Genomic DNA, 57,671 nt, shown 5'->3' with positions numbered 1-57,671 from the left:
CGTTTGATTAGATCAAACACCAAACTTGGTGCTTGTCCAAGCGCTTGGGTCAAACGCTCACCGGCTGCTTCACCCAGACTGATATTCAAGTCATCAGGGCGCGCCCAAGTTCCGGCGTTCACGAGCCCAACGCTTTTTCCCGAGCCGCCACTACCGATGGTTTGGCTTTCAAGTAAGACAACCTTGACGCCTTTTTCAGCCAGATGAATCGCCGCTGACAACCCAGTATATCCGCCGCCAATAATGCACACCGCCGCTTGGGTATCGCTACTCATTTGGCTATAAGCGTCAATATTCGGCGCGGTCATGTTCCATAAACACTGCTCTTGCAACATATCATATTCCTTTATTAGCGCGCTTCATTGACAGAAAAAGCAACGTCAACCTCTTCCACCTCAGGCTCTTCGCGCGGTATGAACTTATCAAGGAACGCCCATAACAGCCCAAATAAAGGCGACAACCAACAAGCAAACGCAAAAGGTGCATAGGTCAATGTTGCTATCCCAAGTGTCGCTGCTACAAAGCTACCGCCCATATTCCACGGGATAAGTGGAGACAAAAGCGTTCCCGCGTCTTCGATAGAGCGCGTCAAGGTCGTGCGCTTATAGCCCATATCTTTATATTTGTCTTGTAATAAACGCCCTGGCAAAACACAGGTCGTGTAAACATCACCAATCAGCGTTCCGACACTGAGCACACTGCCGTACGTCGTAAAAACCAACCCCAAACGCGATTTTACGAAATGGTTAATTTTCGCCATGATGGCTTTGAGCGTACCGTAGTGCTCGAGCGCCCCAACAAAACCCAAAGCAAATATCGTTAAGCTGATCACCCATGTCATCGACATGACGCCGCCCTTTGACAACAACTGATCTACCACTTCAAAACCCGTTTCACTGACAAAGCCATTTTGTAAAACATTAAAAACATCACTCACGCCCACGCCTTGCATAAAGACGGCAATCACTGAGCCTACCAGCACCCCGCTTAATACGGTCGGTATCGCTGGCATTTTCATCACAGCGGCGACAATAACCACTAACGCTGGCAATAAGGTGATGATACTTAAATTGTAATTGGCCGCTAAATTATCCTGCAATGCACGAATAGAAGACAAATCGATGCTATCGTCACCATAACCCATACCAATCCAAGCATAGAGCGCCAAAGCCGTAATCATGGCGGGCACGGTCGTCGGCAGCATACCTTTGATATGATCCCAAAGGTCTACACCCGCCGCGGCTGGGGTTAAGTTAGTGGTATCTGATAGCGGTGACATTTTGTCGCCAAAAAAAGCACCGGAGACGATAGCACCACCTGTTAGGTGCGCGGGTATACCAAGCCCCATGCCAATTCCCATCATCGCAAGACCCACGGTACCAACCGTGCCCCACGAGGTACCCGTAGCGACAGAAATAATGGCGCAAATAAGACAGACGGAAAATAAAAACGAGGAAGGCGAGAAAATACTAAAACCGTAGTACAGAATGGTCGGCACGGTTCCGGCGATAATCCATGCGCCGATGAGCATACCGACGCCCATCAGGATAATCATCGCTGGCAAGCCGATTTTAATGACCTTTAAAAACCGCTCTTCCATACCTTGCCAACTGCGGCCACGCAGTTTCATAAACAAACCGGTGATTAAAATACCGCAGGCTAAGGGTATGTGAGGGGTGAAATCTTTGAAGACGAAAAACTGTATCATCAGAATGATGGCAGTCAATACAAGTGGCGCAATATCGAGTAAAAAGCTAGACGACGGATCATAGCCGTCTATATCGGGGTTATGCGTTTTATCATCGATCATAATAGTTCTACCTTCCTTAGTAGTCGTCGATGGGAGTGGCAACCAATCCTTGATTGCTTATCATTTTTAGCCTGCCAAGCTTCTATAAAGTACGCTTGGCAGTTTATTGATAAATACATCAAATTAGCAAAAGTCTGTACTCACCTTTTTATTAACCAAAGCTAATACCTTGGGCAAGTGGCAGCTCTTTTGAATAGTTGATGGTATTGGTCTGACGGCGCATATAGACTTTCCACGCATCAGAGCCAGATTCACGGCCACCGCCAGTTTCTTTTTCACCGCCAAACGCGCCGCCAATCTCAGCGCCACTGGTACCGATATTAACGTTGGCAATACCGCAATCACTACCACGGTCACTGAGGAAAGTCTCCGCCTCACGCAAATCATTGGTAAAGACGCATGATGATAGGCCTTGCGGGACATCGTTTTGCATCTCAATGGCTTCGTCAAAGTCTTGGTAGGTCATGACATACAGAATCGGCGCAAATGTCTCACTTCTGGCGACATCGTTTTGCTCGTCAAACTCGACAATGGCAGGCGTTACGTAATAGGCGTTAGGATATTTGTCTGTAAGGACGCGCTCGCCGCCCGTGACCGTGCCGCCCGCTTCTCGCGCCTTTTTTAACGCCGCTTGCATATTATTAAAGCTGTCTTCATCGATCAGTGGCCCGACCAGATTGCCCTCTAGTGGATGACCGATACTAACGGTTTCATAAGCGGACTTGATGCGCGGTAAGATGTCGTCTTTGATAGATTCATGCACAAATAGACGGCGCAATGTCGTACAACGCTGCCCCGCTGTACCAACTGCGGAGAATAAAATGCCGCGTAACGCTAAGTCTAAATCAGCACTTGGTGCCAAAATCATGGCGTTGTTGCCGCCAAGCTCAAGCAAGCATTTACCAAAACGGTTGGCAACTTTTGGCCCGACTTCTCGGCCCATACGCGTACTGCCGGTGGCGCTCACCAAAGCCACATCTTTATGCTCAACCAAGGCGTTACCGACATCGGTTTTACCGAGTAAGATTTGCGATAAATGGTCCGGCGCATCGCCAAATTTAGTCAAGGCTTTTTCAAACAGTGCTTGACAGGCCAAAGCAACGAGCGGGGTTTTTTCTGATGGTTTCCAAATCACCGGATTACCGCAGACGATAGCCAGTGCGGTATTCCAAGACCAAACCGCAACGGGAAAGTTAAAGGCTGAGATGACACCAATCACACCGAGCGGATGCCATGTCTCACGCATGTGATGGCCTGGACGCTCTGACGCAATCGTCAAACCATAAAGCTGACGCGACACCCCGACGGCAAAGTCGCAAATATCAATCATTTCTTGCACTTCGCCTAGGCCTTCTTCTTTGATCTTGCCCGCTTCAAATGACACCAGCATACCCAAGTCTTCTTTATGCTCGCGCAGCACTTCACCGAGCAGGCGCACCAGCTCGCCACGTCGTGGCGCCGGCACCACGCGCCACTCTTTAAAAGCTTTTTTGGCATTGGCAATCTTGGTATTGACCTCATCAACGCTGTCCAAGGTTATACTGCCAATCACCGAGCCATCAATCGGGCTATTGACGTCAAAATCACCATTTTGATATTGCACTTCTTCGACGCCCATCGCGGCCATATACTGCTTGATCATAGTCCATCCCTTTTATTAATTTATACTTCCTTGAAGACTTATTAACTTAACTTGCACCCAGCTAAGTTGCAAAATAATTAATTTCGTACTGCCATTCCTTTTTGGAATGCTCATTAATAGTTTCAATTATCTATCACTGCTTTAGATAACACCATTTAAAGCTTTACTATTTAGTTTCGCCAAACACGCTTTGAGACTTTGCGCTTGCAGCGTTTGATAAAGCGCTAGCTCATCGTAAACCTGAGCGCCCAAAGCATTCTCAAACGCTTCTTTATTAGTATGAACTTCACCCTTACTTTGTTTGCCGCCGTTTTCATTATCGTTTTCATTGTCGTTTGTGCTGTCGTCATGCAGATTGGACTGAAAAATCCCCGCCGCACTGACAGGTAAAAAATCCTCATAAACGATAGGTTCTAGGCGAATCATTCCTTGCTCAAGCAAATCAGTAACCACTTGCTTTGATAAAGAGTCATTTACGTTTTCTACGTCTATAGAGTCTAGCGTTGGCGCGTTATCTGTATCGCTATCGACCGCTTGATAGTAAAAATACGCCAAACCTTCATCATGCAGCGTTTGATAATCATGAGGGAACGCTGCAAATGCACTTTCTAAAATCTGATAATACTCTGAGGCGTTATCGGCATTTGGCGTCACAGCTAACTGGCGGCGAGCTTGGCTAAGCAGCTTGTCATAAAGCGCTCTGCCTTTGGACGTTAAAGCCACGCCGCGCTGCTCAATCTCACCAAAGCGCGCAGTATGATGACCCGTTTCATAGCCGCCGTTAGGATTTTTAAAGCTAACCGCTTCTTCTAACGCTTTAAAACTTGTCTGACGCAATAAAATAGGGCATCTCCGTCTCGGTGGCCCTTCTATAATGGCTTTTGGCGGAATACCTTTTGCCTGCATACCAGCTTGTACCGCATCGATATCTAAGGTTCGAGGGGTCAAATGATTGATGTGCGGGCCTTTAAAACCCACGACGTCGGCGATAAGACCGTGTTGGCTTAATAGTTGCTGATAAAGCCCTTTAGACACGGACGTATTGTCATGCCAGCGAAAGGTTTCTAATGCTTCTTTGACAAATTGCTTAGCGTCTTCCGCCGTCAACCCGCCCTGCTCCTCAAAGCGCTCAATCAAGCTAATAACATCATCTGTAAATATTTTGCGCTTATCCAAAGCAGCTATCGCTTCTTGTTTTAATGCTTCATCATCAATCAAATCAAGGCGCAATAGAGAAGTAAAAACGCGAAAGGGACTTTTATTTAAAGAGGATGTCTCAAGCGCTCGAAACGCCGTAGAATGCACAGGCACGCCAGCGGGCGCCAAATCATAGTAACCAACGGGGTACATGCCCATCACCGCAAACAGCCTGCGCATCATGCTTAGCTCAGCGGCGGTGCCTAATCTAATCGCACCGTGGCGCTCCATATTTAGCCTATCAATCTCTCCGGTGTGCTCAAGTTGCTCCCTAATTTCAGGCTGCTTATTTAATACTTCGGTATTTACTTCGCTCACCAAATCGATGAGGTCACCATATAACGGCACTTCTTTTTGGTACATCTCTGACATGGCGATAGAAAAATTGTGGCGAACATCATCACTATTGATAAAGGTAGGGTTCACAAGTATGTATCCTTTTTAATTAAGGTATTTTTTTAGATAAAAACAGTCGTCTCAGAAACTCTCAGTAACTCACAAAAACTCTCAGCAGCTCACAGACACTATAGCTTTGGCATTTCATTAGGAATACTGCTTAGCACGCCTTTTAAAATATTAAGACCCGCTGTTAGGGTTTCAGGCTCAATCGTCAGCGGCGGCAATAAGCGAATAATATGTCGATGCTTACCACTTGGCATCAACAGCAAGCCCTGCTCGCGCGCTTGTTTTAAGACATGCGCCATCACACTTGGATGCGTGCCATAAGTTGGATGACGCAGCTCGATACCGCGCATCGCGCCAACTCCTGTAAGCCCATATAGCCATGCAGAGAGGTTTTGCTGCTGCCATTCATTGACAGTATTTTCAATGGTGTTGGCATAATGCTGAGCTGATTGCCAGACCTCCTCGTCTTGCATGATATCCAAAGTAGCATTTGCCGCCGCACACGCCACTGGATTACCTGAATAGGTCCCGCCCAAGCTCCCTTTTGGCAGACCATTCATCACGCCAGCTTTGCCGACTACAGCCCCAAGTGGCAAGCCGGCGGCGATACTTTTACCGAGCAATAGCAGGTCAGGCTCAATGCCTAAATGCGTAAAGGCAAAAGGCGTACCTGTGCGTCCATACCCCGACTGAATCTCATCCATGATGAGTAAGATGCCATGCTCATCACAAAAGCTGCGTAAATATTGGGCAAACGTCGCTGACAGCAGCTGAAAACCGCCCTCACCTTGAACCGGCTCGACGATAATGGCACCGATATTAGCTACATCAGTCTCCACCGCAAATAGACGCTCTAAAGCCGCGATCGCCTGCTGATCGCTGATATCGTTATCAGGACTGGGAAAAGGAATATGGTAGACGCCGCCGGACAATGGCCCTAGCCCGCGCTTATAAGGCGCGACCTTACCATTTAAATTAACCGCCGCCAGTGTACGCCCATGAAAACCACCATCAAAGGTAATCACACCAGTGCGCCCAGTCTTCATGCGAGTGATTTTTATGGCATTTTCGGTGGCCTCTGCGCCGCAGTTGGTGAGCATGCCTGCAAGCTCACCTTTAATAGGAATCCATTCACACAGTCTTGGCATAAAGGTTTGGTATGGCAAGTGAGCCGCGGCGTTATAAGCATAATGAATCAGCGACTGCGCTTGAGTGATAATCGCGCTGACGATATGAGGATGGCAATGACCAAGGTTTAAGACCCCAATACCGCCGACAAAATCAATATAGCAACGGTCTTTATCGTCCCAAACGTTGGCATTTTTACCTTTGGTTAATGTCAGCGGATGCACCATCGTAAAGGCATCGGTGACGTTGTATAGCTGCTCCATGGTGGTCTCTTATCTTCCTTGATGAGAGAGTCATTTGAGCAAACTGCTCCACTATCAGCAAACGAATAATAGTTGTGACGCTATTCCTTTTTGTCATTGCCATGCTTATTATTACCATATTTAACATTGATAAAAAAACCGGCTCAAGGCCGGTGCGTTGCTATCTTTTCAAACGGTACTTTTCAAACTTTGCTTTTGCAAATTTTGTCTTTTAACCTTGTTAATACCTAAAGGGTTAAAAGGTTCGTAGTTAAGACTTTCGTAGTTAAAAAGTTCCAATCTGTTTTACATTAGAAGATAAAATCTAAGTCTGGCGTAGGCTCCTTTGACTTAGCAAGATAAGCTGAAATCCACTCTACAATGACCTTTATTTTATGCGAGTTGCCCATGGCTAAAGGGTAAGACATATAATAAGCACCCCTACCTTTTGAAGCATAACGCCATGCCGTCACCAAGGCACCTGATTGTAGCTCTGGCGCAACCAAACGCAGTGGCACCAGTGCAATACCATAGCCGAGTAGTGCCGCCGAAATAGTCGTATGAAAGGTGTCAAAGCGCGGGCCGACAAAGGTACCATCGATACGAATATCCTGCTGTCTAAAATATTCATACCAAGCGCTAGGACGTGAGCTGAGTTGTAATAACGTGCAATTATCTATATTGCCTATATCACCCATGCATACGGCTTTGTCTGTTAAATAATCCGGATGACAGACGGCGACATTATACTCATCAAACAACTTAATCGACTCCATGCCGCCCCAAATCCCATCACCATATAAAAACGCCACATCAACGTTTTGATCTTCAGAAAAAAACGGCCCCGCCAGCTCTTTGATGGTTAAATTAATCAGTGGATTTGCTGCCCCAAAGCCGTTTAATGCAGGCATCAGCCAGCGCGAGCAAAAAGTTGGATGCGAGACGATTTTCAGTACTTCTGAATTATCGCTGTTTGACATCAGACTAGTAGTCGCCGCCTCAATATGTTTGAGGATTTCAAGCACTTCTAAGTAGTAAGTCTTCCCAGCCGGCGTTAAAGAGATACGATGCGGGGTGCGATAGAACAGTGACAGATTCAGCATTTCTTCAAGCTGCGCGACTTGTTTACTGATAGCGCTTTGCGTCATGTGCATCTCTTGCGCCGCGTTGGTAAAGCTTAAATGCCGCGCCGCCGTCTCAAAACATTGCAGCGCCGTGGTCGAAGGATACCTTCTAAAAGCAAGTGGGGTTTTATTATCGGGTTTCATAATGTATTTTTTCTTTTGGTTACTTATAAATTATTTTAAAGAATATATGATACACAGATTGACAAACCTTTACCTTTATTCACCTGAGTTTTTTAAGTTTATTTATTATATTTAGGCATACTGTCAGCTGAATTGTCAGGTATTTTAATTATCAGGGACATAGGAATAAACCTCTAAACTGGCTAAATCTTATTATAAGCAGACAATCAAAAACAATAACAAGGATATAAAAATGAAAACATCGGTAACGCCTAAAAAGCTTCAAAACAAACTATGGATAGCCTTATTAGCCAGTGTGATTGGGCTTAGCGCTTGTAGCAATGAAAGAGAAGATGCAACGGATGTTAGTACAGAGCCTGACACTGCCGACATGACCACGACCAATGACAACATCCAGTCTACCGATACGCAAGCTGACGAAATGGCGCCTGTAGCCACTACGACAGACAACGAAACCTCGACCACCACGGCGACCACTTCTACAGACACTACCGCCACCTCTACTGACGCGACCGAGAATGATGGAGATCAAACCTATTATTCTGGCGTAGATGGTACAGAAGATGAAGAAAAAGGCGTTGATGCTGTGGTTGTTAATGAAAACAATCCAAACCTCGATCAAACACCGGCAGAGGGCGTGCAATAAATTTGGGCTTGGCAAACCGCATCGCTATACGCAATAAATAAACCGCACAGCAACAGAGACATAAAATAAGCGAGACCATCATGGTTCTCGCTTATTTTATGTCTAATATCTTTTATCCAATCATATTAAATAGCTTAATTATCAATCTTTGCGCCTATGCTTTGGCTTAAAGGGTTTGGAGAATTGCAAAATGATAAATCCAACGACTGATAGGATAATGGCAATTTCATAGCGCCCATAGGCGACCGAGATACCAATTGCCGCTGTATTCCATAGCCCAGCGGCGGTTGCCGTGCCTTTTGCCCCATTCTCGTTTTTAAAAATAGCCCCACCACCAATAAAACCCATACCAGTTATGATGCCGTACATGATACGAGCTTCTGCGTCCGAGCCTTGATAAATATCCATACCTACCAACATAAAAGCGCACGAGGCAATCGTAATCGTCACCAAAGGAAAGGTTCTGAGTCCCGCACCATTGTCTTCAAGCTCACGATTAAGGGCAATCGGTAGTGACAGTATAAAAGCAATGCCAAGCTAAAAGGCGTGGTAGGTTAAAATCTTCATACTGATATCAAATACAAACATAACTATCGCCTAAAAGTCCGTTTAAAGGGTCATCAATCTTATTTAAAACCCAGTCTCTTCAGACTAAGCTAAAAACCGATTTCCTATCAAATATTTTATACTATATAAAGATATTACAAGAACTAATCCTAAAGCTAAATAACATTTAGTGAAGAAAGGTAAGTTTTAAATAATAGTTACGCAAATTCATCAATCCATAAATTGAATAGTTACGAGCAAAGTACTGTAATATTTTAAGTGAATAGTGGTTGTTTTTATTTTACGAGCTTTAATAAAGAAAAGGAGGCAGGCGTGACCGATAGTTGTGCAAAATTACTCGCTGATAAAGGACTGACGGTGGTCTTTATTGAAAGCGCGACCGCGGGCTACTTAGCGCATCGCTTTTCTGTCAGTCCATATTCTGGTGATGTATTGATGGGAAGCCTAGTATGTTATGACGTTTCGATAAAAAAGCAGGTATTAAAAGTACCTAGCCAATTAATTGAGGACTGTACGCCTGAGTCGTTAGAAGTGACGCGTGAGCTGGTCATCAAAGCCAAAAAAATGTTTGAGGCCGACTTACATGTTGCCTGTACGGGACTGTTAAAGCCTGGCGGCTCTGAAACCGAAGAAAAACCCGTCGGCACGTTTTTTTATTGTATCGGCTATCAAGGCGAGATTTATGATTTTCGCAGCCTGTGCCACGGCGCTCCTGAGCAAAAGCTACGCAGTATAAACAGCCTTATTTGCAAAAGTATTATTGAGGTGGTCACCAGTCATACTGCTTAATTTACAAACTTGGTTTTGAGCGCTTTCGCCCATCCTTTGGAGTGCTGACAACGCTTGCACCTCTCATTTGCCACTTCGATATATTGTACATAACCGCAGTGCATGCAAGCATAGGGATGACTATTTTCTAATACTGTTGCCTTTTTAAATTCTTGCGGAAAAATAGGCAGTCCATACTGCGTTTTCTCAGGCTCAAACAACAACACGCTAAAATCACCATCTGTTTCGAGCAACCCTACTTGAACTTGGCCTAAATGACGCACGCCTTTTTGGCGCATTTCTGAAAAGAACTCATCGTGCGACATTTTGCCCTTTTTGACGTCCTCTAAGACCAATAAACCATCCTCGACAATACAAGTCGGCTTACCTTCTAAGATAAGCTCAAAAATTTTGTACCTTGTCGAGCACCAAGTAAAAAACCGATAAAGTAGCAAGACAATACTCATAATAAGCACTGCTTGAATCAGCGGCAAATCTTCTGTAAACATCGGGTCGCCTGCGATAGAGCCCAATGACAAAATAATGGTTAATTCAAAAATAGAGAGTTGGCGGATGCCGCGTTTGCCCGTAAAGCGTAATAATAAAATAATCAGGCAAAACATGATGATAGTACGTATGGCAATTTCTGCCGCAAAAGACCAGGTGGTGTCATAAATAAAAATACTGAACCAATCCATGTTATTTTTCCATTATTCTTTTTTATCGTGTTATTTCTCTAAGTATGAGTATATTAAAAAAACGACTGCTCCGCTGTATAGCGCGTTTGTTATTGCTGTATATGCTTGTGAAATTTTTAATTAAAAAAGGCTGCTAACGCTATGGTAAATATAGCGCAAACAACCTTTTAAATTAATAGTATGATTAATGTGATCTGATTAAGATTTATTGTCTAACTGGTCTTACGTGCCAACATGGTGGCAAACTGTAATTGCACGCCGTTATGCATCGTGCCGACGTCTTCATTATATTTAATCAACTCCCAGCCCTGATACATGTCGCGTAATTGTCCTTCGTCTAAGGTAAATGGAAAATTAACGGGACATGAGTAGGCTTGAGTGTTCATAGCGCACACAACCAAATTATAACCACCAGCCAGCGTATGCGCCTGCATATCGGCAATGACAGCGTCAACGCGCGCGGGGTCAAGAAACATCAGGGTCACCGTACAGCTGATAAAACCATAATCGGCATCAAGGCTGGCACGATTGATATCGTACACTTCGGCTTTGAGGTTTGTAAGTCCTTCTTGTTCAACAATGTCTTGTAGCATATTGATAGCGCTAGGATTGACATCTATCGCCGTCACGTTAAACCCAAGTTGGCTAAGATATAAAGCATTGCGCCCATTTGAGCAGCCCATATCGAGCGCATCGCACGGCTCAACAATTTGACACGCTTCTACGACTTCACTATGAGCAGGATTCAAGCCATAGCGTCTATTGAGATCAACGGTCATGGCAACCTCTTATATGTAATTGAGAGATTTTATCATAGCACTAATGACGCTCGATGAAAGCGGCAGGAAAAACCACCACGTCATCTTTTTCTTGCCAGGGCGCAAACTTAGTCATCGCTTGCAAAAAAAGCGGATGGCAGAGCCAGTCTTGTAGCCAGCGCTGCAAACTTGGGTAAGGTAAATCGTAAAAAACCTTACGATTCACATGCGCAAATTGACGCACAAATGGCATGATACCGATATCGGCGATGGTTATGCGCTCCCCTAGCAAATAAGGATTTTTGATTAATAACTCCTCTAAAATCTGTAAAAAAGCTTCACCTCGTTGTCGATACTCTGCTTGGCTCATATCGAGATGACGGTCGGCGTATTTATAACGATCGAGCCAATATTTAAACTCATTGTCGTTTTTATCAATCAGCGCATTTGCTTGTGGCAGAGTCTGGGCAGCAAGCAACCCTTGCGCATCTTGCTGTTCAAGCGCCCAAATTATTATCTCTCTACTCTCCTCAATCACTGTGCCATTTAAAAGCTGCAGCACAGGCACCGTACCTTTGGGGCTAATCGCGAGCATTTGCGGCGGCTTATTTTTTAATGTTATCTCGCGCAGCTCGACCTGCAGCCCCGCAAACAACAACCCAAGACGGGCGCGCATGGCATAAGGACAGCGACGAAAAGAGTACAGACGAGGATAAAGGGAAGTCGAGGGAGTCATAGACGTGTTTCGCAGTTTGATTAATCTTTATCGTTTTAGGCTTAAAAGTTATTATGTATAGCTTGGCTTATCATAACAATGACCACACTTGCCTTCAATGGTAGGCTTCAATCTTAAAAAGTTTTACTTAATACAAAAAAGCCTCGCTATCATAAAAGGATAGAGAGGCTTATGTTTAAGATGATTTTTAATATGACATTTAATTTAAAGCAATGTAAGGATAGTTTTTTGAAATTATGATTTTAATTTTGCTTAGGCTATTACACACTTTTAGATTTTGGTAAGTCATACTCGATTCTCTCGAATTCTTTATCTTGCAGCTCCATAATCAAGCGATAGCCTTTTATAGTGCCATCGTACGGCACGTTAGACCCACACTCTTGATAATGCGTGCAGATACGCTCTTTAATAATACTTTTACGCGCCGTTTCATCCAGTTTGTCAAATCCGCTCGGCAAATCTACCTGAGTCCAAAGTGCAGCGCCCCAACGAGACAACCAATTGGCGTTGTCATCAAACTTAAAATCAACATCGGCGTATAAACGATAGCAAGGCTGCGGCACAGAACCCTGTGCTATCTCGTCCTTAATCTGGGCGATATCTTCTGCAAATGGCTCATAAGGCAAATCGAGTACCAAAAATAGCTTGGCTAAGAACTCTTCGGCGCTAAAGTATTTATCCATATAGCTGCCATCAAGGCCAAGATGCTTATTGGACAGCACATGACGCAGGCGCTCGCAAGCAGGCATGGTATGCTTTAAAGGGTAACCCATAGTTTTGACAATATATTGCGCGCGATATTCTAACGTATCTATTTGCGCGATGACGTACTGTGCGAGAGGATGGCACGGCTGAAAACGGCGGGTAAATTTGGATGGTTGGGCAGATTGGCTCATGATGATGAAGACCTTATATTCCTATCACTCCGACGAAAAAGTATAAAATCAGGCACAAATGAGGATGTCGGAGTACAGGCTCATGCGCTTTACCAGGATTGTTTTATATCGTGCTGGAAGTTGCAAGGTTTGTACGCCGCTATCAATCGCAATCTTGATGATTTGCAATAAATGACGAGGACAAAACTGTTAAACCCACGATAGTTTATCCAATGATGATAGCACATCAGCCCATAGAAAATAAATACGCGATCATGACTTCTTTTTAATCAGCAAATATCCTAATCTTCACCATGATACGTCGCCTCATCCATCCAAACGATAGGGTCTTCACACAGATGTACCAAGTGATACCAAATATCACTACTGCGAGCGATACGGTGATGACCGCCGTCAAAATAATCGACTTCCCAGCTATCCGGCAGATTAACCAAAGTTCGCCTAGCGACCGCCACATCCAAGCTTTCATCGTCGACTTCTACCATCACTCGCATCATCTCAGTATTTGAGGTCGGAAACGACAATTTCATATCGGCCACTGCCGGAATACGGTCCGCCAAAACGTCACTTGGATAAATACAAGGCGCAATCAAGAGCGCGCGTAAGTTATATTTATGGGCGAAATGATTGGCAAACCAAGCGCCAAGCGAATGCCCTGCCAGCACCACGCGTGGATACTGTGCCATTTTCTCACGAATTAGATCATCGTAAATTTCAAATATTTCTGCAAAATTTTCGCGGTAATTGACCGTTTGACAATATTTCGGCTCCCGTGTGATACAAGTGTATTTACTGGTTTCATTACTTGAATCAAGACCATGAAAAAACAATAAAAACGTCTCGTTATTTTCGATAGGAAACATCATAGCTCTCTCCTTTTATCATTATTCTTTAGATTTATTGTTATTAATCTGGTCTGTTATTTAAACCGCTTTTTGATTGGCAATCTGCGCTTGGTATAAACTCAAAATCTCCTCACAAGCCGGCATTGAGATATTTTTTGCAAAACCTTTGTTAAACCAAAAATCGTAAACGGCTTGGACAATGGCTTTTACCGCCTTAGTATCTTTTGGCTTTTGCTCTGTTAATTTACGCGCAATATCTTTTGCCTGAATATCCGACTCATTGTAGGGCGCACTCCAGCCCACACAATAGCGATAAAGCACATCATTAATAGCCAAGATAAATATAGCCTCAGCCACGCCATACTGTTCGATAAATTGTTCTAACATCGAGCAGCGCTCGTCATAGAGTAAAGGCTCTATCGGCATCTCATCGCGCTCAGTCAAACAATCAGCACCCACCACGTTTGAGGGCTTACTAAAGTCCTGCAAAAGCAATGGATAAGATCCGCCAATACCGCCCTTCTTGACCACGTTAAAGCACCAAATGCCATAATGCGTATTAACGCCCTTATAAGGCACATTGATAAACCATTGCATCAACGCATCGCTATCATAAATGATATGCATACTGCCAATACGCACCCCTTGCTTGGGTAAAACATCCGTGTATAAACGGTCTATATCATCGCTATAAAGCTTTACTTTTTCTACGTTCTCAGCACTGACATCACCAAGCTTAGCTCTTGCATCATTTATGTTTCGGCACAGCCTAAACGGCGCGACAAAGCTCAAGGTATCATCGGTATTATTGACAAAATACACATCATCTTCATAATTATTTATCGAAACTGTCTCAAGATAAAACAATGGGCTGTTTCGTACCCGCTCTTTCTCATCATTCGCCAGTGCCGTTATTCCAGACAGTTTTGCGCCATCCGACCACTGCACATTGTCTATGCGTTTTTGCTCAAATTGATACGTTAAATTTGTCATCGTCATATCCTTATTATTTTGATTTTGATTTTAGTTTGTTCGTTGCAGTATTTTTCGTATTGTTTTTCATACTGTTTTCTTATTTCTTGGGGTTTATTAAGCGCAATTTTAAGCCAGCCAAGTCTATTCGCCATTTTATCGAATGACGTTATTAGATATAAAGTTAAGTAAGTTAATCGGTTTGAGAATGTAGGATTCGGTGTTTTTTCTAATTGTTTAGCCGTAGCTGGTCATTATCATGAAGCTGCTTTTTTTATCGTTATTAGTCTTACAAAGTTAAAATTAACGAGCGTTCTCTGTTTAGTCTTTCTGATTATCAATCAATATGTTTTTTGGGGTTTAGGTTTGGATTTGTACAGGCGAAGTGGTTTAGGAGTAAACGAAAATAATACTGTTTAAAAAATACTGTTCAAAGGACATTATTAAAATGCTTGCTAAAAACAACTCAGTTAAAAAGTGAAGCGTTGCGCCCCGAGGGTTAACTGTTTGCCATGTTATTTTTGCCTGACTCAATAACTATAATATAAAACCTTATAAAAATAAAGAGGCTAAAAAAGCTGTGCGACAACTACTGTCGCCCAATCACTTATTACTAGATTTATCACTAAATTTATCATTAAGCTTATTATTTATTGAACCAATTTATATATAAAAACCCCATAAGCTGAATGCAACTTATGGGGTTATCTTTTGCCAAATTGTGAATCAGATATCTAAAATCTAGCAAGCCATATACTGGCGTTTGATGAATGATTTAATAAATGAATTAACGTTCTAAATGCAGATACTGCATATGACATTCGTACTGATGCAAGATATCGACCAGCACTTGCTCTTTGGTGTAACCAACCAAGTCATACTCTTGCGAGCCATCACTTAAAAACACCTCAGCACGGTAATAAAACTCGGCCTGCTTACTGGAAGTATTAAGGGTAAAGTTTGGTCGCTCAGCTTTGATTAGATTGACTTCATATATAAAGTCATCTTCATCACCATGCCCGACGCGCAGTTTTACCCCATCTATCTGACCGTCATCTTCGTCGGTTGCAGCATCGATATTTTTACCAATACTGGCCAAATTTCGGATATCCAGTGAGGTTTTAAGACCGCCTGCTTTTAGCTCTTTTTCAACTTCAATCATGGCAGGCTTAACCACCGTTTGTAAAAAGCGTTCGACTTGTTTATGGCTTGGGAAACTGACGATACGTTGCAAGCGCGCCTTCCAACCTTTACCACTATCGAGCACGTTTGCCGTGCCAACGGTACTGGCTTTGCGCTTATTACCCTCTTCTTTTAATGACTTCCACATAGCCATCATGTAAAGTACTAAAATAAGAGAGAACGGTAAACCGGCAATTACAGAGACTGATTGTAGCGAGGCAAAACCACCCGCAAACAGTAAGCCTAAAGTAATCAAGCCCGTGGCTGCCGCCCAAAATAGGCGTAACCAAACAGGTGCGTCAGTATCATTAGTCATACCTCTTGAGCTTAGGTTCGCGAGGACTAAAGCGCCTGAGTCAGCAGACGTCACAAAAAATATCAGGCCAATTACCACACCTGCCAATGAAAAAACATCGCTATAGGGGAAGTATTCAAACAAGGCAAACATACCCATAGCAGCATCATTAACGGCGATTTCACCAAGTTCGGTGGCACCATTGGCAACCAAATCTATCGCTGAATTACCAAAGATGGAGAACCACGCAAAAATAAAACCAAGCGGGATAAACATCACGCCAAAGACAAACTCACGCAAAGTGCGACCGCGGCTAATACGCGCGATAAACAAACCGACAAAGGGCGCCCAAGCGACCCACCATGCCCAGAAAAATATCGTCCAACCTGACTTCCAATCAGCGCCAGCGCTGCCATCATAAGCATAGACATCAAAGGTTTTAAAAATAATCGTTTGGAAATATTGCCCAATATTTTGGGTAAAGGTATTGAGCAAATAAACCGTATTACCTAGCACCAATATGGCCAATAGTAGCAATATCGACGACAACATATTAAATTCGGATAAACGGCGCACGCCTTTTTCAACGCCGGTCATGGCAGAAATAGCGGCAGCAATAACCACGCCTAAGATAATCAGGCTCTGCACCATTTTGCTAGATTCGATACCGAATACATGAGTTAAGCCTGCGTTGGCCTGCAATACCCCAATACCTAAACTGGTGGCAATACCCATCAGTGTACAGACAACGCCAAAGGTATCAATACCATCACCAAGCCAGCCTTTGATTAAGCGCTCACCAAAGATAGGGGTCAGCGGTGAACGTAGCGCGAGTGGCATGTTTTTACGATACGCAAAGTACGCCAATGCCATACCAATGAGCGCATAAATACCCCAACCATGAAGACCCCAGTGTAAAAAGGTTTGCGACAGCGCTTCACGCATCGCTTCAGCACTGGCAGGCTCTAAGCCCGTATGCGGCGTGAGATAATGCATCAACGGCTCAGAGGCACCAAAGAATAATAAATCAATCCCGATACCGGCGGAGAATAGCATCGCCGCCCATGCTAAAAAAGGAAACTGAGCTTTTTCGTGATCTTGTCCCAGCTTGATATCGCCGTATTTGGAAAAACCAACAAACAAAGCGAAAATACTATAAGCGGCAACCACCAGCATATAATACCAGCCAAAACTCTCTGATACCCATGCCATACTGGCGCTTAATAATGCCTCACTATAATCTGGCAAGGCAATCGTCCAGATAATCAATAAAATAGAAATAATAGCTGAACCTAAAAAAACCGTCTTATTTAGAGTCAGGGGTTTCGTCGCATCTTCTGATGGCGAGCTGTACATAAAAGACCTCAATAGGTAAATGAAACAGGGTCTGATATTGCTTTGTCCGTCATAGTCTTATGAATCTTAAACTCATAAGGTATAAATAACCGCATGACGCACAAAGCAGTACCAATTAATAAAAACTGAAAGATAAACGATTAGAAAAACAGCGACGCGAATGCTAAGTAAATTTAACCTCAATGGTTTTCATCTCTATAAACATAAGCGCTGATAAAAAAGACCTTTACTACGAAAGGCCTTTTGATAGAAATGGACTTATATTACTTATTGTTTATTAGTTCACGCAGTTGCCTAAATACTCGTTTAGGCATTCATTTAAAAAGGCGTTTAAACGACAGAGTTATAAACGCGCAGCGGTTCGGCTCTGAGCGGTGCGCCATTGGCAACGTAATAATCTGCTGTTGAACGTGGTAATTGCTTGCCTTTCATCTTATCAACGATTTTTTCAGCGAGCATAATGGTGGTTGCGTTCAAATTACCACTGATGATATTTGGCATAATCGACGCATCGACGACGCGCAAGCCATCGATACCGTGTACCAGCCCTTCGCCATTGACCACCGAATCATTGCCTTCGCCCATCGCACAGGTACATGAGGGATGATAAGCCGTCTCGCTATGGTTGCGAACATACTCATCCAACTGCGCATCGGTCACCAGATCATCAGTTGGCGCAATGGCGCGGCCGCGATACGGGTCAAGCGCTGGCTGATGCATAATCTCACGAGTGATACGCATCGCCGCGCGGAACTCTTGCCAGTCTTGCTCATGCGACATATAGTTAAATAAGATACTCGGATGCGCGCTGGGGTCTTTCGAGGTCAGTTTGACGCGGCCGCGACTCGGCGAGCGCAATGAGCCGACGTGTGCTTGGAAGCTATGAGATTTCACCGCGCTGCGGCCATCGTAACGCACCGCTAGCGGCAAGAAATGATACTGAATATTAGGATGGGTAAATTTTTCATCAGTACGGATAAAGCCGCCGCCTTCGAACTGATTTGACGCGCCAAGTCCTGTGCCATTGAATAACCATTCAGCACCAATCGCAGGTTTATTCCACCATTTATTGGCAGGGGCAATTGAGACGGGCAGCTTACATTCATACTGCATATACAGCTCTAGATGGTCTTGTAGGTTATTACCGACGCCCGGCAGCTCTAAAATCTCGTTAATATCTAAGTCTTTAAGCCATTGACCAGGACCAATCCCTGAACGCTGCAATAACTGCGGCGATGCAATCGCACCCGATGAAACAATCACTTCACGAGCGGCGTAGAATTTTTTGGTTTGACCTTGGTGCGCGACTTTGACACCGACCGCACGCTTACCATCAAAGAGAATCACGTCAGTCAAGGCACCGGTCAAAATGGTAATATTGCTACGTGGTTTGGCACGGTCAAGATAACCACGCGCGGTAGAAGCACGGCGACCATTAGGGGTTACAAAGCGATCCATTGGCCCAAAGCCTTCTTGCTGATAGCCGTTTAGATCCTCTGTACGCGGATAGCCAGCTTGCACGCCCGCTTCAATCATGGCCTCAAACAGCGGATTGACGCCAGGTTTTGAGGTGGTCATTTCAACTGGACCACCGACGCCATGATAGTCATTTTCGCCTGCATCGCAGTTTTCTGACTTTTTAAAATAGGGTAAGCAGTCAAGATACGTCCAGTCCTCTAAGCCTTTGATTTTCGCCCAATCATCAAAATCTAGCGCGTTACCACGGATATAGCACATCCCATTGATGAGTGACGAGCCGCCAAGCCCTTTACCGCGTCCACAGTCCATGACGCGGTTATTCATATATGGCTCGGGATCGGTTTTGTAGCCCCAGTTATACGTGGTGCCTTGTAGCGGCATCGCGAGCGCCGCTGGCATCTGGGTGCGAAAGTCTAGGCGATGGTCTGGACGACCCGCCTCTAACAGCAACACCTTAATGTTGGCATCTTCGGTCAAGCGGGTGGCTAGCACGTTGCCTGCTGAGCCTGCGCCGACGATGATGTAGTCATATTCAGGTGTGGTTGATGTCATAAAACGCTCCATAAAATTAAAAATATCCATCATTTCATAGCAGTAAGGCGGCGCGAAAAGGAAAAATGAGTCCTCAAGCCTTAACTTTACTGTTTAAAAATTTTTACCGTACAGCTGTTTAAAATACCGATTCAAACTTGCCAAGCTCTACTTGGATAGATTTGGTCTGCGTATAATGCTCAAGGGCTTCGATGCCATTTTCGCGGCCGATACCAGAATGCTTATAACCGCCAACTGGCATTTGCGCAGGCGACTCGCCCCAGGTATTTAACCAGCAAATACCAGCCTGTATCTGCGCAATTACGCGATGCGCGCGGGTCAAATCAGCAGTTACCACTCCTGCTGCCAAACCGTACTCGGTATCATTGGCACGGCGAATCACTTCTTCTTCGCTCTCATAAGTCAATATCGACATGACTGGACCAAATATTTCCTCACGTACGATGGTCATATCATCGCTGCAATCGCTAAACACGGTCGGTGCAACGAATGCCCCATTGGCAAGCTCGCCTGCCGTGATACGTTCGCCGCCCACCAATAAACGCGCACCGCCCGCTTTACCTTGCTCGATATAACCAAGCACTCGCTCCATATGCGGGAAGCTAACCAATGGCCCCATATTGATGCTCTCGTCCAGCGGATTGCCGAGCTTGATACGCTTAACACGCGTCAAGATTGCCTCTTCAAACTTAGCTTGTAGCGCTTTTGGGATAAAGACGCGCGTGCCATTGGTACAGACCTGACCAGTACTATAAAAGTTCGCCATCATGGCGATGTCAGCAGCGGTATCTATGTCAGCGTCTTCAAATATAATCAGTGGCGACTTACCACCAAGCTCCAAGGTTACGTCTTTAAGCGATGATGATGCGGCGCTTGCCATGACTTTTTTACCTGTTGGTACGCCGCCTGTGAATGAGACTTTGGCGATATCAGGATGCTGGGTTAATGCTTCGCCAACTTTATAATCCCCTTGCACGACGTTAAAGACGCCGTCTGGTAAGCCTGCTTCGGTGAAGATTTCTGCCAGTTTTAGTGCCGTTAACGGTGTGACTTCTGAGGGTTTAAAAATCATCGCATTACCAGCAGCCAATGCTGGCGCTGCCTTCCACATCGCAATCTGAATCGGATAATTCCACGCGCCGATACCAGCGACCACGCCGAGTGGCTCACGGCGGGTATAAACAAAACTGCTATCACGTAGCGGAATCTGACGACCCTCTAACATTGGTGCAAGACCCGCATAATACTCAACGACATCAGCACCAGTGACGATATCGACATACTTGGTCTCAGAAAGCGCTTTACCCGTGTCTTTGGTTTCGAGCAATGCCAGCACATCATTACGCTCGCGCAATATCGCAACTGCGTTTAATAAAATCCGGCCGCGCTCAACCGCTGTCATCGCTGCCCACACTTTTTGACCTTGTTGCGCGGCTTTTACCGCCTCATCGATTTGCTCAGTCGTCGTTTGTTGAATAATAGCTAACACTTCACCTGTCGCCGGATTGATATCTTCAAAGGTCGCTAATGATTCATCGACCGCCAAATAACGACCGTTGATATAAGCGGTTTGTGTTTGTGTGAAATCAATAATGTCTTGTAAATTATTTATGGTTGTCTTAGTAGCTGTCATAAGTTTTCCTTAGGGCGACGGGTTCGCTTTATAAAAAAGTTTTTTATAAAGTCTTAAAAATAATGTCGTTATGGATTAAAGGTGAAAAATAAAAGTGGTTTGTATGCATTTTTAAGCGTCAAAGTCTTGCTGCGTCATTTTTATCAAGCGCGTGCGCAATGAAGCTTTATCCGAAATATCGATACCCGAAAAGTCAGAGAGCCAAATTCCATCAGCAACCAGACGCACCATACATAGCGTTTCGGTATTGTCCGTGGCAGCGTGTTTTTTTAGCTGCTCGTTTGACCATTCAGCCCAGCGTTCGCGCAGCATCCTATCTCCTAGCATCAAGACATATAGCGTGGCTTGGCTATTAAACTCGGCTTGACCTTTTTCGCCCAAACTGATGGTGGCATCGATATAAGCGCGGGTAAACGAGCCGTAGCTGACCGGATCTTTTGCCATCGCTTGATTGACTTCCGCCTCAAACTTAGCCATCGCGTCATAAAACACCTCTAAGATGAGCGCGTCCTTGGTGGCAAAATGATGCATCACCCCGCCTTTGGTCACGCCGACGGCATCGGCTACCGATTGGAAGGTCACTTTAGACAAGCCCTGCTCCAAAGTGATGCGCGCTGCTTCATCAAGCAGCGCCCGCCGTATAAGCTCTGGCTGTTTTTTACGTTTGTGAGCGTTTTGAGTTTCCATTTTTATCTCGATATTAGCGCGTCAGTTTAACTAAAAATAATTTGGGCTTTAAAAGAATATGTTTTATTAATATAGAAGAAAAAATAGTTTCTTTCAAAGAAACCGTACGGTTGGTATTTTATAGAAATAAAGCAGCAATGTGAAGGGCGAGTATGTACTGAGGAGTTACAGAACATTATTTTAATAACTTTCTATATTTTATACGCCAATCTCAACTTATCGTAGGCTTTTGATTTTTATAGAATTTAAAATTCTAATTGTTTTAACTGAAATTTTAAAAACTAAGTAAATCAATACCTTAGAAAAATAAGTTGAGAGTGGGGTATTTTATAGCTAATTATATGTAAATGGCGTCAAATCTATTTTTCAGAAAAATAGTTCTGACGCCTTTTTTATAGTGAGGCAGTAGCCTATAAACCATTAAAGTCACTATTAATAATTGCTAAAGCTACGTTTGCGTACTATTTTTCTTCTACTTTAGCGCCAATGACTTTAGACAGGTGACCAGTTTTGAGATAAACCGTAGCACCGTGCACGCCTGCTTTTATTTGCGGTAGTGCATCCACTGGCAAACGTAGCCAGCCACCGCGAGTATAGGTTTTAGCATTATCTGCTAGCTCAGCATCTATCAGCTCACCATCTAGCACCAGTATCTCAGCGCCGCCTTTGATTGTGTCGGTAAATATTGCGTTTATAAATACTGTGTCGGTAAATAGGGCTTCATTGGCCTTTAAACGCTGTAAGCTGACCTGTTCGCTGTCATCTGAGAATAACTGACAGACCTCACGATTGTCCTGTATTTGCCAGTTTGCCCAATCGTTAGTATCGATAGCGACATAACGTGTTTCGGTGGCTAGCATTTGCCAAAGTTTGACGAAAATGACTGCGCCTTCTTTACTATACGGCTGATGGCCAGAGTTTGTTGGATTGCGTAAGTACCAACCTGCTGGATAGTCGATATTATCTGCCGAAAAAGTCCCCGACAGCACCAAAATCTCTTCGCCGCCCGGATGCATATGATGCTAAAAATAGGACTCAGGCGCATAGCGCACGATACTGGTGGCACGGGCTTTTTCTGCGCCGACGCGGTCGAGCATGACACGCTCGACGCCGTTTTGCGGTGATGGCACCCATTGATAGTGTTCGGGTGCCAATGCAGCACGGCGAGTAAAATCTGCATTAATCAGCATAAAATAGTTTCTCGAGATTAGATTTAATGCTGTAGATTATCCCCTGATTTACAGCGGCTGACAAACAAGACACTGTTCTTATTATTAAAAAATCGTATTTACGCGGTTCAAAGTAAGTTTATAGCGCATAAATGCTTAACCTGAACAATCCTGCCAAGATTCTTGCTAATTATCAAAAAATTACTTTAACTGCTGCTTCTGACTTGGTATCTTGCTCTCCTTCTTTCTGTCACTACGACGTATCTTTGCCATCTTATTAAGCTAATGAGTGATTGTTAAGCCACTTTGCTGTATTAGCGCCTTCTTTATTTGTATTGGATCATATGAAACATAACCTTGAGGTGAGCGCAAATGCTCGCCGAACTCAGTATTTCCAAGTATTTTTGATGGGCGTCAGCGCTTTTATTATGAATACTACCGAATTTGTCCCCGTTGCCCTATTAAGTGACATCGCCCAAGATTTTTCCATCACTACGGCTGAGACCGGCTGGATGTTGACGCTGTATGCGTGGATTGTCGCGGCCATGTCATTGCCATTGATGCTGCTCACCAGCCGCTTTGAGCGTAAAAGCTTACTTTTGGGCTTGTTTGTGGTATTTATTGCCAGTCATGTATTGTCCGTATTTGCTTGGAGCTTTGATGTATTGCTGATTAGCCGTGTTGGTATTGCGCTATCACACGCGATATTTTGGTCCATCACCGCAGCGATTGCGATACGCGTAGCACCAGAAGGCAAAAAAGCACTGGCACTTAGTGTACTTGCGACCGGTACTTCATTGGCGATGGTGCTAGGCGTGCCACTAGGGCGCTTGGTCGGTCAATGGTTTGGCTGGCGGGCGACCTTTGGCGGTATTGGGGTGATTGCTTTTATCGTCTTTATCCTACAAGCAAGGCTATTGCCCACGCTACCAAGTATGTTTGAAGGCTCGTTTAGAAAAATCCCAGAATTGCTCAAAAACCCCTTATTGGTCTGTTTGTATCTGCTTATTTTACTGGTCTTTACCGCTCACTATACCGCTTATTCTTATATCGAACCCTTTATGCGGCAGGTTGGCGCTATTAGTGAAAACGCCGCGACTGTTGTCTTGCTATTATTTGGGGTGGCAGGGATTGCCGGCAGTGTGATATTCAGCCGTTGGGGTGATCGTTTTAATACCAGATTGATGCTGATATCGATCATATTAATGCTGATATCTATGCTGGTGCTATTGTTTGCCGTGACCTCTATCTGGGCGCTGAGTTTCATTGCGTTACTGTGGGGCGCGGCGCTGATGCTGCTGATTATCTCCATGCAAGCCAAAGTCATCATGGTCGATGTCACAGCGCAAGACATGCTGATGTCGATGTTCTCAGGGATTATTAATTTAGGCATTGGCGCCGGTGCGCTGTTTGGTGGTTATGCCGTAACGCATATTTCAATATCAAGCGTCGGCTATGTTGGTGCCGCTATCGCCAGTGTGTCGCTGCTCTTGATGTTATTTATGATAAAGCGCTTTCCTGAATTAAGTAGAAGACTTGGTTAGCTAAAAATTTGATAGTAAAAAATGCCAGCCAATTAAATGGGCTGGCATTTTGCTGTTTGGTTAATTAAAAAACCGAGTAAGCCGTTTATTTAAAAATCCACTTTACCGCGTAACGCTTTGGTCTTACCGCGCTGGGTTTTTTGATCGACGCGTTTACGTTTGGCATTTCTGCTAGGTTTGGTCGCTTTGCGGGTTTTATTGACATGGGTGGCTTTTATAATAAAGCTTTGCAGCCGCTCAAGCGCATCAATTCGATTGCGTTCTTGGGTACGAAACTGCTGCGCTTTAATAATAAGCACACCTTCTTTGGTGATTCGGCTGTCTTTACTGTCCAATAAGCGCTGCTTAATGACATCGCTCAAGCTTGAGGCATGAATATCAAAACGCAAATGAATCGCAGAAGAGACTTTATTAACGTTCTGCCCACCTGCCCCTTGCGCACGTATGGCGCTAATCTCTACTTCGCTGTCATTCAGGCTGATGGTATTGCTGATAAAAATCATAAAATACTTTTATAAATGATTGATAGATAAGGTTAATGATAAAGCATTCCCAGTTAACACGCCACTTGCCCGCTTCATGGCGGTCAAAACGCCGTATTTCTTAACCTCTATAATCTGCAATTTATAGGGTAAACCTTATAAATGTTATCGTTTGACGTTGCTGTGTCTATCCTCTGTCTATAAAGCGTAAGCCTGCGCAGGGTTTTGATTTTAAGGTGGTAGGATGACTTTAAGCAGATACGATATTAAAAGAACACAGTATCAAACAGATAGGGTATTGTTGAATCAAAGCGTTAACAAGCCGATTTTAGTCAAAGGAATAAGCGTTGTATGACAACCAATAATAAGAAATCTAATCATAAAAAATCTAACACTTCTACCAAAAATCACAACCTTACCGCTGCACAAAGCATTCAGGTCAGGGGCGCGCGGGTGCACAATCTCAAAAATGTCGATGTAGATTTACCGCGTAATGCACTGGTTGTTTTTACTGGCATATCAGGCTCAGGCAAATCGTCACTGGCATTTGGTACCTTGTTTGCTGAGTCGCAACGCCGCTACCTTGATTCGGTATCGCCCTATGCGCGGCGCTTGATTGACCAAGTTGGCGAGCCTGATGTCGATTCGATAGAAGGCTTACCGCCCGCCGTCGCCCTGCAACAGCAGCGCGGTACGCCGTCGGTACGTTCATCGGTTGGTAGCGTGACGACAATTTCAAATGGTCTACGTATGCTGTACTCGCGAGCGGGCGAATATCCTGTTGGGCAAGACATACTGTATGCCGATGCCTTTTCACCAAATACGCCAGAAGGTGCTTGCCCTACTTGCTCAGGTATTGGCCGCGTGTTTGAGGTCACAGAAGATTTGCTCGTACCTGACAAAACGAAAACCATTCGAGAACGCGCCATTGCTGCTTGGCCACCAGCGTGGCAAGGGCAAAATCTGAGCCGGATATTGACCACACTGGGCTACGATATCGACAAACCTTGGAACACGTTATCCAAGGAAACCCGCGATTGGATTTTATTTACCGATGAAACCCCAGAAGTGCCGGTTTATCCGGAGTACAATCTCGAGCAAGTACGCGAAGCAATCAAAAAAGGTGAAAAGCCCAATTATAAGGGCACCTATGCCAGCGCAAAAAATTTCGTTTTGCACTCTTTTACCACCACTCAAAGTCCACGTACCAAAAAACGCGTGGCGCAGTTTATGCAAATTTCAGAATGTCCAAGCTGCCATGGCAAAAAGTTAAAACAAGAGTCGCTGTCGGTTAAATTTGCAGGGCTTGATATTGGCGAGTTATCACAATTAACCTTAACTGAACTGGCGCTTAAACTTCACGACGCTGCCAATAAAAAACTCAGCGATGATATGCCCGATCGTGAAAAAGCCATCGTCGCCAAGCGTATTGCCAGCGACATTTTATCGCGTGTAGAAGCGTTAACCAGACTTGGGCTAGGTTACTTATCACTTGAACGCACCACGCCTACCTTATCGCCCGGTGAGCTACAGCGCCTAAGACTTGGCACCCAAATTCGCTCTAAACTATTTGGCGTGGTTTATGTGCTCGATGAACCGTCCGCTGGCCTGCATCCTGCCGATACACAGGCGCTATTAGGCGCTCTAGATGAACTGGTAGCGGCGGGTAATTCATTATTCATTGTCGAGCATGATGTCAGCGTCATTCGCCACGCCGATTGGATCGTCGATGTCGGACCAAAAGCGGGCAGTCATGGCGGTGAAATCATCTATAGCGGCCCTGTCACAGGCTTGCAAGATATCTCCGATTCTTATACTGGACAATATCTTTTTAATGGGGATTCCAAAAATAAAAAATCAAAAACCCAGCAACCAAAAGCCCATCAATTAACAAGACAGCAGCCAAGACAACCTAATCATTGGCTAAAACTTGCCAATATCGAACGTAATAATCTACAAGGGCTAGACGTGGCATTCCCTTTAGGGGAATTAACCACAGTGACGGGGGTTTCAGGTTCGGGGAAATCGAGTTTGGTCAGTCAAGCGTTGGTTGAACTGGTCTACAATGCGCTAGGGCAAAAAACCGTAATTGAAGCCCCCACCGATGAAGCGGCTTTACTGGAGCAAGAACAAGAAACACCAATGGGCGGAGAGATAGTCAGTGGTATGGAGCACATCAAGCGCTTAGTCACCGTTGACCAAAAAGCCATCGGGCGCACACCACGCTCAAATCTGGCCACTTATACTGGACTGTTTGACCATGTGCGCAAGTTATTTGCTGCCACCAAAGAAGCCAAAGCAAGGCACTATGATGCCGGACGTTTTTCATTTAACGTTAAAAAAGGACGTTGCTCAAATTGCGAAGGCGTCGGTTTTGTCAGCGTTGAGCTGCTATTTCTGCCGAGTGTTTACTCGCCTTGCCAAGTGTGCCATGGTCAGCGCTACAATGACGAAACCTTAGAAATTACTTATCAAGGTAAAAACATCGCTGAAGTGCTCGATTTGACGGTCGAAGCGGCTTCTGAATTTTTCGTTGATGATGCCCCAATAATGCGCGCCTTAGATGCCTTGCTAAAAGTTGGGCTTGGCTACCTAAGACTTGGGCAACCAGCGACCGAGTTGTCTGGTGGCGAAGCACAGCGTATCAAACTTGCTACCGAACTGCAGCGTACCCAGCGCGGCGATACGCTGTATGTGCTCGATGAACCAACGACTGGCTTACACCCTTCTGATGTCGCGATGCTGATGGCACAGTTAAATGGGCTGGTCGCAACCGGTAATACAGTGATTATGGTTGAGCACGATATGCAAGTTGCTAGCAACAGCGATTGGATTATCGATATGGGCCCGGGTGCTGGCGATGAAGGTGGTCTTATTGTCGCCGCGGGCACGCCTAAAGAGGTAGCGAAATCCAAAGAGAGTCATACCGCGCCTTTTTTATTGACTTAGTATTGATATAGAATATAAAAATAACTTAATAAAAATATCAGTATAAAAAAACCGCATTACTATTAAAGTCATGCGGTTTTCTATTTTTAAACATCGGTTTTTTAAAAATACATTGCTAACTAAGCAAGCATACCGCCATCGACGACCACGGTCGCACCCGTGGTATAACTTGAGGCGTCAGACACTAGGTACAATACCGTGCCCGCCATCTCGTCAGGGTTAGCCACACGCCCTAACGGAATGGCATGTAACGCCATTTTTAAGACTTTATCATTGGTAGTCAATGCTGAGGCAAATTTGGTATCGGTCAGACCCGGTAATAACGCATTAACGCGAATATTTAGTGGGCCACATTCTTTAGCAAAGGCTTTAGTCATACTGATGACAGCCGCTTTAGTGATTGAATAGATGCCTTGCTTGTCACCCGCGACCAAGCCGTTGACCGATGCGGTGTTTAAAATCACCCCGCCGCCCTGCTCGCGCATCATTTTGCCGGCAGCCGTCGACATAAAGAAATAACCGCGAATGTTGACTTCAACGGTCTTATCAAAAGCCGCTAAATCCGTATCTAAGATATGCCCGTAGTAAGGGTTTGCCGCGGCGTTATTGACCAAGATATCAATTTGCCCAAACTCATTTTTGATGTGCTCAAAAATCGCCTCAATCTGATCCATATCGCCCACATGACAAGCAAAGGCACTGGCTTTATGACCATCAGCGATGATGCTATCAGCGACCGCTTGGCAAGCATCAATCTTACGGCTAGAGACAATCACATGCGCGCCTCTTGACGCCAATAAGCGGGCGATAGATTCGCCAATACCGCGGCTCGCACCCGTAACCAAAGCAATCTTACCCGTTAAATCAAATAAATCTTTCATCATTATTCCTTATATTTTTGAATATATTATTTATACATTTTAAATGTGTAGCAGAGCTGAGCAAGGTCACTATCAGCTCTACAAAATTTATTAACTTTTTTAAGAGATTATCGACATTTCCAAAAATTTGAGTAGCAAGGAAAACGAGTGCAAGTACTACAATTCGTAGGCTAAGCGAGTTTGACACCGCTAATCATATTTTTGGGATTGTCATAAAAATATTAAGCCAACATGCCACCATCAAGGGTAAAGGCATGACCATTCATAAAGCTGCTTTCATCACTCGCCAGCCAAGCAATCGCGCCAGATACTTCATCAACTTCACCCAAACGCCGCATTGGGCTGGCTTTGATGGTTGCTTGCTGGGCACGCTCGTCCATTTTCGCCATGGTATTACGCACCATTGGTGTATCGATAAAGCTTGGACATACCGCATTAAAGCGGATATTGACGCGTGCATATTCATGGGCAGCAGACTTGGTCAGCCCCATGACGCCATGCTTGGCGGCGCTATAAGCTGTCAGCAGTGGTGCTGAACGCAAACCAGCAATGGAGGCCACATTAATCACATGACCGCCGCCATTGGGCGCCATACAAGTAACAGCAGCGCGCATACAATGCCAGACGCCTTTTAGATTAACCGCGATATTACGGTCAAAATCATCGTCACTTAGCTCATGCATCGGTGCCGGTTTATGGTCGATACCGGCATTATTTATCACCACATCAAGACCACCAAGCTTTTCCATGGCAAAGGCAAATAGCGCTCGCACTTCATCACCACTACTCACGTCAACCTTTTTAAAGACGATACTATTGCCCGCGGCTTGCCCTTGCTGAGCAACCGCCTCCCCAAGCGCTTCTGCCAAATCGCCAATCACCACTTTCGCACCGCGACTGGCGAGCAGTAGCGCACTTGCCGCACCAATACCAGACGCACCGCCGGTGATTAAAATACGTTTACCAGTGACGTCTGATGCAATTCCATTTGTATTCAATGTCATAATTTATCCCTCTACCTTAAGTACCAGTTTACCGAAGTTTTCACCTTTAAAGAGCATCATCAGGGTATCTGGGAACGTCTCGACGCCTTCAACGATATGGTCTTTTACTTTAATGTCGCCTGACCCAATCCAGCCAGCAATATCTTTCATCGCCATCGGATACTCTTTGATATTATCAAAGACGACGATGCCTTCCATACGTGCACGATTGACCAACAATGACAGATAATTTGATGGCCCTTTGACTTCTGTGGTGTTGTTATATTGGCTAATCGCCCCGCAAATCACGATACGCGCATGCAGATTAATTTGCGTGAGTACGTCATTTAAAATATCGCCGCCCACATTGTCAAAGAAGACATCGACGCCGTTTGGACAGGTTTCTTTTAACGCTTTTTTTACATTTTCATTCTTATAGTCGATTGCCGCATCAAAACCCAGCTCATCGACTAAAAATTTACATTTATCAAGACCGCCTGCGATACCCACAACGCGGCAGCCTTTGAGTTTGGCAATTTGCCCAACCAAGCTACCAACCGCGCCCGCCGCGCCAGAAATAACCACAGTCTCGCCAGCTTTTGGTGCGCCTGTTTTTAGCAGGCCAAAGTAACCGGTCATACCCGGCATACCAAGCACTCCTAAGTAATAAGACAACGGCGCAAGGTTTGGATCGACTTTATGTAGCCCTGTGCCATCGCTGACTGCGTAGGACTGCACGCCATTATGACCTACGACATAATCGCCGACGGCAAACTTCTCATGTTTACTTTCGATGACTTTACCCACCGTTCCTGCACGCATTACCTCGCCAATCTGTACCGGCGGTATATAAGATTTTGCATCGTTCAGCCAACCACGCATTGCCGGATCCATCGAAATATATTCAATTTTTATCAGTAACTGACCGTCTGAAATAGTCGGTAGTTCTGACTCGGTATAATCCCAAGTTTCCGCACTCGGCGCGCCAACAGGTCTTGCTTTTAAGCGCCACTGCTTATTGATTGTTGTCATTATTTATTCCTTTAAAGTTGTATTTATTATTAATATCAAACATGGTTCAAAATCCCTTAAAACCACTCTGCTTGCATATCGGTACATACCGTATTGTCGTTATTTAACAGCTCAATATCGCGCTTGATTAACGGCAATTCCCAATCGATAAAATATTTTGCTGCTTGGATTTTACCTTGATAGAAGTTTTGCTTATCAACGTCAGCCGTATCATTTAATAATTGCTCAGCTTTACTCGCTTGGCGAATCCAAATCCAACTGACCACGATTGAGGCAAAAATATTCATCAAGGCCTGCGCATTACCAGTCAGTGTGATGGCTTTTTCTGTTTGCAGAACTTTACTTAAATGCACCAACACTTCATGCAAATGACCCATATAAGGCATCAATTTACCGGCAAGTTTGGCGGTTTCTGGCGTAGTAATACTCTCTAGGTCTTGGGTAATTTCACGTTTTAGAATTTGGATACCAAGACCCTTGTTTTGCCATAACTTTCGAAATGACAAATCTAACGCTTGCACGCCATTTGTACCTTCATGAATGGGATTGAGACGATTGTCACGCCAAAATTGCTCGGCTTGATACTCACGTGTATAGCCTGCGCCGCCCAGTACTTGAATACCCAAATCATTGGCTTTTGGCCCATACTCAGAGGGCCATGCTTTTAACACTGGCGTGAGTAAATCCAGCAGTTCTGATAGCTCAGCTTTTAGTGTTGCATCTTCACAAGTATTGATACGGTCAATCAGGTTTGAGCCATATAAACAGAGTGATATGCCGCCCTCGCTATAGGCTTTTTGCGCAAGTAACATACGTTTGACATCACCATGATTAATAATCGCCGTTGCCGCATCTTCGGGCTTATTATTTGGTGCAATTCTGCCTTGCGTCCTGTCTTTGGCATAATCGAGCGAATACTGATAACCACGATAGCCAATCATCGCTGCGCCAAAGCCAACCGCTATGCGCGCTTCATTCATCATCTTAAACATGTAGCGCAGGCCGAAATGCTCTTCGCCGATAAGGTAGCCATAGCACTCGCCTACATCACCGAAACTTAACGCCGTAGAAGTCGCGCCTCGATAGCCAAGCTTATGAATAAGTCCAGTTAAATGGACGTCATTACGCTCGCCGACTGATAAATCATCGTTTAAACGATACTTGGGTACGGCAAATAACGAAATACCTTTGACGCCAGCGGGGCCGCCCGGTACTTTAGCCAATACCAAATGAACAATATTGTCAGACAGTTCGTGATCGCCCGCTGAGATATAAATTTTGCTACCTTTGATACGGTATGATCCGTCGTTTTGTTTAACGGCGGTGGTTTTGATATCAGCAAGTGACGAGCCAGCATGTGGTTCTGTTAATGCCATGGTGCCGGTAAATTCACCGGTTAGCATACGCGGCATAAAGGCATTTTTAATCTCATCACTGGCGAAATGCGAGATAACATTAATCGCCGCCGTGGTTAAAAATGGATAAGCGGTGGTTGATGGGTTGGCTGCCATAAAATAGCCTGCTACCGCCGTCATCACGGTTTCAGGTAATTGCATGCCGCCATCGTCAAAACTATAACGACCCGCGATAAATCCTGATTCGCGAAAGGCGTCAAAGGCAACCTTTACATCGTCTATCATGCTGACTTTTTTGCCATCAAACTGCGGCTCGTTTTTATCCGCGACATGGTTGTGCGGTAAAAATAGCTGGGTGGCGATTTTATTGGCGGTGCCCAATACCGCATCAAAAGTTTCACGGCTGTGTTCTGCAAACTTTGCATGCTCGGTTAAATGCTCAACTCCCAATACATCGTAGAGTTGGAACGGTAATTCAAAGTCGTTGATCAGTGTATCTGCTGCCATAGTCATTTTCCTATTATGATAATGATAAATAAGCGGTGATGAATAAGTGATGCATTGATATTAATCTAATTTATCGCCTTACCGTATTGTCATTTATGACATAATTATGGTCAAATAAGACAAAATTAATATGCTAATTTGGGAAAAACTGCTAATAAACTGACATTTTAAATACGTCTTTTCATAGGAAAATAAGCACTTATGCCCTACTTCAAACCCTTTAACGTCATCATTGTCGGTTTCGATGGCGTGCTCGGCAGCGCTTTGACAGGCGCATTAGATTTATTTTCTTTTACCGGAGTGAGTTGGCAGCGGTTTTTGAATGAAGAAGTAGAACCAAGGTTTAACGTACAAATTGCCAGTCTTGGCGGCGTTGATATCAGATGTAGCAACCGCTTAATCATGCAAGCGCATAGCGATATTCAGGAAGTCACAGAGTGCGACTTATTATTAATTCCAACCATTGGCGATTCCATCGATAAAGTATTGAGTCAAAATAACGCTCTAATTTCGCATTTGCAGCGACTGGCAAATACCAAAGCCGATATCGCTAGTAACTGTAGCGGCGCGTTCTTTTTAGCAAAAGCAGGCTTGCTCGATGGCAAAGTAGCTACCACCCATTGGGGTTATGCCAGTAAGTTTAAGGCAGATTTTCCACTGGTTGATTTGCAAGAAAACCAATTTGTCACTCAAACAAAAAGCCAGTCAAAAGAACAATCGGGCAATATATTTTGTGCGGCAGGCGGTAGCGCCTTTTATGACTTGGGATTATTGTTAATCGAGCGTTATTGCGGGCGTGAAATTTCTACCCAAGTGGCAAAAACTCAGATTATTGATAGTAAACGCGGTAATCAAAACAGCTATACCAATGTGACATTGCATAAACCGCATGCGGACCAATTGGTTCAGCAAGTGCAAGAATTTATCGAGGAAAACTTCAAACAACCCATTCAAGTTAGCGGCTTGGCAGCGATGGTCAATATCACCCCGCGCACACTGAATAGACGCTTTCAATCCTGCGTGGCGATGCGCCCGATTGAGTATATTCAAGCAGTGCGCATTGAGCAGGCAAAGCGTTTATTAGAATTGGGCGATGTGACGATTAAATCACTCGCGGAGCAAGTCGGCTATGATGATATCTCATCATTTACGCGGCTGTTTAAACGCGCTACTGAGCTAACCCCAAAAGAATATCAGGATAAGTTTTCGCGATTGGCGATTTAAAACCTTTCATACTTAGCTGACACTTTATTGCTATTTATAAGGTTTTTCTGACTGCTAAACGTTTTGCCACAACCCTTCGACATGAATCGCATCAGATCGAATCGTTGGATAATCGCTAAATACCAATTGATAGCCACCAACTGTATTGGCACTAATCTGACACCTCGCGCCAAGTGGAAAGCTGTATTTTTGGGCAATATGACCAAAGCGCATGCCGCTATAAATCGGCAATCCTGTTAGCTGATGCAATTGACGAATGACGGTGGCAACATCATAACGCTTATCGTAACTGTCTTCACCGCTACCCGATAACGCCCCAAACACGATGGCTTGCTGATTCTTAAACACCCCTGCTAAATACAAATCATAGAGCATGCGCTCGATGCGGTAAGCTTGCTCGCCGACGTCTTCTAAAAATACCATACCGCCGCCAATACGTGGCAAATAGTCACTACCTGCCAGCGCTGACACCACACTTAAATTGCCGCCCCAAATAGTGCCGGTTAGAGTTTTTGGCTCAGAATTTGTCAGAATACTTGGTAAATTAGGACTCGTTAACGACGCATCGTCTATATTAATCGTCAAATTAGGATTGGTTAATGCTGCTACAAACTGTCGGCAGCTAACCTCATCGGGTCTATTTTTACCAAACTCACTATAGAGCATCGGTGCCGCAAGCGAGCTCATGCCACCTTTTGCCAGCAGCGCGCACTGAATCGCCGTCACATCGCTAAAACCCGCCAGTATCGTTCCATGCTCCTTCATAATGCGCCCAAGCGTCGACCAGTCAACCATCGGTAATATCCGCACTGCCCCATAACCGCCACGCACCCCAAGTAGCAGTTTAGGCGCTTTGATTGCACCGGTCGCAATGTTTTGCAGGTCGCTAGCACGCTGCGAATCCGTACCTGCAAAGCGCAGATACTGCCGTTTGGTAGTCGCCGGATTATCCACTTTAAAACCCGCGCAGGCTAAACGCTCTAACGCCAATTCATTACGCTCATTACTGCCACCGACGTTAGAGCTGGCAAAAAGCCGCGTTTCAATCGTTGGGACGATACATCCTGCTTGCGCTGGTTGTGCTTCACCTTTGAAAGACAAATGCTCATCTGGAAACGCTGTTGGTAAATCATCCTTGGTAAGCTGCGCGTCACTGTTTTTCGCCATATTACTAGAGGCGAGCGCTCGAGTGATGCCTTGGGTCGCCAATAGCCCTACTCCAGCCCCAATACCAACGTGACATAAGAACTGGCGACGATTGAGCTCGGATGAAATCTTAGTCATTATGCTACCTTTTTTACTGTTAAATTGCTGCTTATCCTAGCAACCATTACTGGAACAAAGCGCGTATTATAACGCAGGTTCAGACAGTAACATGAATTGAAAAAATTGATATCAGCAGTGCGTGATGCCTTGATATTACTTTTCACTCACTATAGACAACAAAACGATACAGAGTTACTTGCCGTCTTATTTGGCTACAGACCCGACTCTTGCTATAGTAAAACGCGTTGAACAACAAACAATAATGATAGATAAAAGGATTACAAAGATGGCTGACCAAGAAAGCGCAAAAGAAAAAGACAATAAAAGTCTGATGGATAGTATTAAAATCATCTTGGGTAAAGAAGATAAGCTCAATGACCAACTTGAAAAAGAAAAAGGTCTTGAGAGTTATGCTAAGGATTTGCTGTTGCTGATGAGCTTAGTCAAAGACTACTATAAAGGCAACTATCGCAATATCCCTTATAAAACCATTTCAGCAGCCGTGGTTGGACTGCTTTACGTGATCAACCCTATCGATATCATTCCTGACTTTATCCCCTTTATCGGTCATATCGATGACGTCTTGGTACTCAGATTTTGTCTGAAACTTGTAGAAAAGGATTTGGCAAAATACAAAAGCTGGAAAGATAAGCAAACAGAAGCTAAAGACGACAACTCAAAGCCTAACGATAAAAAACTTGAAGATAAAAGTAAACGCTTAAAGAAAGCAGATAAATAATCTGGTAAGCAATCCCATAAAAAACACGGTCAATGACGCATGCAATGACCGTGTTTTTTATAGACCTAAAATAGAAAATTTTAAATATATTTAAGCACTCAGCCTTTTAATTTTTTATTAATCAGGCACATCATAGCTTGGCTTTTCTGGATTTAGACCAAACGAGTAGACAAAGGTGCCTATAAGGCTATTAATGATAATAAATGGCAAGTCAATAGCCACATGGCCGAGTAAGTAGCGACCGATGAGCCATGACACAATCAGCATAATTACGAAAAATGCGCCGAGATAGCCCAAGATAGTGGGATGTTTGAGATGATAAGGCTGCTCAGGTTTTGGCTGTTTATCGAGGATATAGGTTCTTACTGCCCAACCGGCCGCGTAACAAAATCCGCCTAACACCACATAACTAAAAAAATTCATATTGCCCGACTCTGATTAGAGGGTTATTTATCATAAATACTGATTTATAAAGACTTTTCAAACACTGTCATTTCAAGCAGTTTCATTTCGAACACTGTCATTTCAAATACTGTCATTGACGTTATCAATCACAATATTAGCGTGAGGATTGGCTAAAATATCGGTATTAACGTCATCACATTCGACGCGATAAATGGTATTGGCACCGCGATAAATGTAAGACAAGTACTCACTATCTAGTAGCGGATCGATATTGGCATAAACAGGCTTCACATGCGCCAACACCAGCACTCTGTCTGGACGACCAATCACCGCATCGACATTATCAGGGTCGATAGAAAAATACGTCGGGATATCACTTTTTGCAAGCACTTCTAACGGTTCAGCGTCATCCCAAACGCGCTTAGCGCTAGCAGGCTCTTTCATTTGCATGACCCAACCGCCGCCCTGTTGGCTGACTTTTATTTGCGCTGGCTCATCATGGCTGACCGTATAGCAGCCTGCAAATATGGATAAATCCGCTGGCGCCTCAGCTTTTTTGGCATCAGCCGGCGTATTACTGTCATTACAGGCACTCAAAAACAGCGCGCTACTTGCGACCAGAGCAACCATTAAAGGCGTTAATTTTTTATTCAAAACATTCGAGCTTACGGACATCATCGATTTATCCTGCATTGGTACATAAAAGCTTATATTGTGCATATTGCGCTAAGGTATGTCCGCACAATCACTGCTATTTTAACAGAAAACGGCAGCGTTACCGCTATGATATGTGCTTTTGCCCTTTTATGGTTTTTATTCCTAGCAGTATCTGATAGATAAGCGAGATTAGATAAGCAAGATTTGCTATACTCAACCCTAAAATAGACGGTGCTAGCTTGCGTAAAGATAACGCTAGAAACCCTCTTTGCTCGATGTTTATTACTTATTAGGCTCATACTTTTTTATGTCAGAAAACTCTACTTCAGCGCGTTCATTTAATACGAGCAATCCGCTTGCTGCCAAAGCAAATACGACGGTTGCCTATACCGACGGCGCTTGTAAAGGCAATCCAGGTGCTGGCGGCTGGGGCGCGCACTTAATATTTAGCGATGGGCAGACGCAGGATTTGTATGGCGGTGAACAAGTAACCACCAATAATCGTATGGAGCTGATGGGTGCGATACAAGCATTGACCCATAGCCCGCGTGCGCAAATCCTTGAGATTTGGACAGACTCAAGCTATGTCAAAAAAGGCATCACCGAATGGATTGAAGGCTGGAAAAAACGCGGCTGGAAAACGGCCAGCAAAAAACCGGTCGCCAATCAAGACCTTTGGCAGCAATTAGACGCGCTTTGCCAGCAGCGCGATGTTGCTTGGCACTGGGTGAAAGGTCACGCCGGACACGCGGGCAATGAAAAAGCTGACGAGCTAGCAAACTTGGGCGTGACGTCTAGCAGTGAAGGTTTGAAAACCGCTAGCTTGCAAGATTCTGCTAAAAAAAAAGACCTTCTAATGGCTGATAATAAACAGAGTCCGAACGATGATTGGTTAAAATTTGACCCATTAGGCTTTGATATGATGGATGATGAGCTTGATGAGTCGCTATTAGATGGTCAAAATCTTACTGACGATATGGTAAATACAATAACAAATACAATGGCAAACACAGATATGTTAGTGGAAGAGAATCACAATCCGTACAATGCTAGCGAACCCATGAGACACACCGATATGCCAGATATAAATACCAATATGGATACTGAAGTAGAAACTAAAACGGAAGCTCGCATAGACACGGACACACCGACATTCGATGGTGACACTAGCCGAGCCAATCCGCATTTTATACCCCTGCTACCCAAACCTATCCACCGCCATGAATCTGACCGCCAGCTCATTATGGATACGGAGACCACCGGTCTTGACCCTATGAAGGGCGACCGCATTATTGAGGTCGGTATCGTAGAGTTAGTCGGGCGTAAATTTACCGGCGAGAAACTGCACGTCTACATCAATCCGCAGCGCGGAATGGATGAGGAGGTGATTCGTATTCACGGAATCTCTGAAGCGTTTTTAACCGATAAACCGACCTTTGATCAAGTGGCTCAAGCGCTTTATGACTTTATGGACGGTGCCGAAATCATCGCTCATAACGCTACCTTTGATATGAACTTCTTAAATATGGAGTTTGCCAAAGTTGGCATGCACGACTTTGCCGAGCGCGTACGAGTGACCGACTCTTTGATGATGGCAAAACAGCAATATCCGGGGCAAAAAAATACCCTAGATGCTCTGGTTCGTCGCTTAGATGTCGGTAAACAAGACCGTACTTTCCACGGCGCGTTACTTGACTCGGAGATTTTGGCGGAAGTTTATCTGGCGATGACCGGCGGGCAAGTCACGCTAGCGATTGAGGAAGATACCCAAGCCGATGGCGGACATACTGCCCATGCAAACTTTGCCGATTTGGCGGCTTTATTGCTCGAGTCAAGCAGTAATGACAGCGCCAATCAAGGCTGGTATGCGTCGCTTGCGGACGATTATCCTGCGCTTAAAGATAAAATGTAATCCGTGAAGCATAAGTCATTAAAACGGTTTTTTATATGAACATAACGCCTTATACTGACCGTTAAGTAAGTAAATCTTGATTGTTATGCCGATAAGCGTTAAAACCTTATTTATAGACATTTTCAAATGCTCATCTAAACCTTTGCTATTTTCATCAGTACGTCATGGAAAAAAACAACTATGAATCCTTCTACACAAATGAAATTAACCGCCCCGACCTTGAGTGTGACTGATTTTAACCTACCATCGCTGCATTTATTGCACGATGAAATTAAGGTCATTTTAAAAGATACTGAAATTCATTTGGGCGAATTTAATGATGATGATAGCCAAGCGCCTTTATTGTTAGACTCTATTATTGTCCTAAAACAGCTGTCTTGTATTTTTCAGCTGATATCTTCGGTCGGGGCAGAAGTGCTCAATAACGCCATCGTCAATGGCTTGCAAAAACTTTATGACAGCCGTGATAATAATGATAATGCTTTGATTATGGATTTATCAGAAGCCATTATGACGCTTGATCGTTATATTGAGTTTATTTTGCTGACCGAATCGGTAGAGCCGACTTTACTCCTGCCTATCATCAATAGACTCAACGCTCATGGGCAAGCAGCACCGATCGATGCCGATTATTTTGCCGCGTTTGGTCATAGCAGCGTCATTATCGCTAATCCTGAAAACAACTTTCAACCGCTTAATGAGCTCAATCTTGATAGCGAATTATTAACTTATGCTTATCGTAGTGGACTTGGCGTTGCCTTATTAAATCAAGACGGTAAGGTAAGTGAGGATGAGCAGCAAAAGCTCGATGCGATGTCGGCAGCGTGCGCCTTGATAGCAGCAAATACCAACAGCCTGTTTTGGCAAGCAGCCACCGCTGCCGTTACGGATATTGCCAGCATTTTGCCGCTAAGCTTAAGCCAAAAACACACGCTTATTTATTTAGAGCAGCAGTTTCAAAGCTATCTGCCAGTAATGGACACGCGCTTTGCGCACTTGGTCAGCTTTGCTTGCCAGCGCGATACCAAAGAGGCACAAACGCTGCGTGAACTATATGCCGCCAATCAATTGGAAGACTCACAGCGCAAACAAATGGCGCAGTTCTTATTTGGACCCAATCGTGCTTTAACCGATACCTTAAACACCATTATTCAAGCGCAAATCAACACCATCAAAGAAAATGTCGATAGCTACGCACGCGGTGATTCTATCAACCCTGTTGATATGCAAACCTCGCAAATCACCGAGCAACTGACTGAGCTGCGTTCAGCTTTTCAGTTATTGGGTCTGGCAAATGCTGCAAACAGTCTCAATGCTGCCGCAGAAGCGGTGAAAAAATGGCGCGCGCCTACGCCAGAAGATTTTGACCATTTATTACTCGCTTTGATGCACGCAGAAAACGCCACTATCGCTATGGCAGAGATGCATACCCCAGGGGCAATCTATTTACCTTTGAATAATCCGCATATCTCATTGCATCAGCTGAATACTGCCTATGATACCCTGATACAAGAAAGCCGTACGGCGATTGCCAGCGCCGAACAAGCCATCACCGATTATTTGGCTGAGCCTGAGCGCGATGTATTAAATATTCAAAATATTCCTGAAATGCTGCGCCAAGTGTCAGGTGCAGTGCGCTTTTTACAGCTGCCAACGCCCGCCAGTATGCTTAGCCAATTGGCAAGTTATTTGCAGCAGCGTATCGGCAACGGCGCCCGCTTAGATGATGGTACTTTGGCTTATATTGCTGATGTCATTATGGCCGTTGACCATCATTTAGATGGTTTTGAGCATAATCGCCCTGTCAGCAAACAAGCGTTAGATGTCGGGCAACAAAGCTTAAGCCAACTGCTTGCGGCATAATTTTAGTGTATTAGATAGATAGCTTACTTATTTAGTTATCATCTAACTGCTTATTTTAAACAGACTCCTACCCAAACGGATAAGAGTCTGTCTTTGATTGTTTGGAAACTGAACCTATGAGCCACGCCTTTATACTTCGTGACGAGACGATTTTATGTCGTCAAACGCCTCATGGCTGGTGGCCTATGCAGGTTGAGTTACCACAGTCTGATATCGATAACCCAGCGTTAAACACTCATGACACTCATAGCACGCAGCGAGCCTATCAAGTTGGCCGAGTGACACTATTTGAAAGCTTAGCGCCGACTCATTGGCTACCTAATGATGATAGCCGTCAAAACAAAAACAGCTTGACTGCTTTTGAAAGCGAAACTGCTAATACATTTACTACTAATGCTTTTACGTCAAAAGCTACCTTAGCAATGACTTATGATTATGCGATAGCAAATCATGTTACGTTGCCTAAAATTTTAGAAAATGCTGAGTTAGAAAGTCGCGGTTTAACAAGCAATAATAAAGAAAAAAATACTTTAGGTAATGACGAGTGTGCTTTTATTGCGTATCGCCTGCTTATTACACAGCTGCCATTTGCCTTATCTGACCAACTTAGCCAAGCCATACAGTTGTTACGCTGGCAAGCAGACACGCAGTTTTGTAGTCGCTGCGCAGCTCCTGTTGTCCATGCCAACCACGGTGAGCGCGCGATGGTCTGTCCTGTTTGCCGCTTACGCCAATATCCACGCGTGCAGCCGTGTATCATCACCGCTATTACCCGACCCAATCCGCAAACGGGTACCATGCAAATTTTATTGGCGCACCATCATCGTTATGGGCAACAAAAAACTCCTCAACAAGCGCTACAATATGGTTTGATTGCCGGTTTTGTAGAGGTCGGTGAAAGTTTAGAGCATGCGGTGGTACGCGAAGTGGCAGAAGAGGTAAATATTAGTCTCAAAGACATTCGCTATGTCAGCAGTCAACCTTGGCCATTTCCGTCCAATTTGATGCTCGGCTTTCGGGCGGCGTATGCGGGTGGAGATATCGTCATACAAGAAGACGAGCTGTCACACGCCGATTTTTTTGACCTGACAAATTTACCAAAAATACCGTTTAAAGGTAGTATTGCCTATGCACTGATTGCACAAATTGCTCATGAACAAGGCATCTCGCTCTAATCGATATTTAATTTATAAGACCAAGATGTCTTTTATTAAATATCAATGCTCTTGATAAATAACGCTATTACCCTATTTGTTCATATTAGCACTTAGTACTAATATAAAGGTTTTACATTAAATGCAAAGCACTACCAGTAACAACAGCAATCTTATCCGTCTCGCCAATTTGCCTATCTTGTTCGATAGCTTGGACCTAGAGCGCTTACCTGTCGCAACCCAAGCAAAGATTGCGCGTATTGACGCCTGCTTACCGCAAACCCAATGCGGTCTTTGTGACCATGCCGATGGCTGCTTGCCGTATGCGGTGGCAATTGTTATCGACAGTGAGCCTTATAATAAATGTGTGCCCGGCGGTCAGCCGATGACTGATGCGATTGCGCAAATCATCAATCAAGATAGCAGCGATATACAACCACTTAACGCTGAGCCGTCAAAATGGCCGATAGATGTAAGCTCGCAGCGTCCAGTAGAAGTGCGCGCGGTGATTCGAGAAGATGATTGTATCGGCTGTACCAAATGCATCCCTGCCTGCCCTGTTGACGCCATCGTCGGTACTGGCAAGCATATGCATACTATTTTTACGGATTTATGCACGGGCTGTGAGCTATGTATCGCGCCCTGCCCAGTTGATTGCATAGACTTAGTCACCGTTGAGCGTACCCAATCGACAGCTGAACGCACGCTTGAACAAGAGGATTTGCGCCAACGTTATCATACGCATTTAAGACGCGTTAGTAAGCAGCTAGCGGATAGCAGCAATAGCAAGCCGGTGGTCAGCATGGTAGAAGCCAAGCTAAATAATGCCGCCAGTCAATCGTTAAATATCAGCGAAGAAGAAGCAAAAAATACCATTGCCGCAGCTAAACTACGCAGTAAAATCAAGAAGTTAGAAAAGCAGCTGAGCGTACGGCCTAATGAGAGCAAACAGACGGAGCTTGAAGCATTACAAACTGAGCTTGCCCAACTTTAATAACCCATCTCTAATTTTGAATAACCAATGAATAAAATAATGAATAAAACAGTGCTAACAATGCCATGAGTAAAACCGTTAAACATAAAACTGCCGATACACCGCCATCGAGGCGCATGCCCAATCGTGATGTGCGGCCATTTTTTGAGAAACTGGCGGCGACGATTGATGAGCCAGTGACTGAGCTCAATTATAACAGCAACTTTGAGCTGCTTATCGCCGTCATATTATCGGCGCAGGCGACCGATGTCAGCGTCAATATCGCCACCAACCAGCTTTATCCGGTTGCCAATACGCCTGAGTCTATTTTGGCATTAGGCGAAGAAGGACTGAAAGCGTATATTAAGAATATCGGTTTATATAACGCCAAAGCCAAAAACGTTATTAAAACTTGCCGTGACTTGATTGAGAAGTTTGATAGCACCGTTCCTGATAACCGTAAAGATTTAGAATCTCTAGCAGGTGTCGGGCGTAAGACGGCAAACGTGGTGTTAAATACCGCCTTTGGACAGCCGACGATGGCGGTCGATACCCATATCTTTCGCGTCGGCAATCGTACAGGACTTGCCACGGGTAAAAACGTCTTAATCGTTGAGAAAAAACTGCTCGAACGTATCCCAGACGACTTTATCGTAGATGCGCATCATTATTTGATTTTGCATGGGCGCTATACTTGTCAAGCTCGCACGCCAAAATGCGGCGCTTGTCCTGTTTATGAAGAATGTATGTTTAAAGACAAAGCCAAGTTTTTAGAGCTTTAAAGACTTTTAAAGATTTTCTTTCTAAGTACTTCAGCTTTAACTTAAGGAAGCAGGATGCAAACCTTGACCGCACTCGTATTTGACGACTTTGAAACTTTAGACTTATTTGGACCTATTGAGCTATTTGGTAGTTTACCTAACGAGTTTCACATTCAGTTTGCGTCAATGAAAGGTGGTATCATTCATAACCATCATGGTGTTGCCTTGCAAACTGTCGCAGTAGCAGAGTTAGCTCATCAAACGAATATACTATTGGTCGTCGGCGGTAAAGGTACACGTCCACTGATTAATGATAGTCATTTTTTGCAGACCTTGACCATGCTCGCTGACAATGCCGACTGGGTACTTAGCGTCTGTACAGGTAGCGCTCTATTGGCGAAGGCAGGTGTTTTGGACCATAAACGAGCGACGTCGAACAAGCGTGCTTGGCAATGGGTGACCGAACAATCAGATCAGGTGGATTGGATAAAGCAGGCGCGCTGGGTCGTAGATGGCAAGTTTTACACTTCTTCAGGCGTCACAGCTGGCATGGATATGGCGCTCGGCTTTATTGCTGACAGACAAGGTCGCGATAACGCAAAAGAAGTTGCTGTCTATACAGAATACCGTTGGCAAGAAGATAGCCGCCTCGATGATTTCTACAATAGTTAGGCGTCATGGCTGACACTAGAGTTTTAGCTCGATTCACGTTAAAATACCATAATTTTTTGATTCACTTTTACCTTCTATTTTCCGTTAACATTTAATAATGACTGAGTTTATATATTACAGTCCCTGCAATTAAGCGATCCCATTATGCGCGAATACAACTTATTTACCTCAGAATCTGTGAGCGAAGGTCATCCTGACAAAATGGCTGACCAAATATCAGATGCTATTCTTGATGCCATTTTACGTGAAGATTTACATGCGCGCGTGGCGTGCGAAACACTGGTCAAAACAGGTGCGGTGATCTTGGCAGGCGAAGTGACCACGACTGCCAATATCGACGTTGAGCGTATCGTCCGTGATACGGTAAATGGCATCGGCTATCATCACTCAGACTTGGGTTTTGATGGTGAGACTTGTGCCGTTATTAATATGCTCGGTAAGCAGTCGCCAGAAATCGCCCAAGGGGTTGATCGTAGCAGCCCTGAAGAACAAGGGGCAGGCGACCAAGGTTTGATGTTCGGTTATGCCAGCAATGAGACTGAAGTATTGATGCCCGCGCCTATCGAATATGCGCATCGCTTGATGGAGCGTCAATCTGAGCTGCGCCGCGCTGGTGAATTGCCTTGGTTACGTCCCGATGCCAAAGCACAAGTGACCCTCAAATACGACGGTAATAAACCGATTGCCATTGATGCCGTGGTGTTATCAACGCAGCATGATCCAAGCATCTCACAAACAGATTTGCAAGAAGCGGTCATGGAATCGATTATCAAACAAGTACTGCCAGCAGACTTATTGCACGCTGGTACGCGCTATCATATCAACCCAACTGGCAAATTTGTCATTGGCGGTCCTGTCGGCGATGCTGGTTTGACTGGCCGTAAAATTATCGTCGATACTTACGGCGGTATGGCGCGTCATGGTGGCGGTGCCTTTAGTGGTAAAGATCCTTCAAAAGTCGATCGCAGCGCTGCCTATGCAGTACGTTATGTGGCCAAAAACATCGTCGCTGCCGGTATTGCCGATCGCTGTGAAGTACAAGTCAGCTACGCGATTGGCGTTGCTGAACCGACTTCGATTTCAATTAATACTTTTGGTACTAATAAAATCAGTAACGATGAAATCATCAGCTTGATTCGTAAACATTTTGACCTACGTCCTTATGGTATTACGCGTATGCTCAATTTATTGCAGCCGATGTATCAGCAAACCGCAACTTTTGGACATTTTGGTCGCCAAGGCTCTGAAACTGCTTTTACGTGGGAAAAAACGGACAAAGCGGAAATCTTAAAAGCCGATGCAGGTTTATAAGACTGTTCACTTGTTTCCATTTTTTAGATGTATTCGGTCTTCATACGTATCAAGTTTAAAGACCGTCATGATATATTCAAATTTACTTACCATTCTTAGGAGTCGCTGATGTCTCAAGACAATATGCCAGACAATGCTCAAAATGACGCGCTAAACGATGCTTTAAATGACGCTTTAAATAATAGCCAAAATGACGAAATTGATACCGCTCTTGAAATCACTCCTGAAATGCAAGCGTTCTATCAACGTGCTGACGAAATCATTGGCGTCGCCAATAGTCAACTGGGCCCTAACGCTCACTCAGGCCAAGTTGGCGCGTCATTGCTGTATGCAGCAGCGCGTTATAGTGCGTCAGTTGCCTCGATTGGCTTTGTAAAAGGCGATGATTTTGCTAAAGAAAAAGACGATATCGTTGAGTTTTATACCAAACAATATCGCCAAATGTTAAGCGACAACTTGACTGATTACGCACAAAACTTTGATAAATATGTGCAGCTTAATAAAGAGGATAAACCTGCGCAGTAAGTTTATAAAAGCTCTAAGTTTATAAAAGCTCAGTCAAGAAACGTATAAGAATTAATATCAAAAGCCCAAGCCTTCGTAGCTTGGGTTTTTTGTTACTCTAATAATATGCTTATTAAATATCAGCGACGAATTAAAAAACGAATAGCACATTTGCTTTTTGTTTGAAACTGGCGTTTAATGCAAAAATAAATGATAAAACGATATAAGGATATTTATTATGCGCGCGCTCTCTACTTTCAAACTTACAGTCACCATAAGCTTTATGCTAGCTTTAGCAGGTTGTAACAATATTAGTTCTAACTCAAACCCGATGCCTGATAGCACGCCCATTCAGCCGCCCGCCTCTAACACCAGTCAACCCCCAAAAGGCCTTGTAGCACAGTGTCCAACCTTTGACCCTGCAAAAACCATGTGTACAGCGCAATACGATCCGGTCTGCGTAAAAACGCAAGTCGGCTCAGTGATAAGCTATCGTACGGCGGGCAATGCTTGCTCAGCTTGTAGCACTCCTGAAGCCGTCAGCTATGTCAAAGGTGAATGTTTATAGTGACAGTGTGGCTGTAAAATTGTCGTTGTGAAAATTACCAGTTTAAAACCTATAAATGATTAAATGTCCATAAAAAATCCTAAGACAACGATGCATCTTAAGATTTTAAATGACAATTATTATATTGTGTTTTTAAGTAAAACCAACGGCAGCTAACTACATGATTGGTTTAATAAAAACGATTTTAAAGCCGATATTTTTAGAACCGCTAACAGTAGGTTCGCTCTAAATCAATCAGTGCGACTGGGATGAGTTTTGCGTAGCCTCTGTGATAGCGGCAAGCAAGGAAAATTTATACCAGTTGCACGTGCTAACTCACGTATCTATTGATTTTACACCGACTATACGCAGCTTAATTAATCACCTTTAACAATTTTAGGCGGACCTTTTAATAAGTCCTCATCGACAAACTCACTGGCCGAATTATGGTCAGCTGACTCATCGGTAATATAACGCTGCTGATTGCGATATAAGATAAGTCGGTCGCGGCTCATACCGCGCAGTAACGCATACATCATCACAAAGATGACCAACGCAAAAGGTAGACCTGCCACAATAGCCGCCGCTTGCAGGGCATCTAAACCGCCCGCTGCCAATAATATGGCGGCAATCAAACCTTGCATCAACGCCCAAAATAAACGCTGGATTTTGGGTGGATTGGTATCACCGCCCGCCGTCAGCATATCGATGACAAAACTGGCTGAGTCTGATGAGGTCACAAACCAAAGGACAATCATCACCACAATTAATAAGGTAATCGGTTTGGTCAATGGATAATATTCAACCAGCTTAAAGATGGCACTACCGTAATCGACTTGCACTGCCGCGACCAATCCTGGGCTAACCACCTCAGGATTCATGCCGGCGAGCAGCTCCATCTGTATCGCCACACCGCCAAAAGTCGTAAACCAAAAAAACAAAATCGTCATCGGTATCAGCAGCACGCCAAATACAAACTCACGAATGGTACGTCCACGGCTGATACGCGCAATAAAGACACCGACAAATGGCGACCAGCTGACCCACCATGCCCAATAAAATATCGTCCAAGCTTTTTGCCAATCGGTATTACTATAGGCTTCGCTCCACGTCGACAACGTGACAATGTTTGCCAAATAATTGCCCACGTTTTCTATAAAACTGTCAAAGATAAATAGCGTTGGGCCTAAAATTACCATAAACGCCAATAAAATACCGGTCAGCCCCATATTAATATCACTAAGACGTTTGATACCTTTATCAAGACCGAGCATCAGTGAACCACAAGCTAATGAGGTCACAAAAGCAATGATGATAAACTGTATCGTTAAAGTAGAGGGAATACCGAACAAGCCTTCAAGACCTGCGTTAATTTGCATAACGCCAAGACCTAAAGAGGTCACGACCCCAAACATGGTGCCAAACACGGCTAAGACATCGACCGTATGCCCCCATTTACCATAAATCCTTTGTCCAAGAATAGGATAAAGGGTTGAGCGTATCGATAACGGCAAACCACGGCGAAAGTGAAAGTACGCAAGCGACAGTGCAACAATGGTATAAATCGCCCATGCATGCAGCCCCCAATGTAAAAACGACAGATTCATCGCTTGTTTTGCCGACTCTAAGGTTTCTGCCTCACCAAGCGGCGGCGCCATAAAGTGATATAAAGGCTCAGCCGTCCCCCAATACACCAGTCCAATCCCGATGCCCGCCGAAAACAACATTGCAATCCATGAAAATAAGCTATATTGCGGTCGCTCCGTCTGTTTGCCTAGACGTATATCACCGTAGCGACTGGCAGTCAGATAAATACAGAATACCAATGCCATATTGAATAAGATGATAAACAACCAGCGGAATTTTTCGGCGATAAAGGCCTGTAAGAAGCTAAAAAGTGTTGCTGCCGTTTCAGAAAATAACGAACCAAAGATAATAAAACCGACGATTAAGACACTTGAGGTAATAAACACCGGTTTATTTACCTTTGGAAAGGGTCCAAGTTTACTTACTTTTACTTCGTTCATTGGCTAAAACCTTAAATTTAAGAAAGGCTACCTTAACAAACTGTGCCCTAATTATCAATTTACTACAAGATAAGGGCGACTAGACTCTTTTATTAGTAATACGACTCGCAGTCTAATTAGTTATTTAAATGGCTATCGAGGTAGTAATTGCAGCAGCCTACCTTTATCGCCATCTTCTAATAACCACACCTGCCCATCGACGGTTAAGACACTACGAATTCGTTCACCCATATCATAGCGATAGCGTTCTGCAGCGCCGTTATTGTCAGCAAACCTAACCACGATAAGCGCTTTTGATGACAAGCCGCTGATAAGGGCATTACCTTGCCACGCTGGAAAATCATTATATTTACCAGTCTGATAAATGCTAATCGACGACGGTGATATTACAGGCGTCCACGATATTTTTGGCGCGACGAAATCAGGGCGCGTATCATGATCAGGGATATCCGTCCCGGAATAATTGCGTCCGTTCGAGACCACGGGCCAGCCGTAATTATTGCCTTTTTCTATCAGATTAAATTCGTCACCACCGCGCGGCCCCATTTCATGCGCCCACAACCTACCTTTATCATCGAATGCCATACCAAGTACGTTACGATGACCAATCGTCCAAAATTGGGTAGCAATATCGCTGCCATTTTGCGCAAATGGATTATCGGCTGGCACTGAACCATCAGGATGTAATCTGATAATTTTACCCAAATTCACACTCATATCTTGTGCTGGTGTTTTTTCTTGACGCTCGCCTGAGCTGATATATAAATACTGCCCGTCAGGTGAAAAAAGCAAGCGATGGCTATAATGTCCTTGTCCTTTTAGTTTCGGGGTTTGCTCCCAGATGGGCGTTATGGCTTGCAAGCGTGGCGCGTCAGTATCTAAGCCCGTTAACGTCGCTTTGATAACTTTTGCCCCAAATTTATTACTGTCGCTTCCTGTGCCCGCCTCGACATAGCTGATATAGATATTATTAGAAGTAGCAAAATCTGGCGCAAGAATGATATCGCCAAGTCCGCCCTGCCCGCCATACGCCACTTTTGGCACACCATTAACGCTTGTCTTGACACCTGTTGCCGTATCAACAATCAAAAGCTCGCCTGCTTTTTGGGTTATGAGCAGTTTGAGTGGCTGATTATGAATGCGAGGTAATGCGGTCATTGCCCAAGGTTCATCGAAGCTAGCGACCGTCTTGGTTGTAAAGGCGGGTTTTTCAGTATTTGATGCTGAGTTATTAGCAGCAGCTTGCCCTTCTTTATACTCGGTCAAATCGTTATTGGTATTGACGGCGGCAGGATTGGAGCATGCAGAAGCACTAAACAGCAGTGATGTCATGACTAATGATAATAGTAATGGCGTATTTGTTGATTTCTCATTGGTTATCATCCTGATGTCACCTCCCTTAAATTTTTCATATTCTTATATGCACTATCATTATTTATACCACAATCAAAGCGCGCAAACGGTAAATAATATTGGCACAAAAAAAACCCCTTACCTGCCTATATAAGATATAGAGAAGTAAAGGGTTTTTAGGTTTATACCATTCAGCAAATGATATTTAACCAATGTATGTTAAAACGAACGTTTATTTTAGCTCATTCTAAGCTTATCAAACGTTAGCTTATCATCAGCGCCGACATCGATTTTGATGATATCGCCTGGGACGAAATCACCGGCCAACAGTTTCAATGACAATGGGTTTTCGATCTCTTGCTGAATAGCACGTTTGAGTGGACGCGCACCATACACAGGGTCATAACCCACTGCGACCAATTTATTCATCGCATCTGCCGATAGCTCGATATCCATCTCACGCTCTTGAATACGTTGACGTAAACGATCCAATTGAATATCGGCAATACCTGCCATCTGCGACATACCAAGCGGATGGAAAACCACAATTTCATCAATACGGTTGACGAACTCTGGGCGGAAATGCTGCCCGACCGACTCCATGACTTCCGCTTTGATATCCTCGTAGCTCTCACCGACCATTTCTTGAATTTTATGCGAACCCAAGTTACTGGTCATAATAATAACGGTATTTTTAAAGTCGACCACGCGGCCTTGCGAATCGGTCAAGCGACCATCGTCTAGCACTTGTAGCAAGATATTAAACACGTCAGGATGCGCTTTTTCGACCTCATCAAACAATATCACGCTATAAGGCTTACGGCGTACCGCTTCGGTCAACGTACCGCCCTCTTCATAACCGACATAACCTGGAGGCGCGCCCACCAAACGGCTAACGCTGTGTTTCTCCATGTACTCACTCATGTCGATACGAACAATTGCATCCTCACTATCAAACAAGAAGTTCGCCAGTGATTTGGTCAACTCCGTTTTACCAACACCCGTTGGTCCAAGGAACAAGAACGACCCAGAAGGACGATTGGGATCTGACAAACCAGCTCGGCTACGGCGCACGGCATTGGCAACGGCTTCGACCGCTTCGTCTTGACCGATGACGCGCTCATGGAGCTTTTCTTCCATCGCCAGCATCTTATCACGCTCGCCTTGCATCATTTTGCTCACTGGAATACCAGTCGCCGCTGCCACGACCTCGGCGATTTCGTTATCCGTGACTTTATTACGTAGCAGTTTTACGCCGCTATCTTCACCGCTCTGTTCTTTTTGCTCAGCCAAATCAGACTCGTGAATACGGCGCTCAAGCTGCGGAATGGTTTCATACTGCAGCTTACTCATGGTTTCATAGTCGCCTTCGCGGCTGGCTTTATCATAAGCAATACGCGCTTTATCCAGCTCGTCTTTTAGCTGCTGACTGCCTTTAACCAGCGCTTTTTCCGCTTGCCAAATCTCATTAAGATCCGCGTACTCTTTTTCTAGCTCTTCGATTTGGCTATCAAGCACTTTACGCTCTGCTTGCGCGCCGGCATCTTCTTCGTTTTTGAGTACTTCGCGCTGCATTTTTAGCTGAATCAAACGGCTATCAAGCTTACCGAGTGCTTCAGGTTTGCTGTCCATCTCCATACGTAGGCGACTTGCCGCTTCATCGATTAAATCAATCGCCTTATCTGGCAGCTTGCGATCGGTAATATAACGATGGCTCATGCGCGCTGCGGCGATAATCGCGCTGTCTTGAATATCGACACCATGATGCAGCTCATAACGCTCTTTTAGACCACGCAAAATCGCGATGGTATCTTCGACCGTTGGCTCATCGACCAATACTTTTTGGAAACGACGCTCAAGCGCAGCATCTTTTTCAATAAATTGACGATACTCGTCCAAGGTCGTCGCACCGACGCAGTGCAGCTCACCGCGAGCAAGCGCAGGTTTTAGCATATTGCCTGCATCCATCGCGCCTTCTGACTTACCAGCGCCGACCATGGTGTGCAGCTCATCAATAAATAAGATGACATTACCTTCTTGCTTCGCCAAATCACTCAGAACCGCTTTGAGACGCTCTTCAAACTCACCGCGGAATTTTGCCCCCGCAATAAGCGCGCCTAAGTCTAACGACAACACTTCTTTACGGCGTAGTCCTTCTGGCACATCGCCATTGATGATTTTTTGCGCCAAGCCTTCAACGATGGCGGTTTTACCAACACCTGGTTCACCGATGAGCACAGGGTTGTTTTTGGTACGACGCGATAGCACCTGAATGGTACGGCGAATCTCTTCGTCACGACCAATCACCGGATCGAGCTTACCAAGCTCCGCCTGCTCAGTTAAATTAATGGTATATTTATTCAACGCATCACGCTGATCTTCGGCGTTTTGATTATTCACCGTTTCATCACCTCGCAGTTGCTCAATGACCGCTTTTAGCTTACTTGCCGTCACCCCAGCACTTTCAAATATCTTTTTGGTGTCGCCTTGCTCAGCAAGTGCCAACATCACCCATTCAGTGGCGATAAAATCATCGCCCTCTTTTTGCGCTTGGCGATCGGCCAAGTTCAAAATCTTCACCGAATTTGGGTTTAGATTAACGTCACCAGTTGGCTCGCTAATTGTCGCCTGATTGTCAAGCGCTTTTGCCACGCCATTTTTTAATGCTGGAATAGACGCGCCGGCTTGCTGACAGATAGATAAGTTAGACTCATCTTGTAGCAATACGGCCAGCAAATGCACAGGGTCAATCCCAGTGTGGTCGCGACCTAGCGCCAAACTTTGGGCTTCTTGAATCGCTGATTGCAATTTTTGGGTAAATTTCTCGAATCTCATAGTGTGTCCTTTAATCATTAATAGTCGTTTGTATCTGCTAGTCGCTGCGGCTTTTTATAAGTATTAAGGTGCCGCAAGCTTTTCGTTGTTATCTATATAAGGTTTGTTGAGTAATATTTCAATGTCATTTTAACTATTGTCAATAGTATTTATTGACTTGTTGGTATCGACCTATGCAGCACATATATGAGCAAAGGTAAAATCTGCAAAAAATTAAACCTTACTCATAACAATGATATAAGGTTAAAGTATTAATAGGCACATTTATAAGAGATTTCAAGAGAGATTAGTAAAGAAAAATTAGGAAGTCTTGAGGCTGTACAGACAGAGAGAAATGTATTTTAGCGGACGACTAAAACAGTCAAATGCGGGAGATTAACAAACTATTTATTCTACGATTTCGATCGGTGTACCAACCTTTACCGCAGCCATGATTTCATCCATCTCATCATTGGTCACGGCTATACAGCCTTCCGTCCAATCGCGTTGCTGGTTCAGTAGACCCAATGCACCAAAACCGTTTTTTTGCCCATGAATCATGATATCACCGCCAGCACTGACGCCTCGTGATTTGGCTCGGGCTTTATCGGTAGTATTTGGATAACTTATGTGGATAGAGCGATAGAATTTAGATTTTTCATTTTTATAATCGAGTGTATAGCTGCCAACAGGGGTACGCTGGTCGCCTTGTTGTTGCTTATGTCCAATAGGATTACCACCGAGCGCAATATGATAAGATTTAATCACCTTATCATCACTTAGTAGCTGCAGGGTACGAGCAGATTTATCGACGAAAACCTTATCAATAATAACGTCACTAGGAATGGTCTGCGGTTGATTGGCAGTATTCTTAGTAGTAGCGATGGCACTTGTGCTAAAAATGGCAAGGCCAAGCACTATCGCAATAGAACACCAATTTGAATATTCCCTAAAATTTGGACGAAAAAATAACATAGGCTTTAATCCATATAACTAATATTTAATAGCAATGAGTCATAATATATCAAAGCACTATGCCATTTTTTGGCGCTAAACGCTGTGCAAAAATAATGAATAAGATAAAAGCACCTTCTGACAGTCGTTATACCATACGAATCGCGCCATCGAGGCGAATCACTTCACCATTTAAATAAGCGTTATCGATAATATGCGTGACCAATTTGGCAAACTCATTTGGATTGCCCAAACGCTTAGGATAAGGTACGCCTGCTTCTAACTGCTCGCGCGCTTTTTCAGGGATACTCTGCATCATCGGCGTGGCGAAAACACCAGGAGCAATCGTCATGACGCGAATACCGTGACGTGCCAGCTCACGCGCTAGCGGTAAAGTAAGGCCAACGACGCCCGCTTTTGATGATGAATAGCTGGCTTGCCCTACTTGCCCATCAAAAGCTGCGATAGAGGCAGTATTGATAATGATGCCATTATCAGCATTCTTCTCATTAGCGCTTTCTGTATTGTCAATATTAGCAACCCGCTTAGCAATACTGGCCGCCACCAAACGCGCGACGTTAAAAGAACCCACGAGGTTGATATTAACCCCGCGACTAAAAGCATCAAGATCCGCTGGGTTATTTTCGCGATCAAGCAACTTTTGTACCACAGCAACACCTGCACAGTTAATAGAACCTTGCAGACCACCAAACTCTTTTTCAGCCAACTCAACGGCCGCTTGCACCTCATCACCACTGGTCACATCACAACGTGCAAAGCGTACATTATCACCCAACTCGTTGACCAAAGCTTGCCCAATTGACTCGTTCAAATCAGCAATGACGACCTTGCCGCCTTGAGCGACGATAGCGCGAACCACTGACTCACCTAAACCTGATGCACCGCCAGTAACCAAAAAGCTGTGTTGTTCAATTTGCATAATTATTCCTTTAATCGAGGTTTTTACTGGTATTTTTTAAGCTAACCATAATGAATTCACTGTAAAATAGATACAGTGCGACTGGGATGAATTTTTCGTAGCCTCTGCGGTAGTAGCAAGCAAGGAAAATTTATACCAGTCGCACATAACTATTAGCGTAACGATGTTATCTTGAATGGACTATACTTTATTGTCTTAAACGGCTATCGAAATCTCCAATAATCTATGCCGCAGACAAACTGCGCAGCAAGAAACGCTGGATTTTACCGCTTGGCGTTTTTGGTAATTCCGCGACAAATCCAACCTCACGCGGATACGCATGCGTCGATAGGCGTCTGCGCACTAAGTCTTGAATTTCCTTAGCAATCTCATCCGTCCCTTCGATGCCATCTTTTAGCACCACATAAGACTTAATCGTATGACCGCGCACCTCATCTGGCACGCCAACGGCGGCGGATTCTGCCACTGCCTCATGCTCGAGCACGGTGTTTTCCACATCCGTAGGCCCTACGCGGTAGCCTGCCGTAATGATAATGTCATCATCACGCCCAGAAAACCAATAGCTGCCATCGCTATGACGCTCGACCACATCGCCAGTCAAATAGTAATCATCCACAAAGGCGTCTTTTTCATTCCAGCTATAACCGCGGAAATAAAACGCTGGCGATTGGCTAACCACTACGGCAAGCTGTCCTTGTTCACTATCAGGCAATACTTGCATGTCATCACCTAATACGACGAGTGTGTGACCCGGTAGCGCCATGCCCATCGAGCCAGTAGGACATTCATGTGCTAATGCATGGTGCGAACAGCAGGTCATGCCCGTCTCTGTTTGGCCGTATTGGTCCTTTACTTGGCAGTTTAAATACGTCTCGACCCAGTTTACGACTTCAGTATTTAAAGTTTCGCCTGCTGAATTGGCACAGCGCAGTGATAAACGGGCGCTAGCATCGTCATGTGATTTCTCAAACACACCGCTAGATTTCATCATCCGAAACGCCGTTGGCGAAGAGGCCAAATTGGTAATCTTATGACGAACCATAAAGTCGCGGGTATTGGCAGCATCAAAGCCCGCCTCGTTAAAGTAAGTCGTGACGCCCATCAATAAAGGCCCCGTAATCGCGTAATATAGCCCATATGCCCAGCCGGGATCGGCCATATTCCAATAGTTATCATCAGCGCGCAAATCAATCGCATAGCGCATATACAGATAAAAAGCAGATAGCGCTGATAACGGCACACTGACGCCTTTTGATTTACCGACCGTACCCGAGGTAAACATTTGCAAAAACGCTGTATCTTCATTGAGCAAAACCGCCTCTAGCGTTTGCGGCTGGGTCGCCATCATCTGAGCACAATTATCATCAGCCCATTTGCTTTCATTATCAGCTTGCGCATCATTCTGACTGCCCACCATGACCATTTTGGTCTGCTCGGCTAAGTCTTCGAATTTACTGCGGTTATCAATATTGGTAAAAACCACTTTGGTATTGGCTTTATCCATGCGGTATTTAATCGAATCATAGCCAAAAGCGGTAAATAGGGGTTGATAGACTGCGCCAATCCGCCAAGTCGCTAGTACAATGGTGAGCAGCTCAGGGGTACGCGGGAGCATGGTCGCTACTTGGTCGCCAACTTGTACGCCGTAGGATGTTAATAAATTGGCCACTTGCGCACTTGCTTTATCAAGCTCTGCAAAAGTCATGCGCGTCACATTACCAGCGGTATCTTCATGCACTAAGGCTAGATTATCGCCGCGCCCGTCACGCACATGACGACCACAGCAAGCCATATAAGCATTTAAACGGTCATCTAAATGCTCGCCATAGATTTCTGCCAATAACGCATTCATATCAAAATTATGATAGTAATCGTTGTAGCTCGTTGGTGTGTGGGTAGTATCTTTAGTAGAGTTTGCGGACGAATGATTGGAAGAGGTGGTGTTCATAAGCTAATCCTTTAGCAATAGAGAGTCGCTGACGATAGACGATATCAGCACTTTATTAGAAGTCAAACAGTCCTATCCTAGTCACTATTTGCTCTTATGGTTTGCGCATATAAAAATGCGTATACTCTATTAGTAACGCATTTTTATATTTATATCAATACATAACGTATCATTTTTCAGAAATTAATACGAGTTTTGCTAAAAATAAATTTATTGGATAGCATTTAAAAAGCCTAGCAGCGCTTTCTCTTCGCAGCTTTGATATTGTTTGGTACGGCCACGGCGCGCTTGTTTATAACACTCAAAAAACTGCCCTGCTAAAAAGCGCTCGATAATAACCGGATTGATATAAGACGCTCGGCAAACAGCAGGCGTATTGCCAAGCTCTTCTGCGACTTCTTTGACCATATCAACGACCAGCTGCTGGCGCTCATTGCTATTAGGCTCACTGGCTAATATTTCTCTGCCATTCGAGCTCTGCAGCTCATCGTACAAATAACTGGCCGCAAGGACGCTTGCCATCCAAGTACGAAAATCCTTGGCGCTATATACATTGCTGCGGTATGTCTTGCCCTCACTATAATGACCGCCAGTATGCGACCGTATATAGTCATTGATATCGCTACTATCGACGACTTGCTTATCACCATTATCATCCAAATATTTAAAAATCTGATAACCTGGCAGCTCAGAGCAGGCTTGTACAATCTCAATTAAGCGCTCGTCTTGCAGTTCAATATGATGCTCTTTGGCACTTTTCCCGACAAAATCAAACGCCAAGCCATTATCCGTTTCGCTGACGTGCCTGCTACGTAAGGTGCTTAAGCCATAGCTTTTATTCATCTTCGCATAGCGGCTATTACCGATACGAATTAAGGTAGTTTCCAGCAATTTAACCACGGCGGCGAGTACATTGGCGCGTGATAGTGGCGCTGCCTCCAAGTCTTTTTCGACTTGCGCTCGCAGATTTGGCAACGTTTCAG

Annotated in this window: 47 protein-coding genes and 1 pseudogene (2 of these 48 only partly in view); 15 read left to right on the top strand and 33 right to left on the bottom strand. The window is 44.5% G+C overall.

The genetic code is table 11. The features are described 5' to 3' along the window. From amaA to JMX70_RS01670, 6 genes are all read right to left on the bottom strand, one after another. Positions 1-335: the 5' portion of an L-pipecolate oxidase gene (gene amaA, locus JMX70_RS01695; protein WP_201589059.1), read on the bottom strand. It extends 952 nt beyond the left edge of the window; the window shows 335 of its 1,287 coding nt (coding positions 1-335); the start codon lies at positions 333-335; its stop codon lies beyond the left edge, outside the window. A gap of 14 nt (positions 336-349) precedes the next feature. After that, on the bottom strand, positions 350-1,810 hold the full coding sequence (nhaC, locus tag JMX70_RS01690) for a Na+/H+ antiporter NhaC (RefSeq protein ID WP_198328016.1): 1,461 nt from the start codon (positions 1,808-1,810) through the stop codon (positions 350-352). Positions 1,811-1,961: 151 nt separating this feature from the next. After that, on the bottom strand, positions 1,962-3,452 hold the full coding sequence (gene amaB / locus JMX70_RS01685; RefSeq protein ID WP_201589056.1) for an L-piperidine-6-carboxylate dehydrogenase: 1,491 nt from the start codon (positions 3,450-3,452) through the stop codon (positions 1,962-1,964). 141 nt (positions 3,453-3,593) lie between these two features. Further along, on the bottom strand, positions 3,594-5,021 hold the full coding sequence (hglS, locus tag JMX70_RS01680; protein ID WP_406947862.1) for a 2-oxoadipate dioxygenase/decarboxylase HglS: 1,428 nt from the start codon (positions 5,019-5,021) through the stop codon (positions 3,594-3,596). A 152-nt stretch (positions 5,022-5,173) separates the two neighbouring features. Further along, positions 5,174-6,445 carry a 2-aminoadipate transaminase gene (locus tag JMX70_RS01675; protein WP_201589051.1) on the bottom strand — a complete coding sequence of 424 codons (1,272 nt, stop codon included), beginning with the start codon at positions 6,443-6,445 and terminating at the stop codon, positions 5,174-5,176. A gap of 290 nt (positions 6,446-6,735) precedes the next feature. After that, complete coding sequence (locus JMX70_RS01670) at positions 6,736-7,692, bottom strand: LysR substrate-binding domain-containing protein (protein ID WP_201589049.1); 957 nt, start codon at positions 7,690-7,692, stop codon at positions 6,736-6,738. 232 nt (positions 7,693-7,924) lie between these two features. On the opposite strand from JMX70_RS01670, the gene JMX70_RS01665 reads away from it, so the two are divergent. Beyond that, positions 7,925-8,338 (top strand): hypothetical protein, encoded by a 414-nt coding sequence (locus tag JMX70_RS01665; RefSeq protein WP_201589047.1) that lies wholly within the window; start codon positions 7,925-7,927, stop codon positions 8,336-8,338. A gap of 141 nt (positions 8,339-8,479) precedes the next feature. Here JMX70_RS01665 and JMX70_RS01660 read toward each other — a convergent pair whose 3' ends face one another. Next, positions 8,480-8,869, bottom strand: coding sequence for an MgtC/SapB family protein (locus JMX70_RS01660; protein ID WP_227671153.1), 390 nt, complete (start codon positions 8,867-8,869; stop codon positions 8,480-8,482). Positions 8,870-9,217: 348 nt separating this feature from the next. Between JMX70_RS01660 and JMX70_RS01655 the strand changes: the two genes are divergently transcribed. After that, positions 9,218-9,694 (top strand): CinA family protein, encoded by a 477-nt coding sequence (locus JMX70_RS01655; protein ID WP_201589045.1) that lies wholly within the window; start codon positions 9,218-9,220, stop codon positions 9,692-9,694. Here JMX70_RS01655 and JMX70_RS01650 read toward each other — a convergent pair. The 11 genes and pseudogenes from JMX70_RS01650 to JMX70_RS01600 form a co-directional block, all read right to left on the bottom strand. Next, complete coding sequence (locus tag JMX70_RS01650) at positions 9,691-10,371, bottom strand: DUF421 domain-containing protein (RefSeq protein ID WP_201589043.1); 681 nt, start codon at positions 10,369-10,371, stop codon at positions 9,691-9,693. The genes JMX70_RS01655 and JMX70_RS01650 overlap by 4 nt on opposite strands. 212 nt (positions 10,372-10,583) lie before the next feature. Continuing rightward, complete coding sequence (gene tehB / locus JMX70_RS01645; RefSeq protein WP_201589041.1) at positions 10,584-11,150, bottom strand: tellurite resistance methyltransferase TehB; 567 nt, start codon at positions 11,148-11,150, stop codon at positions 10,584-10,586. A 40-nt stretch (positions 11,151-11,190) separates the two neighbouring features. Continuing rightward, positions 11,191-11,865: a glutathione S-transferase gene (locus JMX70_RS01640; RefSeq protein WP_201589039.1), complete on the bottom strand. Its 675-nt coding sequence runs from the start codon at positions 11,863-11,865 to the stop codon at positions 11,191-11,193. Between the two features lie 260 nt (positions 11,866-12,125). Further along, positions 12,126-12,761: a hypothetical protein gene (locus tag JMX70_RS01635; RefSeq protein ID WP_201589036.1), complete on the bottom strand. Its 636-nt coding sequence runs from the start codon at positions 12,759-12,761 to the stop codon at positions 12,126-12,128. Between the two features lie 281 nt (positions 12,762-13,042). Beyond that, positions 13,043-13,627 (bottom strand): alpha/beta hydrolase, encoded by a 585-nt coding sequence (locus JMX70_RS01630; protein ID WP_201589033.1) that lies wholly within the window; start codon positions 13,625-13,627, stop codon positions 13,043-13,045. Positions 13,628-13,684: 57 nt separating this feature from the next. Further along, complete coding sequence (locus tag JMX70_RS01625; RefSeq protein WP_201589030.1) at positions 13,685-14,599, bottom strand: hypothetical protein; 915 nt, start codon at positions 14,597-14,599, stop codon at positions 13,685-13,687. Positions 14,600-15,365: 766 nt separating this feature from the next. Next, on the bottom strand, positions 15,366-17,411 hold the full coding sequence (gene betT, locus JMX70_RS01620) for a choline BCCT transporter BetT (RefSeq protein ID WP_201589027.1): 2,046 nt from the start codon (positions 17,409-17,411) through the stop codon (positions 15,366-15,368). Positions 17,412-17,741: 330 nt separating this feature from the next. After that, positions 17,742-19,442 (bottom strand): choline dehydrogenase, encoded by a 1,701-nt coding sequence (gene betA, locus JMX70_RS01615; protein WP_201589024.1) that lies wholly within the window; start codon positions 19,440-19,442, stop codon positions 17,742-17,744. 118 nt (positions 19,443-19,560) lie between these two features. Continuing rightward, positions 19,561-21,075 (bottom strand): betaine-aldehyde dehydrogenase, encoded by a 1,515-nt coding sequence (betB, locus tag JMX70_RS01610; RefSeq protein ID WP_227671122.1) that lies wholly within the window; start codon positions 21,073-21,075, stop codon positions 19,561-19,563. A 111-nt stretch (positions 21,076-21,186) separates the two neighbouring features. Further along, entirely contained in the window at positions 21,187-21,762 is a 576-nt protein-coding gene (locus JMX70_RS01605; RefSeq protein WP_201589021.1) for a TetR/AcrR family transcriptional regulator, read from the bottom strand. A gap of 461 nt (positions 21,763-22,223) precedes the next feature. Then, a pseudogene (locus JMX70_RS01600) lies at positions 22,224-22,952 on the bottom strand (cupin domain-containing protein). Between the two features lie 323 nt (positions 22,953-23,275). Between JMX70_RS01600 and JMX70_RS01595 the strand changes: the two are divergent. Beyond that, positions 23,276-24,475, top strand: coding sequence for a sugar transporter (locus JMX70_RS01595; RefSeq protein ID WP_201565330.1), 1,200 nt, complete (start codon positions 23,276-23,278; stop codon positions 24,473-24,475). A gap of 89 nt (positions 24,476-24,564) precedes the next feature. Here the strand turns inward: JMX70_RS01595 and arfB are convergent, their stop codons facing one another. Continuing rightward, positions 24,565-24,978, bottom strand: coding sequence for an alternative ribosome rescue aminoacyl-tRNA hydrolase ArfB (arfB, locus tag JMX70_RS01590; RefSeq protein ID WP_201589017.1), 414 nt, complete (start codon positions 24,976-24,978; stop codon positions 24,565-24,567). A gap of 330 nt (positions 24,979-25,308) precedes the next feature. Between arfB and uvrA the strand changes: the two genes are divergently transcribed. Beyond that, the gene (uvrA, locus tag JMX70_RS01585; RefSeq protein WP_201589014.1) at positions 25,309-27,906 is read left to right on the top strand and encodes an excinuclease ABC subunit UvrA; all 2,598 of its coding nucleotides are present in this window, start codon (positions 25,309-25,311) and stop codon (positions 27,904-27,906) included. A gap of 119 nt (positions 27,907-28,025) precedes the next feature. On the opposite strand, the gene JMX70_RS01580 is transcribed toward uvrA, so the two are convergent. The 4 genes from JMX70_RS01580 to JMX70_RS01565 form a co-directional block, all read right to left on the bottom strand. Further along, entirely contained in the window at positions 28,026-28,790 is a 765-nt protein-coding gene (locus JMX70_RS01580) for an SDR family oxidoreductase (RefSeq protein WP_265089115.1), read from the bottom strand. Between the two features lie 218 nt (positions 28,791-29,008). Further along, the gene (locus tag JMX70_RS01575) at positions 29,009-29,791 is read right to left on the bottom strand and encodes an SDR family NAD(P)-dependent oxidoreductase (protein ID WP_201589008.1); all 783 of its coding nucleotides are present in this window, start codon (positions 29,789-29,791) and stop codon (positions 29,009-29,011) included. A gap of 3 nt (positions 29,792-29,794) precedes the next feature. Continuing rightward, on the bottom strand, positions 29,795-30,802 hold the full coding sequence (locus tag JMX70_RS01570; RefSeq protein ID WP_201589006.1) for an NADP-dependent oxidoreductase: 1,008 nt from the start codon (positions 30,800-30,802) through the stop codon (positions 29,795-29,797). Positions 30,803-30,858: 56 nt separating this feature from the next. After that, positions 30,859-32,664 carry an acyl-CoA dehydrogenase gene (locus tag JMX70_RS01565; RefSeq protein ID WP_201589004.1) on the bottom strand — a complete coding sequence of 602 codons (1,806 nt, stop codon included), beginning with the start codon at positions 32,662-32,664 and terminating at the stop codon, positions 30,859-30,861. A 201-nt stretch (positions 32,665-32,865) separates the two neighbouring features. Between JMX70_RS01565 and JMX70_RS01560 the strand changes: the two genes are divergently transcribed. Then, positions 32,866-33,888, top strand: coding sequence for a GlxA family transcriptional regulator (locus JMX70_RS01560; RefSeq protein ID WP_201589002.1), 1,023 nt, complete (start codon positions 32,866-32,868; stop codon positions 33,886-33,888). 54 nt (positions 33,889-33,942) lie between these two features. Here the strand turns inward: JMX70_RS01560 and JMX70_RS01555 are convergent, their stop codons facing one another. Continuing rightward, positions 33,943-35,172, bottom strand: a complete 1,230-nt coding sequence (locus JMX70_RS01555; protein WP_201589000.1) for an LD-carboxypeptidase — start codon at positions 35,170-35,172, stop codon at positions 33,943-33,945. Positions 35,173-35,440: 268 nt separating this feature from the next. On the opposite strand from JMX70_RS01555, the gene JMX70_RS01550 reads away from it, so the two are divergent. Next, positions 35,441-35,893 (top strand): YkvA family protein, encoded by a 453-nt coding sequence (locus JMX70_RS01550; RefSeq protein WP_201588998.1) that lies wholly within the window; start codon positions 35,441-35,443, stop codon positions 35,891-35,893. Between the two features lie 117 nt (positions 35,894-36,010). Here the strand turns inward: JMX70_RS01550 and JMX70_RS01545 are convergent, their stop codons facing one another. Further along, complete coding sequence (locus JMX70_RS01545; protein WP_191691355.1) at positions 36,011-36,316, bottom strand: hypothetical protein; 306 nt, start codon at positions 36,314-36,316, stop codon at positions 36,011-36,013. A gap of 102 nt (positions 36,317-36,418) precedes the next feature. Then, on the bottom strand, positions 36,419-36,976 hold the full coding sequence (locus JMX70_RS01540; protein ID WP_201588996.1) for a hypothetical protein: 558 nt from the start codon (positions 36,974-36,976) through the stop codon (positions 36,419-36,421). A gap of 286 nt (positions 36,977-37,262) precedes the next feature. On the opposite strand from JMX70_RS01540, the gene dnaQ reads away from it, so the two are divergent. From dnaQ to JMX70_RS01495, 9 genes are all read left to right on the top strand, one after another. Beyond that, a complete protein-coding gene (dnaQ, locus tag JMX70_RS01535) occupies positions 37,263-38,867 on the top strand; it encodes a DNA polymerase III subunit epsilon (RefSeq protein ID WP_201588994.1) in 1,605 nt (534 codons plus the stop codon). Between the two features lie 180 nt (positions 38,868-39,047). Next, entirely contained in the window at positions 39,048-40,730 is a 1,683-nt protein-coding gene (locus JMX70_RS01530) for a hypothetical protein (RefSeq protein WP_201588992.1), read from the top strand. Between the two features lie 116 nt (positions 40,731-40,846). Next, positions 40,847-41,905 (top strand): NAD(+) diphosphatase, encoded by a 1,059-nt coding sequence (nudC, locus tag JMX70_RS01525; protein ID WP_191691363.1) that lies wholly within the window; start codon positions 40,847-40,849, stop codon positions 41,903-41,905. Positions 41,906-42,026: 121 nt separating this feature from the next. Next, positions 42,027-42,878 (top strand): RnfABCDGE type electron transport complex subunit B, encoded by an 852-nt coding sequence (locus JMX70_RS01520; RefSeq protein WP_201588990.1) that lies wholly within the window; start codon positions 42,027-42,029, stop codon positions 42,876-42,878. A gap of 65 nt (positions 42,879-42,943) precedes the next feature. After that, positions 42,944-43,639, top strand: a complete 696-nt coding sequence (nth, locus tag JMX70_RS01515) for an endonuclease III (protein WP_102077140.1) — start codon at positions 42,944-42,946, stop codon at positions 43,637-43,639. Between the two features lie 54 nt (positions 43,640-43,693). Continuing rightward, positions 43,694-44,290 (top strand): DJ-1/PfpI family protein, encoded by a 597-nt coding sequence (locus tag JMX70_RS01510; protein WP_198328047.1) that lies wholly within the window; start codon positions 43,694-43,696, stop codon positions 44,288-44,290. A 144-nt stretch (positions 44,291-44,434) separates the two neighbouring features. Further along, the gene (gene metK / locus JMX70_RS01505; RefSeq protein WP_102077141.1) at positions 44,435-45,601 is read left to right on the top strand and encodes a methionine adenosyltransferase; all 1,167 of its coding nucleotides are present in this window, start codon (positions 44,435-44,437) and stop codon (positions 45,599-45,601) included. A gap of 228 nt (positions 45,602-45,829) precedes the next feature. Further along, positions 45,830-46,126: a DUF3144 domain-containing protein gene (locus JMX70_RS01500; RefSeq protein WP_102077162.1), complete on the top strand. Its 297-nt coding sequence runs from the start codon at positions 45,830-45,832 to the stop codon at positions 46,124-46,126. A 217-nt stretch (positions 46,127-46,343) separates the two neighbouring features. Further along, positions 46,344-46,673 (top strand): hypothetical protein, encoded by a 330-nt coding sequence (locus tag JMX70_RS01495; RefSeq protein ID WP_144297078.1) that lies wholly within the window; start codon positions 46,344-46,346, stop codon positions 46,671-46,673. 356 nt (positions 46,674-47,029) lie between these two features. On the opposite strand, the gene JMX70_RS01490 is transcribed toward JMX70_RS01495, so the two are convergent. The 7 genes from JMX70_RS01490 to JMX70_RS01460 all read right to left on the bottom strand — a co-directional run. Next, on the bottom strand, positions 47,030-48,679 hold the full coding sequence (locus tag JMX70_RS01490) for a BCCT family transporter (RefSeq protein ID WP_201588987.1): 1,650 nt from the start codon (positions 48,677-48,679) through the stop codon (positions 47,030-47,032). A 132-nt stretch (positions 48,680-48,811) separates the two neighbouring features. Further along, on the bottom strand, positions 48,812-50,062 hold the full coding sequence (locus JMX70_RS01485; RefSeq protein WP_201588984.1) for a PQQ-dependent sugar dehydrogenase: 1,251 nt from the start codon (positions 50,060-50,062) through the stop codon (positions 48,812-48,814). A gap of 207 nt (positions 50,063-50,269) precedes the next feature. Next, a complete protein-coding gene (clpB, locus tag JMX70_RS01480) occupies positions 50,270-52,867 on the bottom strand; it encodes an ATP-dependent chaperone ClpB (RefSeq protein WP_201588981.1) in 2,598 nt (865 codons plus the stop codon). Positions 52,868-53,254: 387 nt separating this feature from the next. After that, the gene (locus JMX70_RS01475; RefSeq protein ID WP_201588979.1) at positions 53,255-53,821 is read right to left on the bottom strand and encodes a L,D-transpeptidase family protein; all 567 of its coding nucleotides are present in this window, start codon (positions 53,819-53,821) and stop codon (positions 53,255-53,257) included. A 127-nt stretch (positions 53,822-53,948) separates the two neighbouring features. Further along, a complete protein-coding gene (locus tag JMX70_RS01470; RefSeq protein ID WP_201588976.1) occupies positions 53,949-54,740 on the bottom strand; it encodes an SDR family NAD(P)-dependent oxidoreductase in 792 nt (263 codons plus the stop codon). A 223-nt stretch (positions 54,741-54,963) separates the two neighbouring features. Beyond that, positions 54,964-56,688, bottom strand: coding sequence for an AMP-binding protein (locus JMX70_RS01465; RefSeq protein WP_201588973.1), 1,725 nt, complete (start codon positions 56,686-56,688; stop codon positions 54,964-54,966). Between the two features lie 210 nt (positions 56,689-56,898). Further along, on the bottom strand, positions 56,899-57,671 hold the 3' portion of the coding sequence (locus tag JMX70_RS01460) for a DNA topoisomerase IB (protein WP_201588970.1). It continues 361 nt past the right edge of the window; the window shows 773 of its 1,134 coding nt (coding positions 362-1,134); the start codon falls outside the window, past its right edge; the stop codon is at positions 56,899-56,901.

It is taken from the genome of Psychrobacter pulmonis (genome assembly GCF_904846465.1).
Lineage (GTDB): Bacteria > Pseudomonadota > Gammaproteobacteria > Pseudomonadales > Moraxellaceae > Psychrobacter > Psychrobacter faecalis.
Note: the sequence above shows the minus strand (reverse complement) of the source record. Positions and strands in the feature narration are given on the sequence as shown.

Bases quoted from the DNA above. Each gene is read 5' to 3' on its own strand.
- tehB (WP_201589041.1), bottom strand. From the start codon at position 11,150: ATGACCGTTGATCTCAATAGACGCTATGGCTTGAATCCTGCTCATAGT.
- metK (WP_102077141.1), top strand. From the start codon at position 44,435: ATGCGCGAATACAACTTATTTACCTCAGAATCTGTGAGCGAAGGTCAT.
- uvrA (WP_201589014.1), top strand. From the start codon at position 25,309: ATGACAACCAATAATAAGAAATCTAATCATAAAAAATCTAACACTTCT.
- JMX70_RS01560 (WP_201589002.1), top strand. From the start codon at position 32,866: ATGCCCTACTTCAAACCCTTTAACGTCATCATTGTCGGTTTCGATGGC.
- JMX70_RS01530 (WP_201588992.1), top strand. From the start codon at position 39,048: ATGAATCCTTCTACACAAATGAAATTAACCGCCCCGACCTTGAGTGTG.
- hglS (WP_406947862.1), bottom strand. From the start codon at position 5,021: ATGTCAGAGATGTACCAAAAAGAAGTGCCGTTATATGGTGACCTCATC.
- JMX70_RS01570 (WP_201589006.1), bottom strand. From the start codon at position 30,802: ATGACAACAATCAATAAGCAGTGGCGCTTAAAAGCAAGACCTGTTGGC.
- arfB (WP_201589017.1), bottom strand. From the start codon at position 24,978: ATGATTTTTATCAGCAATACCATCAGCCTGAATGACAGCGAAGTAGAG.
- JMX70_RS01540 (WP_201588996.1), bottom strand. From the start codon at position 36,976: ATGATGTCCGTAAGCTCGAATGTTTTGAATAAAAAATTAACGCCTTTA.
- JMX70_RS01640 (WP_201589039.1), bottom strand. From the start codon at position 11,865: ATGACTCCCTCGACTTCCCTTTATCCTCGTCTGTACTCTTTTCGTCGC.
- JMX70_RS01650 (WP_201589043.1), bottom strand. From the start codon at position 10,371: ATGGATTGGTTCAGTATTTTTATTTATGACACCACCTGGTCTTTTGCG.
- clpB (WP_201588981.1), bottom strand. From the start codon at position 52,867: ATGAGATTCGAGAAATTTACCCAAAAATTGCAATCAGCGATTCAAGAA.
- JMX70_RS01490 (WP_201588987.1), bottom strand. From the start codon at position 48,679: ATGAACGAAGTAAAAGTAAGTAAACTTGGACCCTTTCCAAAGGTAAAT.
- JMX70_RS01550 (WP_201588998.1), top strand. From the start codon at position 35,441: ATGGCTGACCAAGAAAGCGCAAAAGAAAAAGACAATAAAAGTCTGATG.
- JMX70_RS01475 (WP_201588979.1), bottom strand. From the start codon at position 53,821: ATGTTATTTTTTCGTCCAAATTTTAGGGAATATTCAAATTGGTGTTCT.
- JMX70_RS01470 (WP_201588976.1), bottom strand. From the start codon at position 54,740: ATGCAAATTGAACAACACAGCTTTTTGGTTACTGGCGGTGCATCAGGT.
- JMX70_RS01675 (WP_201589051.1), bottom strand. From the start codon at position 6,445: ATGGAGCAGCTATACAACGTCACCGATGCCTTTACGATGGTGCATCCG.
- nth (WP_102077140.1), top strand. From the start codon at position 42,944: ATGAGTAAAACCGTTAAACATAAAACTGCCGATACACCGCCATCGAGG.
- JMX70_RS01465 (WP_201588973.1), bottom strand. From the start codon at position 56,688: ATGAACACCACCTCTTCCAATCATTCGTCCGCAAACTCTACTAAAGAT.
- JMX70_RS01520 (WP_201588990.1), top strand. From the start codon at position 42,027: ATGCAAAGCACTACCAGTAACAACAGCAATCTTATCCGTCTCGCCAAT.
- nhaC (WP_198328016.1), bottom strand. From the start codon at position 1,810: ATGATCGATGATAAAACGCATAACCCCGATATAGACGGCTATGATCCG.
- JMX70_RS01565 (WP_201589004.1), bottom strand. From the start codon at position 32,664: ATGGCAGCAGATACACTGATCAACGACTTTGAATTACCGTTCCAACTC.
- amaB (WP_201589056.1), bottom strand. From the start codon at position 3,452: ATGATCAAGCAGTATATGGCCGCGATGGGCGTCGAAGAAGTGCAATAT.
- JMX70_RS01595 (WP_201565330.1), top strand. From the start codon at position 23,276: ATGAAACATAACCTTGAGGTGAGCGCAAATGCTCGCCGAACTCAGTAT.
- JMX70_RS01665 (WP_201589047.1), top strand. From the start codon at position 7,925: ATGAAAACATCGGTAACGCCTAAAAAGCTTCAAAACAAACTATGGATA.
- JMX70_RS01575 (WP_201589008.1), bottom strand. From the start codon at position 29,791: ATGACATTGAATACAAATGGAATTGCATCAGACGTCACTGGTAAACGT.
- JMX70_RS01605 (WP_201589021.1), bottom strand. From the start codon at position 21,762: ATGGAAACTCAAAACGCTCACAAACGTAAAAAACAGCCAGAGCTTATA.
- betA (WP_201589024.1), bottom strand. From the start codon at position 19,442: ATGACATCAACCACACCTGAATATGACTACATCATCGTCGGCGCAGGC.
- JMX70_RS01510 (WP_198328047.1), top strand. From the start codon at position 43,694: ATGCAAACCTTGACCGCACTCGTATTTGACGACTTTGAAACTTTAGAC.
- JMX70_RS01625 (WP_201589030.1), bottom strand. From the start codon at position 14,599: ATGACAAATTTAACGTATCAATTTGAGCAAAAACGCATAGACAATGTG.
- JMX70_RS01495 (WP_144297078.1), top strand. From the start codon at position 46,344: ATGCGCGCGCTCTCTACTTTCAAACTTACAGTCACCATAAGCTTTATG.
- nudC (WP_191691363.1), top strand. From the start codon at position 40,847: ATGAGCCACGCCTTTATACTTCGTGACGAGACGATTTTATGTCGTCAA.
- JMX70_RS01635 (WP_201589036.1), bottom strand. From the start codon at position 12,761: ATGAGCCAATCTGCCCAACCATCCAAATTTACCCGCCGTTTTCAGCCG.
- JMX70_RS01555 (WP_201589000.1), bottom strand. From the start codon at position 35,172: ATGACTAAGATTTCATCCGAGCTCAATCGTCGCCAGTTCTTATGTCAC.
- JMX70_RS01670 (WP_201589049.1), bottom strand. From the start codon at position 7,692: ATGAAACCCGATAATAAAACCCCACTTGCTTTTAGAAGGTATCCTTCG.
- JMX70_RS01545 (WP_191691355.1), bottom strand. From the start codon at position 36,316: ATGAATTTTTTTAGTTATGTGGTGTTAGGCGGATTTTGTTACGCGGCC.
- JMX70_RS01500 (WP_102077162.1), top strand. From the start codon at position 45,830: ATGCAAGCGTTCTATCAACGTGCTGACGAAATCATTGGCGTCGCCAAT.
- JMX70_RS01485 (WP_201588984.1), bottom strand. From the start codon at position 50,062: ATGATAACCAATGAGAAATCAACAAATACGCCATTACTATTATCATTA.
- betT (WP_201589027.1), bottom strand. From the start codon at position 17,411: ATGTACAGCTCGCCATCAGAAGATGCGACGAAACCCCTGACTCTAAAT.
- betB (WP_227671122.1), bottom strand. From the start codon at position 21,075: ATGACAGCTACTAAGACAACCATAAATAATTTACAAGACATTATTGAT.
- JMX70_RS01580 (WP_265089115.1), bottom strand. From the start codon at position 28,790: ATGATGAAAGATTTATTTGATTTAACGGGTAAGATTGCTTTGGTTACG.
- JMX70_RS01630 (WP_201589033.1), bottom strand. From the start codon at position 13,627: ATGATGTTTCCTATCGAAAATAACGAGACGTTTTTATTGTTTTTTCAT.
- dnaQ (WP_201588994.1), top strand. From the start codon at position 37,263: ATGTCAGAAAACTCTACTTCAGCGCGTTCATTTAATACGAGCAATCCG.